Below are 55,180 nucleotides of genomic sequence, written 5' to 3' on the forward strand. Positions count from 1 at the left end.
AGCGGGCGGCTCGTCGGCACGGGGGGGGCCGCTCGCCCGGGCGGGAGGGTCGCTCACTTCCTGCCAGGAGTCCAGTTCATGCCCCAACCGTAGGCGCGGTCGATCGTGCGCTGGGGGCTCACGCCCCGCTCGGGGACCAGATAGCGGGCCTCGCGCTGGACGACCAGGTCGCCGCCGGTGTTCGTGATGAGGGCGAGCGCGCACACGGTCGAGGGCACCGTGCACTCGTCCAGGGAGAACTCGATGGGTGCGCCGTGCTGCGGGCGGAGCGTGACCGTGGCGTGCAGGTCGGCGAAGGAACGGGCGCCTTCGTAGATGGTGACGAAGATGAGAATGCGCCGGAAACTCCGCTTGTGGTCGAGGTTGACGGTGAGGTTCTCGCCGGTTTCCACGGAGCCGGTGCGGTCGTCGCCGTCGAGGTGGATGTACGGCGGCCGGTGCAGCGCCCCGAAGGCGTTGCCCAGTGCCTGGACGACCCCCTTGCTGCCGTCGGACAGCTCGTAGAGCGCGCACAGATCCAGATCCAGGTCTCTGTGCAGGGCCACCGCCCGGCCGCGCTTGCCGCTCCGTCCCGAGAACTGCTTGCGCGTCTGCCAGTTGAGGTTCACCCGCAGGGCGCCGGAGGTGCCGCCCTGCTTGGTCAGGGAGACCGACGGGGCCTGCTTGGTGAGCATTACCTTGGTGAGGCGGACCGGGGCCGAAGGGGCGGACGGCGGGTCCTGGGGCGGGAACGGCGCACCGCGGGCACCCGAAGAAGCCGGGGCGGCCGCCGACGGGGAGGGCGGCGCCACGGGCGGGACGTCAGCGGCCACCGGCGGTGCGGCGGGCGCGGGCAAGGTGGGCGGCGGACTGGTCGGGGCGTCCGGCCGGCCGACGCCGGTGGCGGACGGGGGCGGAGCGTGCTGGGGCTCGTCGACCGTGATCCCGTAGTCGGTGGCCAGGCCCTCGAGTCCGCTGCTGTATCCCTGTCCGACCGCCCGGAACTTCCAGGCGCCCTGACGACGGTAGAACTCCCCCAGGACCAACGCGGTTTCGACGGTCGCGGCGGGGTCGAAGCGCGCCAGCTCCGTACCTTGGCGGGCGTCGAGCACCCGGATGTACAGGCCGGGGACCTGCCCGAACGTTCCGCCGTCGGCGGAGGCGACGAGCACCACGGTCTCGATCGCGGGCTCCACGCGCGCGAGGTCGACGAGGAGAGAGTCGATCACCCGGCCGCCCAGGTCCCGCTTGCCCTCGTGGCGCACCGCGCCGGAGAAGTGGGCCGGCTGGTTGTAGAAGACGAAATCGGCGTCGGTGCGGACCTTCCCGGACACCAGCAGGAGCGCCGAGGCGTCCGCGTCGGGGATGCCCGGCCCGGAACGCCGGCCCAACTCGACGCGCAGGGCCGTCGTCGGCACCTGAAGGTTCGATCCTTTCGGCATTGGCATGTCCGCCCCCATCACGTTTCGGTCCGCCTGCAAGAGATCCGGTCGGTCTCCCGCATCGTCCCGCCAACCTATTCTCCCGGGCACCGAACGCCCACGACCCGCACCGAAGACCGATGCTCAACCGCCGGTAACCCGCGCTCAACTCGGCCTTTACACGATCCAAACGCCGTTTGCTGCCCTTTTTTGCCAACTTCGCTCGCATTGGGGATCCCGCGTCACCCCGGGCACGGAAAACAACCCTCTTATCGGTCTCCCCAACCAGCACATCGTGGGCTTAACTTATGTGCCATGACCTCCCCCCGCTCCACCTATGGCGGCGGTTACTACTCCGCGTCGCCCTTCCCGGACACTCCGATCTACGACAAGCTCGTCGCCGAGCGGGGCACCCCGCAGATCGCTCCGATCCGGGTCCCCTCCGCTTACGAGACGCCGGGCAGCAACTTGCCCGCACTGCCGTCGGCGCTCCCCGCGCTGCCGGCCGGACCGTCCCACCAGGCCCCGGCCTACGGCTACCCCCAGGCACCGCAGCCCGCCCACCTGCAGCAGGCCCACCTGCAGCAGGCCCCGACCGCGTACATCCCGCAGCAGGCGGGTCCGCGCGGCTACCCGGGCCCCCAGCAGATGCAGCAGCCGCGCCCGATGGCCACCGGCACCGGCTACGAGGCGATGCGCCCCGCAGCCCCGCGCCCGGCCCCGACGCCGTACCAGGATCCGTACAACAACGGCCAGCACTACCGCGGATACTGATCCGTCTCGTGACGTGAGGCCGTCGTTGCACGATGGCACGATGGCCTCATGTCGACGCCAGCGCTGCACTCGATTCACGTCCACCCGGTCAAGGCACTGCGGGGCCAGGAGCTTCGCGAGGCCGTGGTGGAGCCATGGGGGCTGTCCGGGGACCGGCGCTGGGCTCTGATCGACGAGGCGGGCAAGGTCGTGACCCAACGCGAGCAGCCACGCCTCGCTCTGGCCGCCGCCGAGCTCCTTCCCGGCGGCGGTATCCGGGTGTCCGCCTCCGGCCTGGAGCCGCTGAGCGTGCCCGTGCCCGAACCGGTCTGCACGACGACCGCGAAGTGGGCGCGAGAGAAGTTCGAAACGGTTCCGGCCGCGCCCGGGGCCGGCGAGTGGTTCAGCACCTACCTCGGTGAGCATGTGACCCTCGTCCACCTCGACGACCCCGCACATCGCCGCCCGATCGACGATCCGCCGTACGGGCGCCCGGGCGAGACCGTCAGCCTGGCCGACGGCTATCCGCTGCTGCTGACCAACCTCGCCTCCCTGAACGCCCTGAACTCCCTGATCGCACAAGGTGATCACCCGGACGAGGGCCCGCTGCCCATGAACCGGTTCCGGCCGAACGTCGTCGTATCCGGCTCGGCGCCCTGGGCGGAGGACGACTGGGAGCGGATCGCCATCGGCGAGGTCGAATTCCGGGTGGCCAAGATGTGCGGGCGCTGTGTCGTGACGACCACGGACCAGGCCACCGCCGAACGCGGCAAGGAGCCCCTGCGCACCCTCGGCCGCCATCGGCGCTTCGGCGGCAGGCTGATCTTCGGCCAGAATCTGGTGCCGCTGACACGCGGCACGGTCCACGTCGGCGATCCGGTCGTGATCCTCGGTTGACTTCCTCCCCCTCGTGTACGAGGAGGTCCCTACGGCTCGCGCCGTGGGGTTTTCTGCTTCGCCGCGTTCACGTCCCGGTCATGGACCGTGCCACAGCTGTCACACGTCCAGGCACGGACGTGCAGCGGCATCGCCTCGGCGAGGCTGCCGCAGTGGGAGCACAGCTTGGAGGAGGGGAAGAAGCGGTCCATGATCCGCGTTCGTGATCCTTGAGTGAACCGGGGGCGCCCGAACGCCCCGACCCGGCCGCTCCCCCGCCCGCCGGCTCCCCCATCCTCACCCGACGGCTCCCCCATCCGGCCGGCTGCCTCGCCCGGGCGCTTCCCTCGGCCGACGACTCCCCGCGCGCCCGCGTCCCTCAGCCCGACGACTCCTGAAGACCTCCGTCCGACCGAGGAGGAGCGGGGTCCGTGCCACGCCGGAGGCGGGAACCCGGACAACCCGCACGCTCGTTGAGTGGGTGTGAGACGTTCATGAGGGACCTGTGAGGCACAAGAGGGGTGATCTGGCTCTCTCTTCACCGGTCCCGCATATGAACGGGCGGGTACGGGGGTTATGACGGATGCGGAAGGGGGGTGCGGGATGGTGCGAGCAATCGTCGGCCTGTGGCGCTGGCGGCGCAATCCGCTGCGCCGTACCACCGATCTCGTCGAGGCCTGGTTGGCGCTGGTCGGCCTGGTGCTGTCGCTCGTCGCCGCACCGCTGGCGGGAGACGTGGTCGGGACAATCGCCCAGAACTCCCTTCAGCGGTCCGTACGGGACCAGCACCGCACCCACCACTTGGTGGAGGCCACCGTCATCAAGCGGCTCAACCGTTCCCCGGTGGAGTCGGATCCGGAATCCCCCGCGACGCGGCGGAGACAGAGCCGCGTGCTCGCCGGCTGGACCGGCCCCGACGGCACCACTCGGCACGGCACGGTCCTGGCCGACCTCGGCTCCCCGCACCGGGGCGACCACTTCGCCCTCTGGACGGACGAACACGGCCGCATGGTGCCCAGCCCGCTGGACAGGGCCACCGCGACAACGCATGCCGTGCTGGCCGGCTTCGGCGCGGCCGCGGTGACCGTGGGGCTGATAGAGGGTGGCCGCCGCCTGATCGTCTGGCGTATGGTCCGGCGCCGGTACGCCCGCTGGGACCAGGCATGGGACAAGGCGGGTCCGGACTGGGGCCGTACGGGGACGGGCAGTTGACGGCCCCCGGACTCCGGTCAACCAGCCGCGTCGGCGCACGCTACGGTGGACCGACCGGGCTGTTCGGCTGTCCGGCATCTTCGCGAGAACCCGCGTGAGCAGAGGTGGGGGCACAGCAACGCCATGGCACAGGGCACGGTCCAGGTGACGCACACCGGCACATCGCGGTGGCGCCGCCGCACGGGTGAGTACGCATCGCTCGCCGCCGCCCTGGAGGCCGCGGGCGACGGCGACGTCCTCACCGTCGCCCCCGGAACCTACCGGGAGAACCTCGTCGTGCAGCGGGCGGTGACGCTGCGCGGTCCCGAGGGCTCCCCCGGCTCCGTGCGGATCGCGCCGGTGGACGGCGTGCCGTTGACCGTGCGGGCCTCCGCCGTGGTCCAGGACCTGCATGTCGAGGGCCAGGACGCGGCCGCGCCCGCGCTCCTCGTCGAAGGGGGCACCCCGGAGCTGGTGGATGTGCGGATCATGACGCGGTCCGCGGCGGGCATCGAAGTCCGCGGCGGCGCGCGGCCCACGGTCCGCCGCTGCACGGTCGACAACCCGGCCGGTATCGGCATCGCCGTCGTCGACGGCGGCGGCGGGGTGTTCGAGGAGTGCGAGGTCGTGGCCGCCGCCCAGTCCGGCGTCGCGGTCCGCGGCGGCGCGCACCCGCGGCTGGAGCGCTGCCGGGTGCACCACACCTCGGGCGCCGGTCTGTCGGCGACCGGTGAGAATTCCGCGCTGGAAGCGGTCGGTTGCGAGGTGTACGAGGTCCGGGGCTCCGGAGTGCAGGTCACGGGCCGGGCCACGGCGCATCTGACGGACTGCGATGTACACCGGACCACCGCTGACGGCATCACGCTGGACACCGACGCGGTGCTGACGCTCGCCGACTGCCGCATTCACGACATCCCGGAGAACGCGATCGACCTGCGTTCCCGTTCGGTGCTCACGCTCACCCGCACGACGGTGCGGCAGTTCGGGCGTAACGGACTGTCGGTCTGGGACCCGGGCACCCGCGTGGACGCCAACCAGTGCGAGATCTTCGACAGCACCGGCGACTATCCGGCGGTGTGGGTCAGCGACGGCGCCACCGCGGTCCTCGAGTCGTGCCGGGTGCACGACGTGCCGGACGCCCTGTTCGTCCTCGACCGCGGTTCACGCGCGGACGTCGTGGACAGCGACCTCACCCAGGTGCGCAACACCGCGGTGTCGGTGAGCGACGGCGCCACCGCTCAGCTGGACGACTGCCGGATCCGGGACGCGGCGACGGGCGCCTGGTTCCGGGACCACGGCAGCGGCGGCACGCTGTCGGGCTGCACCATCGACGGCACCCAGACGGGCGTGATCGTCACCAAGGGCGCCGATCCCACCATCGAGCGCTGCACGGTGACCTCACCGACGGAGGCGGGCTTCTACGTGTCCGCCGGCGGCCGGGGCAGCTTTCTGAACTGCCGGGTCACTGGCAGCGGTGGCTACGGCTTCCATGTGATCGACGGCTGTCGTGCGACGCTGCGGAAGTGCCGCACGGAGCGCTGCGCGCGCGGGGGTTACGAGTTCGCTGACGGCGGCCCCGGCGCACCCGGTGGCGGGGGCGCGGTAGTCGAGGACTGCACCAGCGACGAGAGCGCAGGAATGCGGCCGGTGGTGGCCCAGGAGACCGCCGTGCAGCCGACGACGCAGTCGGCCGGTCTGCTCGGCGCGATTCCCGGCCAGCGCGCCACCGAACAGGAGCCCCTCCTCGCGGTGGCTCCCGAACCGGAGAAGCCGACGCGCTCGTCGAAGACCGTGCTCGGGGAACTGGACGCGCTGGTGGGCCTGGAGAGCGTCAAGCGCGAGGTACGCGCACTCACCGACATGATCGAGGTGGGGCGCCGCCGGCAGCAGGCAGGCCTGAAGGCGGCATCCGCCCGCCGGCATCTGGTGTTCACGGGCTCCCCCGGCACCGGCAAGACGACGGTCGCCCGGCTCTACGGCGAGATCCTGGCGTCGCTCGGTGTGCTGGAGAAGGGCCATCTCGTGGAGGTGTCCCGGGTCGACCTGGTCGGCGAGCACATCGGCTCCACGGCCATCCGTACCCAGGAAGCCTTCGACCGGGCGCGCGGCGGTGTGCTGTTCATCGACGAGGCGTACGCGCTGTCCCCCGAGGACTCCGGGCGGGACTTCGGGCGTGAGGCGATCGACACCCTGGTGAAGCTGATGGAGGACCATCGGGAGGCGGTCGTGGTGATCGTCGCGGGCTACACGGCCGAGATGGAGCGGTTCCTCTCCGTCAACCCCGGTGTGGCATCCCGCTTCTCACGGACCATCACCTTCGGTGACTACGGGGCCGAGGAGCTGCTGCGGATCGTGGAACAGCAGGCCGAGGAGCACGAGTACCGGCTGGGCCCTGGAACCACCGAGGCACTGCTGAAGTACTTCTCGGCGATCCCCAAGGGACCGACGTTCGGCAACGGGCGTACCGCACGTCAGACCTTCGAGGCGATGGTGGAGCGGCACGCGGGCCGGGTCGCCCAGTTGGCGGAGCCCAGTACGGAGGACCTGACCCTGCTCTACCCGGAGGATCTGCCGGAACTGCCCTGAGCGGCGTCCCCGTACCCCTCGTCGTCCGGGCCCGCAGCGGCGTGTCCGGGAGCGGCACGTCCGGGCTCGCCCGGATCGGGGAGTTCGTGGGCGGGACGCGGTCGGGGGAGTCCGGGCCGCAGTCGTGCCAGCAGCAGTGCGCGTTCCTCGGCGAACGCCGGGTCCGCCTGGTAGTCGCCGTGCCCGAGAATCGGTGCGGGCAGCGGATGACGGGCGGTGCGGCCGTAGGCGAGCGGGTCCCTGAGCGGTGCGCGGTCCACCTGAGGACCGCAGTCACCGGGCAGCCGAATCGGCCCGCCGATCGGGTCGGTGGGGCGGTAGAGGTTACGCCAGCAGTCGACGTCGCGATGCAGGGAGCTCAGGGCGGCCGGGCCGAAGTAGGCCGGGAACCACCGCCCGTACAGCCGCTCGAGCGGTGAGCCGTACGTCAGCAGGCCCACCCGTCCACGCACGGAGGGGTTCAGCTGCCAGGCCGCGGCAGCCGCCAGCACGCTGCCCTGGGAGTGGCCGGACAGCACGATCCGCCCGCCGGTGCCCCGCGTCCAGGTGGCCATCCGCCAGGTCAGGTCGGGCACCGCGCGCTCGGCGTAGCAGGGTGGGGCGAAGGGGTGGGCGGCCCGCGGCCAGAAAGTGCCGACGTCCCACAGGATGCCGATGGTGCGGCGCGCGGAGGCGTCCTTGTAGGCGCGGCGGCCCCAGGTGACGAAGACGAGGAAGCCGACGCCCACCAGCCAGGAACCCAGCGTCTGCGCGGTCTCGGCGGCTCCCCGGACAAAGGGGTGCGCGGCGTGCGCGGCGCCGACCGGCGTGTCGTCGGTGGCGAAGGAACCCACCAGGGCGGCCGCGCCGAGGAGCAGGGTCATGGCGGACGTGACCCCGACGACGAGCGGGGCCCGGTCGGTGAGGGTGGCCATCGCGCGGGTGCCCGCGATGCGCAGGGTGCGGGCCGTGTCGGTGGGCTCGTCCGGGTGCTCGAGCTCGACCTCGGCCGCCTCGGCGCGCCGCAGCAGCCAGGTGCGCCGGGCCAGCCGGACGGTCAGACCCAGCAGGACGAGCAGCAGCGGCGGGATGGTGGACGCCTGCCAGGTGAGCAGGACCGGCGGGCCGGCCGGCGAGTGGCCCGTGCCGTCCAGCCAGTCGGCGACCCGCTGGGCCACGCCGCCGGACATCACTCCGCCGAGTGCACAGGCCAGCAGCGCGACGGAGGGTCCGGCCAGTCCGCGCAGCGCGGTGCGGGTGTCGGGGTGGGCGCGGTACAGGAGGTGCGCGACGACGCCGAGCGCGAGGACCAAAAGCCCCTGCGTCAGCGTCAGCGCGCCGAACGCCGAGGCGCCCGGCAGCCGTCCTTCCGACCGGCGGCCGGGACGCGACCATCCCGCGTAGACCATGGCCGCGACGAGCAGCGCGAGCGCGCCCGCGGGCAGCAGGCGCACCACCGCGCCGTCGAGTTGCCGGTCGAGCCGGTTCTCGGTGCGTCCCCGTCGGCACACCACGCCCACCACCAGCCCCCCGGCCGCGACCAGGGTGACCTCCAGCAGCAGACCGAGTGACTCCAGCGCGACCGCGCCGTGGCGGCGGTCGTCGTGCGCGGCCGAGACGGTGAGCGCGGCGGCCACGGTGAGAAAGCCGGCGGCGGTGTGGGCGGCGCGGAGCCGGGCCACGAGGCGGCGCCCGTACCAGAACCCGGGGCGGCCGAGCGCGGGGCGGTGGGGTTCCTCTTCGGGCTCGGGCGGGCGAGGGAGCGGCTGCTGGGACTCGTAGGCACCCCAGGTGCGGTGCGACAGATACCAGAGCAGGCCGGTGAGCGCGGCGGGCGCCAAGGACGCCAGGGCCAGGCGTCGTCCGGGCAGGCTCCACCAGCCGGCTCCGGAGCCGGCTGGGGAGAGAAAACCGAGCCAGGAGTGGCGACGGGCGCACGCGGCGGTGCCCGCGCACTGCCAGGCGACCAGGTCCATGGCCACCTCGCAGGCGGCGGCGACCAGCAGCACGGTCAGGGTGAGCCCGATGAGCCGCACGATCACCGCGTAGAGACGGACGGTCAGTGGACGGTTCGTCGTCGTGGGCCGCATCCAGTGGGCCAGGTTCGCCACCATGAACGGCAGCAGCAACAGCCACAGGGCCCGCGAGGCGTTCCCCGAGGTGAGGTTGCACCAGACATACGCCTCGGGGACCGGGTCGCCGCGTCGGTCCCCCGGGTGGAGCTCCGCGTCGGCGTCGTCGGCGCGCCGGTACACGGCGGCCGTGTCGTCGCCGGTGATCCGGACCGTCCGTGGGTCGCCGAGCATCTCGTCGGGCGTGGTGCCGCCGACGCCGTGGACCCGGAGTTCCAGGGCCGTCGCGACCTCCGCGGGCGCCTGTCCGCCGGCGCCGCGGTTCTCCTCGTGTCTGCCTGCACGCTCCACTGTTCCGCACTTCCCCCGTGCCGCATACGGTGTGTGTCCGCAGGCAGAGGATCTCCTCCCGCGCGGCGGCGCACACACGTCGTCACGGAATCTCCCCGATATGCGTGACGCCCACGGACAGTGGACGGGAACGCCGCGGATGCGGCGGACGGGGATGTGCGGGGCAGGGCGCGGGGACCGTCCGGGGCGCGGGCGGTGGCGCCTGCCGTGTCGGCCCGTGCGAGGATGGGACGCCCCGGCGCTGGGACGGAAGAATGGCCTCGTGGCAGCCTGTGCGGACGGCCTTTCGGCAGGGATCGGGTGAGTTCGGGATGAAGGAGGACGGAGCGGACGTGAGCGAGAATCAGAACCTCCTCGCGGAGCAGCGCCGTGCCCTGATCCTGGACGAGGTGCGGCGGCGCGGCGGTGTCCGCGTGAACGAGCTGACGCGCAAGCTCGGTGTCTCCGACATGACGATCCGTCGCGACCTCGACGCGCTCGCCCGCCAGGGCGTTCTGGAGAAGGTGCACGGCGGCGCGGTGCCGGTGGTGGAGGCGAGCACGCACGAGCCGGGTTTCGAGGCCAAGTCGGGTCTGGAACTGACGGCCAAGGAGGACATCGCGCGGGCCGCGGCGGAGCTGGTCACGCCGGGCACGGCGATCGCCCTGTCGGGGGGTACGACGACATACGCGCTGGCCCACCATCTGGTGGATGTGCCCGAGCTGACCGTGGTCACCAACTCCGTGCGGGTGGCGGACGTCTTCCACTCCGCGCAGCGCACCTCGGGCCCGCGACAGGGTGCCGCCACCGTCGTGCTGACCGGCGGTGTGCGCACTCCGTCCGACTCGCTGGTGGGGCCCGTGGCCGACCAGGCGATCGCCTCCCTCCACTTCGATGTGCTGTTCCTCGGCGTGCACGGGATATCGGTGGAGGCGGGTCTGTCGACGCCGAACCTCGCGGAGGCCGAGACCAACCGGCGGCTCGTGCAGTCCGCACGGCGGGTCGTGGTGGTCGCCGACCACACCAAGTGGGGCACGGTGGGACTGAGTTCGTTCGCCGCGCTGGATCAGGTCGACACGCTGGTGACCGACGCGGGGCTGCCGGCCGAGGCGCGCTCGGAGGTCTCGGAGCATCTGCGGCGCCTGGTGGTGGCCGGGGAGACCGAGGGCTGCACAGAGATCTGACGGCCCGCCAGCTATGTGACGCCGACCCGGTGCCGGCCCGCTTGTGTCCGGGGTACCGGTGTCCCCCGAGGAAGTTGTCGTCCATGGCACGCCGTCTGCGCCCGGTGGACTTCACGCGGACCGCTCGGCGTGCGGCTGGTGTTCGCCCGGGATTCGCGGCGCCCTCGGAGCAGGTCTTCCGAGCCCTCGCGGAGGACTTCTGGGGCTGGGGCGCGTGGTTCACGGCGGTGACCTCGGCCCGTCCGGTCGACGGGGCGCCGGGCGCGAGGTGCGCCTCGCGGGCGGCACCCGGTCCGGGAGACGGTCGTCACGGCCGCGGTGCCCGAGGTGTACGCGTACCGGGTCGACGAGACGAACGCCCCCGGGTTCCGTGCGCTCCTGGAGGTATGGCGTCCGGCACCCGCGGGCACCCGTGTGCAGTGGACCTTCGCGGCCGACGGGTCCGGGACCCTGCTGTTTCTGCTGAACCCGGCTCGCGGCGGTCTCGGGCGCGCGTTCAGATGTGCGGTGACGGCCCTGGACCGCAGGCTCGCCTCGAGGCGCCGGACCGGGATCGCCGGGATCAGCCGGGCCACACCCCGGTCGCCAGCAGTGAAGTGATCGCCGCCGAGTACGGCGCGATGTCCAGTCGCTGCTCGGCGAGCCAGGCGTCCGAGTAGTACTTGTCGAGATAGCGATCGCCGGGGTCGCACAGCAAGGTCACCACACTGCCCGTGCGCCCCTCGGCCACCATCTGCGCGACGATCTTCAGGGCGCTCCACAGCCCGGTGCCGGTCGAGCCGCCCGCCTTGCGGCCGATGGCACCTTCCAGGGCCCGTACGGCCGCGATGGCGGCGGCGTCGGGGACCTTCATCATCCGGTCGACGGCGCCGGGCACAAAGCTGGGTTCCATCCGTGGCCGGCCGACGCCCTCGATGCGGGAGCCGCTCTCACAGGTGACATCCGGATCGCCCGTCGTCCACCCCGCGAAGAAGCACGAGTTCTCCGGATCGGCGACACAGACGCGGGTGTCGTATCCCATGTAGTGCACATAGCGGGCGATGGTCGCCGAGGTGCCGCCCGTACCGGCTGTGGCGACGATCCATGCGGGCTCGGGGAACCGCTCCAGCTCCAGCTGACGGAAGATGGATTCCGCGATGTTGTTGTTGCCGCGCCAGTCGGTGGCCCGTTCGGCGTAGGTGAACTGGTCCATGTAGTGGCCGCCGGTCTCCGCCGCGAGCGCGGCCGAGGCCTCGTACATTTTCCGCGGGTCGTCCACGAAGTGGCACTGCCCGCCGTGGAACTCGATGAGCCGGCACTTCTCGGCGCTCGTCGTGCGCGGCATGACCGCGATGAAGGGCACGCCGATGAGCCCCGCGAAGTAGGCCTCGGAGACGGCCGTCGAACCGCTGGACGCCTCGATCACCGGGTGTCCCGGGCGGATCCAGCCGTTGCACAGTCCGTACAGGAACAGGGAGCGGGCGAGGCGGTGCTTCAGGCTTCCGGTGGGGTGGGTCGACTCGTCCTTGAGATACAGGTCGATGCCCCAGTGCTCGGGCAGCGGGAAGCGCAGCAGGTGGGTGTCGGCCGAGCGGTTGGCGTCGGCCTGCACCTTGCGGACGGCCTCTTTGAGCCACGTACGGTACTCGGCGTCGCTGCGGTCGACGTCCAGCGTCTCGCCGGGGCGGGTGATCTGGGAGGTGCTCACGGCGGGCTCCTTAACGGGGTGTGCCGAGGCCGGGTTCACACGGTCGGACGCCTCGCATCATAAACGTCTCCCTCACACCTTCTCACCTGCATAAACGCGCCTTTGAGCAGGTCAAAGGCATCCCTTGCGCAACGGCGCAAAACGGTGGGGCGCATCCGCGCGAGTGCGCCGGTTGACCGCCGCGAGCCCGCCGTGCGCACTGGTGCCGGGAGCCGGGTGCGGGCAGACTTCACCGCGAGGAACGCCGGTCGGTGCAGCCTGGCGTCACCGGGGCACCGGCCTGCGCGGAATCGGGTACTCGACCACGACCGGACTCGATCAGCGCAACGCCGGATCGCGCCCCGCGTGATCCGGAACGGTTACAGCCGAACGCACGAGGGGGCAGGGCATGGCGGAGCCGGAGTTCACGGCGACGGGTGTGCGGATCGGGAGGAGACTGCGGTCGCTCACTCGGGCCGGGGAGGTCCGGATCAGCGACGGCAGACTGCGTCTGCTCACCAGTTACGGCAGCGTGATCGACAGCGCGCCGGTGCAGGCGGTGCGCGCGTCGAAACCATGGTTCGCGCCGGAGGACCGGGCTTTGGCGGACCTCAACGGCACCCGCTATTCGCTGACCCTCGGCGACCACGACCGCGCTCCGGGGCAGCCGGGGCAGCCGGGGCCGCCGCCGGCGCGGCGGTTCATCGAGGCGGTGCGCCGGGCGGCCGGGCGGGGCGGCTAGTGCTGGGCGCGAGTTGCGGTACGTCACCCGTTGGGTCACGCTGGTCTCACATCACTCTGGGTTTACCGGCGATCACGCTGAAGAACCAGCCCGCCGGTACGACAGCGGGCGGCCCCCGTACGAAGCCGTACCGCACCAAGCGGCCGGAGTACTCAGCCGCACAGCAGGCGGCGGGTACGCCCAGCCCTCCTGCTGGATCCGATCTCCGTCTTCTTCCGGACCTCAATTCGGGGAGTCGCAGCCGTGATCAGCCAGCCAAGCAGGCACTGCACGGTGGAGCTCCAAGCCCTGCCGTCGCGGATCGGCCAGGTCCGCAGAATAGTATCGGCGCAGTTGCGCTACTGGCACCTCGATCCCTTGATAGACCGGGCGTCCCTGGGTGTGACGGAGCTGTTGACCAACGTCCACCTGCACGCTCAGCCGGACAAGACGTGCACCGTGGAGATGGAACTGCTGCTCGACCGGCTCACCGTCTCGGTGCACGACCACGACCCGCGCCTGCCGGAGCTGCGCGAGCCGGATCCCACCGCCACCAGTGGACGCGGCCTGGCGATGGTGGCCGCGATCGCCGACAGCTGGGGCGTGCGACCCGACGGCGACTCGGGCAAGGTCGTCTGGTTCGCGCTTCCCGCGCCGTCACCGGCGCCGGCCCGCCCGGTCCCCAGCCTCACGCCGTACGAGAAGGCCCTTGAGGCGCCCGCCCGCCCGCTCGCGGTCGACGAGAGCAGGACACGACACGCTCCCGCCCGGTCCGCCGTTGCCGGCTGACCGGGCGGTGACCCCCCTTCCGGTACCTCCGCGACACGGGTCCAGGACCTCGCGCTTCCGGCCCGGATCCGGGCCCCCTGCCCCTGTGACTCGGCTCCAGGCCCTACGCCTCGGACGCTGACGGTGCGGGCCGCCTACGTCTCCGTCGCGGACCGCCGCTCCGGCGTCTGAGCCGCTGAGGGAGCACGCCACCTCCCGACGCTGACGGCGCAGGCCGTCCCTCCCAACGCCCCGACGCCGACCGCCCGGGACCCCCGACGCCGACCGCGCAGGTCCCCTGCGTACCTAGCACCGTCCGGGCGGCGTTCGGGCGGCGTTCGAGTCCCTCACACCGCACGTCGCTTGTCCGCGCGGCCGAACTGCTCGTCCAGGACGGAGAGTCGGCGCCAGTACTCGTCCTCGTCGATCTCGCCGGAGGCGAAGCGGCGGCCGAGCACGGCGATCGGCGAGTCGCCCGTCGGACGGCCGTCCATCCCGCGCCACGGGGCACCGCGCCCGCGCCGGACGGTGCGGCGGACGACGGTCACGACGCCGAACGCCACGGCCGCCCAGATCAGCGGGAAGAACAGGATCCAGGGGCCGGGGCCGCCGTCTCCGTGAGCCAGGGTCTGCATCTCGGTCAACTCCTCGGTGGGTTCTCGGTGATGCTCCGAGGCTCCCGCGCGGAGGGGACCGGGGTCGTCGTACGGCCGGCGGCAATGCGCCTACCTCTCCGGGAGTACGGGGCGCCCGGCCGTAGCTCCTCAGAACCCCTCACGTGGCTACGTGGGCCTCAGGCCCGAGGCGATCCTGGAGTGCTCCGGCGCCGGCCAGGGCAGCATGGACCACGGCTTGGAGGGCGGGCCGGATCTCGGGCCGGCCGCCATCCGCCGCACAGGTGGCGGGCGTGGTGCGGGGGCCGACTCTAGATCCCGGCCAGCGCGGCCGGTGGGTCGTCGAGTACCGGCTGCCAGGCCAGTTCGGCCGCTCCCACCAGGCTGTTGTGGTCGAGTGTGCACGCGAGGATGGGCACGCCGCCGCTGCGGCCCCACAGGCTGCGGTCGGCGACGACGGCGCGCAGCCGCTCGGGGTCGGCTTCCAGCAGGGTGCGATGCAGCCCGCCGAGGATGATCCGGTCCGGGTTGAGGATGTTGACCAGTCCGGCGAGGCCGAGGCCCAGCCGGCCGATCAGGATCTCGACGGCGGTACGGATGGCCGGATCGGCCGGATGGCCGTCACGGATCAGGTCGTTGGCCTGTTGGAGCAGCGACACCTCGGGGCCCGGGTCACGGCCGGCCGCCGTCAGGAAGGCCAGCGGGTCCGCCTCCACGTCCAGACAGCCGCGGCTGCCGCAGTGGCAGGCGCGGCCCTCGGGGTTGACGGTGAGGTGCCCCACCTCCAGCGCGAGCCCCGAACTCCCGGTGTGCAGCCGCCCGTCGAGCACCAGCGCACCGCCCACGCCCCGGTGACCGGTGGCCACGCACAGCAGGTCCCGAGAGCCGCGTCCCGCGCCGTGCCGGTGTTCGGCGAGCGCGGCAAGATTGACGTCGTTGGCGGCGAACGCTGGCCCGGCGATGCCAGCGGCGCGCACCCGCTCGGCGAAGATCTCCCGGACGGGCGCGCCCGCCGGCCAGGCCAGATGCAGCGGGTTGAGCGCGAGACCTTCGGGTTCGGCGACCGCGGACGGCACGGCGAGTCCCGCGCCCACACAGCGCCGACCGGTCTCTCGCAGCAGCTCGGCCCCCGCCTCGACCACCGACCCGAGCACCTTCGCCGGGTCGGCGTCGACGGTCTCGCAGCCGGGCGCCGTCGCGACGATCCGGCCGCCGAGCCCGACGAGCGCGGCCCGGAAGCCGTCCGCGTGCACCTGGGCGGCGAGTGCCACGGGCCCGTCCTCGGCGAGTTCGAGCCGGTGTGAGGGCCGGCCCTGCGCGCCGGCGGCGGCGCCCGGATGCGCATCGACCCGGATCAGGCCCAGCGCCTCCAGTTCCGCGGCCACCGCTCCGGCGGTGGCCCGGGTGACGCCCAGCTCGGTGGTGAGCACGGCACGCGTCGGCGCACGTCCGGTGTGCACCAGCTCCAGCGCGGGGCCGAGAGCGCCACGCCCCCGGTCCAGCCGCGTCCGTGTGTTCCCTTCCCCTGCCGTCCGGGGGGCCGCCTTGCCAGTCATGAGGGGGAGTCTCCCATGATCCGCTCCGGGTCCGGCCGGAAGCCGCCGACCCTCAGCGTGATGTTCAGCCGGCCCGTCAGTCCCAGCGAGGGCGGCGCCGTACCCGGGCGCACCCGAGGCACTCCGTGGTACGCGAGCCGGGCGGGACCGCCGAAGACGAACAGGTCTCCGCTGCGCAGCTCCACGTCCGTGTAGGGGCGCGTCCTGGTCTCTGTGTTGCCGAAACGGAACACACAGGTGTCGCCGAGGCTCAACGACACCACCGGGGCGCCGGACTTCTCGTCGATGTCGCGGTGCATGCCCATGCGGGCGTCCGCCTCGTAGTAGTTGATCAGGGCGATGTCGTAGGGCTCCGGTGGTACGGCCGTGGGGCCGAGGGCGGCCTCGGCTCCTTCTCGGGCCAGCGCGGCCAGCCAGGCCGGGAGCGGCTTGACGGGGGCGCCGTCGCCGTCGACGACCGTGCGGGCATAGCCGTACGGGTACCAGTGCAGGCCCAGGCACACCTGGCGGGAGGTCATGGTGCCGCCGCCGGGGGTGCGGACGGTCCGCAGTCCCGCGGGCGGCCGGGCCCACTCCCGGCAGGCCTCGAGGAGCCGGTGCTGCCGGTCCGCGTCCAGCCAGTCGGGCACGTGGACCGCGCCGGGCGCGACCTGTACGCGGCTTCGCGGGAACAGCTCGGCGTCCATGGCTCCATCATCGGGTATCCCGCCAGGCGGGCGGAGTCGCGCGCGGTCCCGGACCGAAGGCCGGCCACGGCCCCGGCCGCCCGGGCCGGGCCACCCATCGCGGAGCCACCCGCCGCGGGGCCACGGCAGCGTCGGCCCGGGCCGCTGCTCGGCTGCGGTCCCCGGCGGTGGCGACGGCTCCGCGGGCGGCGTCCGGGGACAGGCGCTGAGCTGCGGCTCGGCTAGCCTGGACGCACGATGAACGACCGTATGACCACGCCCTGGGGCACGTACGCGCTGACCCGCTTCCCCGAGGACCCCCGCGACCGGCTGCGCGCCTGGGACGCGTCCGATGCGTATCTGCTGCGGCACCTCGCGGCGAGCGGCACCCAGCTGGACGGTGCGGTCGTCGTGGTCGGCGACCGGTGGGGTGCGCTCACGACCGCGCTCGCCGCGCACCGCCCGACGCAGATCAGCGACTCGTTCCTGGCCCGTGAGGCGACCCGCGCGAATCTCGCCCGCAACGGCGCCGGAACGGACGCCGTACGCCTTCTGACCACGCAGGACGCCCCGCCGTCCCGGATCGACGTCCTGCTCGTACGGGTCCCGAAGAGCCTCGCCCTGCTGGAGGACCAGCTGCACCGGCTGGCGCCCGGCGTGCACGAGGGCACGGTGGTGGTGGGCACCGGGATGGTCAAGGAGATCCACACCTCGACGCTGAATCTGTTCGAGCGGATCCTCGGCCCGACCCGTACGTCGCTCGCCGAGCAGAAGGCCCGCCTCATCTTCTGCACCCCCGACCCGGCACTCGAACGGGGCAGCAACCCGTGGCCGTACCGGTATCGACTCCCCGACGACATCGGCGCGTTGTCCGGCCGGGCCGTCACCAACCACGCTGGTGTCTTCTGCGCCGACCGCCTCGACATCGGGACCCGGTTCTTCCTAGGGCATCTGCCCGGCGTCCGGGGCGCCGAGCGCATCGTGGACCTCGGCTGCGGCAACGGGGTGGTCGGTCTGGCCGCCGCGCTGGGCGACCCCGGGGCCGAGGTGCTGTTCGTGGACGAGTCGTACCAGGCGGTGGCCTCGGCGGAGGCGACGTACCGGGACAACGCGGAGGGGGCGGCGGAGTTCCGGGTGGGGGACGGGCTGTCCGGGGTGCCCGCCGGGAGTGTGGACCTCGTGCTCAACAATCCGCCGTTCCACTCCCATCAGGCGACGACGGACGCCACGGCGTGGCGCATGTTCACCGGGGCGCGGCGCGCCCTGCGGCCGGGTGGCGAGCTGTGGGTGATCGGCAACCGCCATCTGGGCTACCACATGAAGCTGCGCCGCCTCTTCGGCAACAGTGAAGTGGTCGCGAGCGATGCCAAGTTCGTGGTGCTGAGGGCCGTCAGGAAGTAGCGGGCCCACGATGCGGGCCTATCGCGACTCCTGCGCGGGCGCGTGCGCGCCACCGACGCCGAGCACCGTGATCAGGCGGGCCACGGTCCGGACCATCGCCTCCCTTCCCACACCGAGATAGCCGCGCGAGTCGGCCGCCTCGGGGTGCGTGGAGAGGAACTCCCGGATCGCGGCGGTCATCGCGACGTTCAGCGCCGTCCCGATGTTGACCTTCGCGATGCCGCCCGCGACGGCCGCCGTCAGCTCGTCGTCCGGCAGCCCTGAGGAGCCGTGGAGGACGAGGGGTACGTCGAGCGCGGCACTCAGCCGCTTGAGCAGGCCGTGGTCGAGCGCGGCCGTGCGCGTGGTCATCGCGTGCGTGCTGCCGACGGCGACGGCGAGGGCGTCGACGCCGGAGTCGGCCACGAAGGCGGCGGCCTCACCGGGGTCGGTCCGGGCGCCGGGGGCGTGCGGGTCGGGCGGCGGCTCGCCGTTCTTGCCGCCCACCTGTCCCAACTCCGCCTCGATCCAGAGTCCTTCGGCATGCGCCCAGTCGGCGGCGGCGCGGGTGGCGGCGAGGTTCTCCTCGTACGGCAGCCGGGCCGCGTCGTACATCACGGAGCTGAACCCGGCACCCGGCGCCTGCCGGAGCAGGCCGTCGCTGTGGACGTGGTCGAGGTGGAGGGCGACGGGCACGTCGGCACGTGCTGCGGCTGCGGCGGCGGCGCGGGCGAGGGGGAGCAGGCGTCCGTAGCGGAACCTGACCGCGTTCTCGCTGACCTGGAGCACGACCGGGGCGCCCACGTGCTCCGCGCCCGCGATGACCGCCTCGACGTGCTCGAGGGTGATGACGTTGAACGCGGGCACGGCACGGCGCGCCGCGGCGGCGGCGGCGATCAGCTCACCGGTGGCTGCGAGGGGCACGGCTGCTCCTTCTCACCGGGACCGAGGCTTCGGGCTCTCGCTCGGAGTGAGGATCACCGAGCGGGTCAGATGACGTGGCCGGTCCGGGTCGAGCCCCCGGGCGGCGGCGACGGCGACGGCGAGCCGCTGGACACGGACGAGTTCGGCGAGCGGGTCGAGTTCGCCGGCCACCCACAGCCCGCCCGTGTTCCGCACCTGACGGGCGAGCCCCTCGGGTGCCTCTCCGAGCATCCAGGTGGCGGTGCCGTGGGTGGTGATGCTGATGGGGCCGTGCCGGTACTCCATCGCCGGATAGGCCTCCGTCCACGCCCGTGCGGCCTCGCGCATCTTGAGTCCCGCCTCGTTCGCCAGTCCGACCGTCCAGCCTCGGCCGAGGAAGGTGAACTGCGTGCAGTCGGCGACGCCCTCGGGCAGCGGGGTCCCGAGTGCGGTACGGGCGTCGGCGATCACGGCGTCCGTGTGCAGGCCGAGGTGGGCCCGCAGCACGGTGAGCGCGGTGGTGGCGAAGCGGGTCTGGACCACGGAGCGCTCGTCGGCGTGGCCGAGCACGACCAGGTCGTCGGCGGACTCCGTGACGGGGGTGCGCGGGTCGGCGGTGATGGCGGTGGTCCGGGTCTGCCCCCGGAGCCGGCCGAGGAGGGCGAGGACCTCGGTGGTGGTGCCGGACCGGGTGAGGGCGACGACACGGTCGTAGGGGCGCCCGTGGGGGAACTCGGAGGCGGCGAAGGCGTCCGTCTCGCCCTGTCCGGACCGCTCCCGCAACGCGGCGGCGGACTGCGCCATGAAGAAGGAGGTCCCGCATCCCACGATCGCGACCCGCTCCCCCGCCGCCGGCAGCGCCTCCTTGTACGCCGCGGCGTCCGTGGCGGCGCGGGTCCAGCACTCGGGCTGGCTGCTCAGTTCATCCTCGACATGGGTCATGCCCGCCCCTCCCAGATGCGCGCTGAGCGTGTGCGATTTTCTGCAAGATATAAGCACCTTTCAAGCAGGATCAAGCATTCGGCGAAAGTGGGGGTGCGCTAGGGTCGCCGCAGCGGCAGAGGACCGAGGCCGGGGAACGGAGACACGCGGATGTCGCGCGACGCCCGCTGGAAGGCGCTGCTGGAACTGCTCGTCGAGCGGGGCCGGCTCGATGTCGAGGAAGTCGCGGCCGAACTGCGGGTGTCGGCCGCGACCATCCGCCGCGACTTCGACCAGCTCGCGGAGCAGCAGATGCTGGTGCGCACGCGGGGCGGCGCCGTGGTGCACGGCGTCTCCTACGAGCTGCCGCTGCGCTACAAGACGGCCCGCCGTGCCTCCGAGAAGCAGCGCATCGCCAAAGCGGTGGCGCATCTGATCGCGCCCGGGGAGGCGGTGGGCCTCACCGGCGGCACGACGACGACGGAGGTGGCGCGCGCGCTGGCGGTGCGCGGCGACCTGGCGACGGGCTCCCCCGCGCTGACCGTGGTCACCAACGCGCTGAACATCGCCAACGAGCTGGCCGTGCGGCCCCAGTTCAAGATCGTGGTGACGGGCGGGGTCGCGCGCCCACAGTCGTACGAGCTGATCGGCCCGCTCGCGGACGGGGTGCTCGACCGGATCACCTTGGACGTGGCCGTGCTCGGTGTGGTGGCCCTCGATGTCACACACGGCGCGGCGGCGCACGACGAGGCGGAGGCCGCGATCAATCGGCTGCTGTGCGAGCGTGCCGAACGTGTGGTCGTCGCGGCGGACTCCAGCAAGCTGGGGCAGCGCGCGTTCGCGTGGATCTGCGGGCTGGAGTCGGTGGACACGCTGGTCACGGACACGGCGGCGGGGGCGGACGTGGTGCGGCGGTTCGAGGAGGCGGGCGTGCGGGTGGTCACGGTCTGACGTACGTCCCCGGACCGGCCGGACGCAGGCCCGCACCGGCAGAGGCCCACTCCCCGTGCCGCCGCCTTCCCTCGCGCCTAGGCTGGGAGCTGCGGTCGGGCGTGCCGGGTGCTCAGGGAGGCTGCGATGGCCGAGACACCGTATGGGGCATACGTGCCCGGAGGCTCTCGGTATCTGCCGATCGCCGACCACGGGCTCATCGGCGACCTCCGCACGGTCGCCCTGGTGGGCACCAACGGCACCATCGACTGGTACTGCTGCCCGTCGTTCGACAGCCCCAGCGTGTTCGCGTCGATCCTGGACGCGGACAGGGGCGGGTGCTTCGAGCTGACGGCGACCGTGCCGGGCCGGACCAAGCAGTTCTACTTCCCCGACACCAACGTGCTGATCACGCGGTTCTTCACCGAGGACGGGGTCGGGGAGGTACAGGACTTCATGCCGGTCGGCGCGGGGTGCGTCGAGGCCGAGCGCCATCGGCTGATCCGGCGGGTGCTGTGCGTGCGCGGTTCCATGCCGTTCCGGACGCGGGTCGCCCCGCGGTTCGGGTACGGCGCCGAGCCGCACGTGCTCCGCCTGCTCGGCGACATGGCGGTCTTCGAGTCCGACAGTCTGACGCTGGCCCTGACCGCCACCATCCCCCTGGAGGGCGACGACCGCGACGTATGGGCGGAGTTCAAGCTCGCCGAGGGAGAGTCGGCGGTGTTCTCGCTGGACCAGCTCGGTGACTCGCTGCCTCCGCGCATGTGCGCACGGGCGGAAGCGGAGAGACAGTTCGCCACCACCGTGGCGTACTGGCGGCACTGGCTGGCCGCCTCGCGCTACCGCGGCAGGTGGCGGGAGATGGTGCACCGCTCCGCACTCACCCTGAAGCTGCTCACCTATGCTCCGACCGGCGCGATCGTCGCCGCCCCGACCACCAGCCTGCCCGAGCAGCTCGGCGGCGAGCGCAACTGGGACTACCGCTATGTCTGGGTGCGGGACGCGGCCTTCTGCGTCTACGCCCTGCTGCGGCTGGGCTTCTCCGGCGAGGCCGGGGCGTTCATGGACTTCGTGACCAGGCACATCATTCCTGGGGACGGCGGCCCGTCCGGGCCGCTGCAGATCATGTACGGGATCGACGGCCGTACCGACCTGCCCGAGCGCGAACTCCCCCACCTGGAGGGCCATCAGGGGTCCGCACCGGTGCGCGTGGGCAACGCCGCCGCCGACCAGTTGCAACTGGACATCTACGGCGCCCTCATCGACTCCATCTATCTCTACGACAAGTGGGCGCAGCCCATATCCAGCAACCAGTGGGACCAGGTCTGCGCCCTGGTGAACTGGGTCTGCAACCACTGGGACCAGCCGGACGAGGGCATCTGGGAGACACGCGGCGGCCGCAAAAACTTCCTGTACTCGCGGCTGATGTGCTGGGTGGCGATCGAACGGTCCATCCGGCTCGCCAACCGCCGTGGCCTGCCCGCCGAGCTGCTGCGCTGGCGGCGGTGCCGGGACACGATCTACCGGCAGATCATGGAACGCGGCTGGTCCCTCGAGCGCGGGGCCTTCGTCCAGCACGAGGACAGCGATGTGCTCGACGCGGCACTGCTGATGATGCCGCTGGCCAAGTTCATCGCGCCCACCGATCCCAAGTGGCTCTCCACGCTGGACACCCTCACCCAGGACCTGGTCTCCGATTCACTGGTCTACCGCTACGACCCGCAGGCGAGCCCGGACGGCCTGCACGGCGACGAGGGCACGTTCTCCATCTGCTCGTTCTGGTACGTCGAGGCACTGGTGCGGGCCGGCCGCCTCGAGGAGGCACGGCTGGCGTTCGAGAAGATGCTGACCTACGCCAACCATGTGGGTCTGTACGCCGAGGAGATCAGCCACACCGGGGAGCAGCAGGGCAACTTCCCGCAGGCCTTCACGCATTTCGCGCTGATCAGCGCGGCGTTCAACCTGGACCGGGCACTGGGCTGAGTCCGCTGCCCTCCGCCCGCTCCCTTGCCCCGTCTCCCCCGCCCTCCTACGCTTAGTTTGTGCCGCAAATAAACAAAACCACCCCGCACAGCGTCGTGCCGGGCCCCGACCTCACCCGGCTCCGCATCGCCCTCACCGCCTTCTTCGCCCTCGACGGCTTCGTCTTCGCCGGCTGGGTCGTGCGCATCCCGGCCATCAAGGTGCAGACGGGCGCATCGGCCGGCGCCCTCGGACTCGCCCTGCTCGGAGTCTCCGCCGGGGCTGTGATCACGATGACGCTCACGGGACGGCTCTGCCGCCGTTTCGGCAGCCATCCGGTGACCGTGGTCTGCGCCGTCCTTCTGTCGCTCAGCGTGTCCCTGCCACCGCTGACGCACTCGGCCCTCGCACTGGGGCTGGTGCTGCTGGTCTTCGGAGCGGCGTACGGCGGGATCAACGTCGCGTTCAACAGCGCCGCCGTCGATCTGGTCACCGCGCTGAGGCGGCCGATCATGCCGGCATTCCACGCGGCCTTCAGCCTGGGCGGCATGGTAGGCGCCGGGCTCGGCGGCCTGGTCGCGAGCTCGCTGTCCCCCACCCGGCACCTCCTCGGGCTCACCCTCATCGGTCTGCTCGTGACCGCGGTGGCCGGACGCGAGCTCCTTCGTCACGAGCCTCCCGTCCCGCCGGACCACCCGCGGCCGGAGGAACGCATCCAGCGCCGGCTCGACGCCCGCACCCGGGGCCTGGTGACCGTGTTCGGGCTGATCGCACTCTGCACCGCCTACGGTGAGGGCGCACTTGCGGACTGGGGGGCGTTGCACCTGGAGCAGGACCTCCACGCCCACCCGGGTGTCGCCGCGGCCGGCTACTCGTGCTTCGCGCTCGCCATGACCGTGGGCCGGCTCAGCGGCAGGGCCCTGCTGGAGCGGCTCGGGCGGGTCCGTACGGTGGTGGTGGGCGGCACCACGGCCACGGCCGGCATGCTGCTCGGCTCGCTCGCGCCCTCCGTGTGGGCGGCCCTGGCCGGGTTCGCGGTCACGGGGCTCGGCCTCGCCAACCTCTTTCCGGTCGCCGTCGAGCGGGCCGGTGCGCTCGCTGGCCCCGGCGGGGTGGCGGTGGCGTCGACCCTCGGCTACGGCGGCATGCTCCTCGGGCCACCCGCGATCGGCTTCATGGCGGACTGGTACTCACTGCCCGCCGCGCTCACCAGTGTGGCGGTGCTGGCGGCGGTCGCCTCCGTGATCGGGTACACCACACGCCATGCGGCCGCCGGACGGCCGTGAAACGGGAGTCGGGATCGAGAGAGTTGGCCTGCGTCGCGCCAGAGGTCCGGGACCGGCTCGTCGTTCGGTTCGGAGCCCAGGTGCTCGCCTGGTGTGACGAGCTGCCGGCTCTCGTGAACGAACTCTCTGCCCGGTGGAATCCGGACCTTGTGGCGGCGGGTGGGGGAGGCACCTCGCGGGTGTTCCGCTGCTTCAAACGTGACACCGACACCTCGGCGTGGCTGAAAATCACGCCGGAGCCCGGGACTGCCCGGGAGGAAGCCGAAGCCCTGCGGGCCTGGGCGAAGACGCCGTCGGTTGTCACGCTGCTGGCACAAGATCTTGCCGCCGGGGCCCTGCTGCTGGACGACGTGGAGCCGGGCGTGCAAGTGAGGCAGCGTGCCCGGAAGTTGGCCGAGGTCGCGGCGCTGCTGCGGGAACTGCGGGTCTCTCCTCCCGCGCCGGGTGAGCACTCGGTACTGCGGCCTCTTTCACACCGCGTCGACTTCCTGTTCGACTTGACCGACCGCAGGCTGGCGGCGGCCGACATGAACGACCTGGCTGCCTCGGCGGTGCTTCGACGGGCCCGAGCGGCAGCCCTGGAACTCGCCACCGACGGGCCCGTGGGACTTGTGCATGGTGATCAACATCCAGCGAACGTGCTGTCCGGCCCGGACGCCCGCATGGTGGCGATCGATCCGAGGCCCACGTGGGGCGACCCGGACTTCGACGCCGTGGACTGGGTGCTTGAGGGAGCTGCGGATCTCACCGTCTGGAGCGGAGGATCGAGGAGCTGGCGGCGCTGGTTCCCGGCCAGTCTCCTCATCGTGTGCTGGGTTGGTGCCGAGCCCTGGCCGCCCTCACCGCGGTCCCCGGAATGTGCGCGGGGCGGGACGACGCGGAGACCCAGTTCCTCATGGCCCTGGCCAGCGGTTGATCCGCCCGGCGGCTTCAGCCGATCCCTGTTGCCACCGTGCCTGTCAGCTGCTGTGAGTAGCTTCTCCAGGGGGTCCACCGTCAGCGGCGATGCGGGTGGCTGCTCGTGTCGTGGTAGCCGCGTGCCTGGGCGACGACGGGCCGGAGCCTGGAGGACGAGCTGACGGATCGCCGAAGTGCGGGCTCGCGGACGAGGCATGGCGGACCCAACTCGTCACCGTACGGCCGTTCCTCAATCTTCTGGTGACGGTGGTCGACTTCGGCGCCACCCCAGAAGGCCCATCGTGTTCGGCCTGCTCACGCTCGCCGGGGTCGCGTACGCGCCGCAACTGGCGGAGCTGCCGGACCGGAACATGTGGTGCATCGACTACGGCGCCTTCCAGGACGCGGCCCGATGCCGGGTCGACCTCGCCAGGGTAAGGCTCAGCCCAGGACCAGGCGGACATCGGCGGAGGGGCAGTCGAGACGGAACCGTTGGTGACGGCTGGCGACCGAGGTCTCATCCGCACTGGCGAAGGTACGCCTCCAGCTCGGCGGCCCCGGTCAGCATCGCCCGCCCGCGGGCGGACAGCCGGCCGCGCCAGTCGCAGAGTGCGGCCTCCAGCGGCTCGAGACCGCCGGCCGCCCGCACCTGGGCGATCAGCGGGGCGATCTGCTCCAGCAGGTAGCCGCCCCGTCTGAGCTGGTGGGTCAGCCGGGCGTCCCGTACGTCGGCCTCGTCGTAGACGCGGTACCCGGTCCGCGGGTGGCGACGCGGGCGCACCAGCCCGGCGCGCTCCCATTTGCGCAGCGTCGCAGGCCGGATTCCGAGCTTCCCTGCCAGCGGCCCGATGAACGTGCCGTCGGGCCCGGAGACCGCGGCCGGCTCGGACCCCGCACCGGGCTCGGGCGCCGTGGTGGGCTCCAGGTCGCGGAGGGCGTTCTCCACGGCCTGGAGGGTCCGCCGGTCGTCGAGGAGTTGGGCGTGGCTCTCGTCGATGAGGCGGAACGCCTCCTCGACCGCGCCCTCGTTCACCGCCCGCATGATCGATGTCGCCGTCTGGTGGCCGTGGCCGGGCACCAGTGCGAGGAACGCGCGCAGGGCCCGCGCGTGCAGGGGCGTATAGGTGCGGTAGCCGTGGGGTGTGCGACCGGCGTCCGGAAGGATGCCGGCCTCCTCGTAGTTCCTGACCGCCTGCGTGGACAGACCGTGCGCACGCGCCAGATCGACCGGCCTGAGCCGTTCGCTGTTTTGAAGGTTTCGTCCCATGGGCCTGCCGATATCGCGGAAAAGTTGCAACCGTGAGTTCAACGATACCGTTGACGGCATGGCTACTGACATCAAGGGGACCGTCCATGCCGTCGAGGCCGCCGCCGTCATGAGGCTGCTCCCGGCCCGGCCCCGGCTGCTGGCCCTGGGCGAGCCCACCCACGGTGAGGACACTCTGCTCGACGTGCGCAATGAGCTCTTCCGGCAGCTCGTCGAGCAGGAGGGCTACCGGACGATCGCGATCGAGAGTGACTGCATGATGGGCCGAGCCGTGGACGACTACGTCACCTCGGGCATGGGCACTCTCGACGAGGTCATGGAGCACGGATTCAGCCACGGCTGGGGCACCTCCGCTGCCAACCGCGAGCTCGTGCGCTGGATGCGCGCCTACAACGACGGCCGGCCTGCCTCCGAGCGGCTCCGCTTCACCGGTTTCGACGGCCCGCTGGAGATCACCGCCGCCGCGAGCCCCCGGCAGGCCCTGACCGCATTCCACGGCTACCTCTCCGCCCGGGTCGACCCGAACCTGCTTCCCTGCACCGCGGAAACGCTCGACCGCCTGCTCGGCACCGACGACCGGTGGACCAATCCCGCCGCGATGATGGACCCGTCCCAGTCCGTGGGGCAGTCGGCCGAGGCCAGTCGGCTGCGGCTGCTCGCCGACGATCTGGTGGCGCTGCTCGACGCGCAGACGCCGCACCTGCTCGCGACGACCTCGCAAGACGACTGGGACCGGGCGCGCCTGTACGGGCGCACCGCGACCGGCCTGCTGCGCTACCACTACTGGATGGCCGACACCTCACCGGCCCGCATGACGCGGCTGTGCGCGCTGCGGGATCTGATGATGGCCCAGAACCTCATTGCCGTCGCCGCCCGGGGGCCGGCACTCCTGCACGCCCACAACTCCCATCTCCAGCGGGAGAAGAGCCTGATGCAGATGTGGGAGGGGCCGGTGGAGTGGTGGAGCGCGGGTGCGCTGGTGAACGCCCAGCTCGGCGAGGGGTACGCCTTCGTGGCCACGGCCCTCGGCACGATCCGGCACCGGGGAGTGGACACCCCGCCCCCGGACACCATCGAAGGGCTCCTGTACGCGCTTTCGGAGGATCGCTGCGTCATCGACGCCCCGCGGCTGGCCACCGCCCTCGGCGACACTCGGCCCGCGCCCCGCGTATCCCCCTGGTTCGGCTACTCCCCGCTCGACCCGGCCCACCTGGCGGACAGCGACGGCATCGTGTTCGTCAAGGACGTTACTCAGAGCTAGTGCCACCATCAGCGGCCCGGCCTGTGTCGGGGCGCCTCGGATGAGCGGCAGGCGTCCCGGCCGTCGACAGCGGATACGACCGCTCAGCGCCGGCCGCCCCGGGCGCCAGCAGGCTGGTGACCTCCGCGATGGCCTCCTCACGCGCCCGACCGCGGACGCCCCGGCCCAGGCTCGTCCCGTACGTACGCCCCCGACCCGGGCTTCGTCCGGCACACTCGACCCCATGGAGACTGCCGAGTTCGTTGGGGTTCTGGCCCGGGAGGGGCGGTTGCTGGCCGCCGCCGCGGAGGAGACGGGTACCGGCGCGAAGGTGCCCACCTGCCCGGAGTGGCGGGTGCGGGATCTGCTGCGGCACACAGGCATGGTGCACCGCTGGGCGGCGGCCTTCGTGGCCGAGGGGCACACCGCGTACCACCCCAGCGGCGGGCTGCCGGATCTCGATGGCGCGGCGCTTGTGACCTGGTTCCGCGAGGGGCACCGGCATCTCGTCGACACCCTGTCCTCCGCCGCGCCGGATGTGCGGTGCTGGCACTTCCTGCCGGCGCCCTCGCCTCTCGCCTTCTGGGCCCGGCGGCAGGCGCACGAGACGGTCGTGCACCGGTTCGACGCCGAGTCGGCGCGCGGTGGGACGCCCACCGAGGTCGGCACGGACCTCGCGCTCGACGGCATCGACGAGCTGTTGCGCGGCTTCCACGCCCGTGCCAAGAGCAGGGTCCGCAGCGAGGAGCCCCGGTTGCTGCGGGTGCGGGCGACGGATGCCGAGAATGCCGTGTGGAGCGTACGGCTGTCGGCCGGTCCGCCCGTGGCCGTACGGGAGGAAGCGGGGGAAGCGGGCGACGCGGACTGTGAAGTGGCGGGGCCCGCCGGGCGGTTGTACCTGTCGCTGTGGAACCGGCTGCCCTTCCCGAACGTGACCGGTGACACCTCGGTCGCCGCCTTGTGGCGCGAGAGGTCCGCCGTCGCCTGGAGCTGAGCGAACGGCTCAGTCCGCCAGCATTCTCGTCAGCACGGCGCGGTGCACCGGGAGCACCTCCCGGTGCAGGGCGCGCCCCCTGGCGGTGAGTGCCACGCGCACGCCGCGCCGGTCCTCCGGGCACATGGCCCGCTCGACCAGCCCGTCCTTCTCCAGGCGGGCGACGAGCCGCGACAGCGCGCTCTGGCTCAGATGCACCCGCTCGGAGATCTCCTGGACGCGGTAGGCGCGCGAGCCGTCCGCAGCGGTGCCCTCCGACAGCAGGTCGAGCACCTCGAAGTCACTGGCGCACAGGCCGTGCGGATGCAGGGCACGCTCGAGCTCGCACTGGGTGCGCGCGTGCAGCGTCAGGATGTCGCGCCACTGGCTCACGAGCGCCTGCTCGGCCTTGTCCACAGCCGCCATGGGCGCACCGTAGCAAAGAATCAGCATTGTTGCATCGGAATTAAATGCGCTTGCATTGAATGTATGCGCATGTAAGCCTGTGGGGCATGACCTCTCCGCTCACCACCCCCGCGTCCGAGGGACGCTGGACCCCCCGGCTATGGGGCACCCTCCTGGTGCTCTGCGCCGCGATGTTCCTGGACGCCCTGGACGTGTCGATGGTCGGCGTCGCCCTGCCGTCCATCGGTTCCGATCTTCACCTGACGACGTCGGCCCTCCAATGGGTCGTCAGCGGCTACATCCTGGGCTACGGCGGACTGCTCCTCCTCGGCGGACGCACCGCGGACCTGCTCGGCAGGCGCCAGGTCTTCCTGGTGGCACTGGGTGTCTTCGCGGTTGCCTCCCTGCTGGGCGGGCTCGTCGACTCGGGTCCGCTGCTGATCGCCAGCCGTTTCGTCAAGGGTCTGAGCGCCGCGTTCACGGCACCCGCCGGGCTGTCCATCATCACCACGACCTTCGCCGAGGGCCCGCTGCGCAACCGGGCCCTGTCGATCTACACCACCTGCGCGGCCACCGGCTTCTCCATGGGCCTCGTGCTCTCCGGTCTGCTCACCGAGGCCAGCTGGCGCCTGACCATGCTGCTTCCCGCACCGATCGCTCTGATCGCCCTGCTCGCGGGCCTCAAGCTGCTGCCCCGCAGCGAACGGGAGAAGGACCACAACGGCTACGACATCCCCGGCGCCGTCATCGGCACCGCGTCGATGCTGCTGCTCGTCTTCACCGTCGTCCAGGCCCCGCAGGCAGGCTGGACGTCCGCCCGGACGCTGCTGTCCTTCCTCGCCGTCGCCGTTCTGCTGACCGTCTTCGTCGCCGTCGAGCGGCGCTCGGCCGGCCCGCTGATCCGGCTGGGCGTGCTGCGCTCCGGCACCCAGATCCGCGCGCAGCTCGGGGCGATGGCGTTCTTCGGTTCGTACGTCGGCTTCCAGTTCCTGGTCACGCTGTACATGCAGTCGCTGCTCGGCTGGTCGGCGCTGCACACGGCGCTCGCCTTCCTGCCCGCGGGGGCGCTGGTGGCCGTCTCCTCGACGAAGGTGGGCGCGATCGTCGACCGCTTCGGGACCCCGCGGCTGATCGCGGTGGGCTTCGCGCTCATGGTCGTGGGCTATGCGCTGTTCCTGCGCGTCAGTCTGGACCCCGGGTACGCGAACGCCATCCTCCCGAGCATGTTGCTGATCGGCGCGGCCTGCGCGCTGGTCTTCCCCTCGCTCAACATCCAGGCCACCAACGGTGTCGAGGACCACGAGCAGGGCATGGTCTCCGGTCTGCTCAACACCTCGGTCCAGGTGGGCGGCGCCATCTTCCTCGCGGTGGTGACGGCGGTGGTGACCGCCAACGCGCCCGCGCATCCCTCACCGCAGGCCGTGCTCGACAGCTACCGGCCCGGTCTGATCGTGGTCACCGGCATCGCCCTCGTGGGCCTGCTCATCACCCTCACGGGGCTGACAGCGCGCCGGTCGCAGCGGTCCCTGGTGGTGGCCGGGTCCCTTCCGCAGGAGGTGGACGCGGAACCCGTGGCGGTCGGCGACTAGGGCGGGCACCTCCATACGTGCGCCCGGCGCGGCCTTCTTGCCCCGCCGGGCGCACGCCTGTTGACTCGACGCATGGAGAACCACGGGGGACCGCCACTCGGCGCCCGGCCACGGCGCACCCAGGCCGAGCGGGACGCGATCACGGTGGAGATCGGCTACGCGCTGTGCAGTGCCGCGTTCGCGGCGGCCCTGCTGTTCGGGGCCGTGGCGGGAGCGGCGTTCGCCTTCGACCTGGCGGGCGGGGCACGGCGCACGCTGGTCGCCTCGGGGGCCACCGTGGCCGCCGTGCTCTTCGTCGCTCGGGTCGTCAGCGTGCTGGTGCGCTTCGGGCGCGACGCCGGGAGTCAGCCCAGCCACCCCGGTCGTACCAGCCCCGACTCGTAGGCCAGCACCACCAGTTGAGCCCGGTCCCGGGCTCCCAGCTTGACCATGGTGCGGCTGACGTGGGTCTTCGCCGTGAGCGGGCTGACGACCAGACGGCGGGCGATCTCGTCGTTGGACAGGCCGATCCCGACCAGGGCCATCACCTCCCGTTCCCGCTCGGTGAGGGCGGAGAGCGAGGCGAGGGCCGCGGGCTGCTTGGAACGGGCGGCGAACTCGGAGATCAGCCGCCGCGTCACCCCCGGTGAGAGCAGAGCGTCGCCCTCGACCACCGCCCGTACGGCGCGCAGCAGTTCATCGGGCTCGGTGTCCTTGACGAGGAAGCCGGAGGCCCCGGAGCGGATCGCCTCGAAGACGTACTCGTCGAGTTCGAAAGTGGTGAGCATGACCACCTTCACCGCCTGCAGACCCGGGTCCCCCGTGATGCCGCGGGTCGCCGCGAGCCCGTCGACCAGCGGCATCCGGATGTCCATCAGCACGACGTCGGGCCGCAGTTCGCGCACCCTGCGCAGCGCCTCCTGACCGTCGGCGGCCTCCCCCGCCACCTCGATGTCCGGCTGGGCGTCCAGCAGTGCCCTGAACCCCGCCCTGACCAGAGACTGGTCGTCGGCGAGCAGTACTCGGATCATCGGTCCTCCCGGCTGACGACGGACTCCTCGGACGACGCTCTCAGCGGCAGCACGGCAAGCACCCGGAAGCCGCCGTCGGCACGCGCGCCCGCCTCGATCGTGCCGCCGAGCGCGGCGGCACGCTCCCGCATCCCGGCGAGCCCGTTGCCGCTGCCGCCCGCGTCGGCGCCGGTCGCGGGCCCGTCGTCGTCGATACGGAGTCGTAGCGCCCCCGCCGCGGTGTCGATGTGCACGCGCGCCTGCCGCGATCCGGAGTGCCGTACGACATTGGTGAGCGCCTCCTGGACGATCCGGAACGCGGCCAGGTCGGTGCCCGGGGCGAGCCGGGGTGCGGCCCCCTCGACGGTGACCGCCAGCCCGGCGCTCGCGGCCTGCTCGACCATTTCGGACAGCCGGCCCAGCCCGGGCGCGGGCGCGCGAGGCGCGTCACCGGGCGTACGCAGGGTGTCGAGCACCTGGCGCACCTCCCCGAGCGCCTCCTTGCTGGCGGCCTTGATCGTGGTGAGGGCCCTGCGCGCCTGCTCCGGGTCGGAGTCGAGGAGCGCGAGGCCCGTCCCCGCCTGGACGTTGATCACGGAGATGCTGTGGGCGAGGACGTCGTGCAGTTCACGGGCGATGCGCAACCGCTCCTCGTCCGCGCGTCGCCGCGCGGCCTGCGCCCGTTCGGCCCGCTCGCGCGCCCACTGCTCGCGCCGGACGCGCACCAGCTCCGCGACCGCCACGAACGCCACCACCCAGGTGGCGATGACCAGCTCCTGCCCCCAGGAGGCGGCCGGGTCCCCGGGCGGCGGCAGCCACCGGTACAACCAGTGCGAGACCAGGACATGCCCGCCCCAGAACATCCCGGCGGCCGTCCACGCCGCCTTTCGGCGCCCGGCGACGAGCGCGCCGAAACAGCCGACGGCGACGGTGAGGAAGACCGGGCCGTACGGGTATCCGGCGCCCAGATACACGGTCGCGGCCGCGGCCGTCACGAACACGACGGGTACGGGATACCGCTGCCGCCCGAGCAGTGCCCCCGCGGCCACGAGCAGCAGCACATGGGCGAAGGCGTCGAGGTGTGCGCGGTCGCTCTGCCGGCCGAGCGCCGCGAGATGCGTACCGACGACCACCAGCACGGTGAGCAGCAGAGTGGAACGCCAGGGCAGACGGGAGCCGCGGGACTCGTCGTCCCGGCGGCTCCCCCACGGCGGTCCCGGCCTCCAAGGCGGTCCCGATCTCCGAAGCGGTCCTGCTGCCCGAGGCGGTGTTGCTGTCCGAGGCGGTCCCGGATTCCGCCACGGTCCCGGCCTCCACGTCGGTCCGGACCTCCACGGTGGTCCGGGCGACCACGGCAGTCCGGGCCACCTCCGCGGGCCCGCTGCGCTCTGCTCCTCCATGACGTTCACGCTAGACGCAGCCGACGGCGGGCAGCGTCAGCCGGGCGAGGTGATCACGCGTACTCCCCGGGAAGTACGCCCGGCGGCGTCCGTGAGGCGGCGGCTACGGGAATACGAGGCCCACACCGTGAGCCAGTTGGGCCGCTGCGTGCCGGAAGAACGCCTCGCGGTCCTCCACAACCCTGTTGAACTGACCGAACACCTCGAACCCCACCAGCCCGAACAGCTGCGCCCAGGCCGCGACCCCGGCCGTGACCACCTCCGGCGGCAGATCGACGGCCAGGTCGTCGGCCATACGGCGCGCCTCGGGCTCGAGTTCGGCGGGCACCGGGGTGCGGGCCACACCGCGCTGCCGGTAGGCATCGCGCACGATGTCCATCAGCAGGAGGCCCACGCGGCTGGCGGCCGGGATGGTCGTCTCGGGCGCGGAATACCCGGGCACGGGTGTGCCGTAGATCAGCGCGTACTCGTGCGGGTGCGCGAGCGCCCACCCGCGCACGGCCTCGCACACGGCGACCCAACGCCGCGCGGGGGCGACATCGCCGGCCCGCGCGTCCGCGGCCTCAGCCGCTTCTCCGAGGGCGTCGTAGGCGTCGATGATGAGCGCGGTGAGCAGGTCATCGCGGCTGGGGAAGTAGCGGTAGAGCGCGGAGGAGACCATGCCCAGCTCACGGGCGACGGCGCGCAGGGAGAGCCTGGCGGCGCCCTCCGAGGCGAGCTGTCTGCGGGCCTCGTCCTTGATGGCGGCGGTGACCTCGATCCGGGCGCGGGCGCGGGCTCCTTGTGGGGTGCTCATACGCGCAGTGTGCCATGGTTCCGGAGCAGTGCACTCAACAGAGAGCACTGCACCGAAAGAAGAGCGCCGCATCAGAGCAAGAGCACTGCGCCGCATGGAGATCACAGCACCAAGCCGAGAGCGCCGCACCAAAACGAGAGCGCCGCACCAGACGGAGGGCACTGCACCAGCCCCCGGGGCGACCCCGCCCCCGGGACCTCCTCCACCCGCGAGCACCACCCCGCAGCCCCAGCGCCGAACACACCGAGCACACTGAGCACACCGCCTCAAAACGAGAGCGGCGCACCAAAACGTGAGCACTGCTCTTGCGCTGGATCACCGATCTCCCCCACACTGTCTGCGACGAGAGCATCGCTCACACTTTTGCGCCCACTGGAGGACGATCATGTCCACGCACGTCCGGAAGCCCGGCTGGTTCACCGTCAACGTCTTCAACCGCAGCGTGGCCTGGGTGACCCGGCGCGGCATCAGCGTCTGGGGCTCCCGGGTACTCGCCGTCCGCGGCCGCAAGAGCGGTGAGTGGCGCACCACACCCGTGAACCTGCTGACCGTGGACGGACAGCAGTACCTGGTCGCCCCGCGCGGCCATGTCCAGTGGACCCACAACATGCGCGCGGCCGGCGGCGGCGAACTGCGTCTCGGCAAGAACGTGGACGTGTTCACGGCCGACGAGGTCACCGACGACGACAAGGTGCCCCTGCTGCGCGCCTACCTCAAGCGCTGGAAGGCGGAAGTCGGGGTGTTCTTCAACGGCCTCGGCCCCGACTCCCCGGACGAGGAGCTGCGCCGGATCGCCCCCGACCACCCGGTCTTCCACATCACGGTCAGGAACTGACCTCGTCCCCCGCGGGCCCCCGGTCCAGCGCGGTCAGGACGCGCTGGGCGATCGGGCGGGTGCGGACCATCTCCGCCAGGGAGGTGGACCCCTGAGTGATGTCCTTGAACGCGTTCCAGGCGGGGCGGAAGCCGGTCAGTGCCGCGTGGAAGAGACCGGGACGCCGCTCGAACACCGTCAGCAGCCGCTTCCCGATGCTCATTTCGACGCCGAGACCGGCCTTGATCGCGAACGCGTAGTTCAGGGCCTGGCGCCGTGTGTCCACCGCGTCGTGCGCCTCGGCGATCCGGACCGCCCACTCGCCGGCGAGCCGCCCCGACCGCAGCGCGAACGAGATGCCCTCGCGCGTCCATGGCTCCAGCAGCCCCGCCGCGTCCCCGCACACCAGGACCCGGCCCCGCGACAGCGGCGAGTCGTCGGCACGGCAGCGGGTCAAGTGCCCGGAGGAGATGCTCGGTTCGAAGCCGGCGAGACCGAGCCGGGCGATGAAGTCCTCCAAATAGCGCTTGGTCGCGGCGCCTTCTCCGCGCGCGGAGATCACACCGACCGTCAGTGTGTCGCCCTTCGGGAACACCCAGCCGTAGCTTCCGGGCATCGGCCCCCAGTCGATGAGCACCCGCCCCTTCCAGTCCTCGGCGACGGTCTCCGGCACGGGGATCTCCGCCTCCAGACCCAGGTCCACCTGGCCGAGTTTCACCCCGACATGGGCTCCTATCCGGCTGGCGCTGCCGTCCGCGCCCACCACGGCGCGCGCCAGCAGCGTCTCGCCGCCCTGAAGGACAACGGCCACCGTCCGCCGGTCGGGCACCGCGGAGCCGTGCTGCTCGACCCGCGACACCGTCACACCCGTGCGCAGTTCCGCGCCCGCCTTCTGCGCGTGCTCGACGAGTTGCTGGTCGAACTCCGGGCGGTTGATCAGGCCGAACAGCATCTGCTTGGAACGGCGGGTCCGAGTGAAATGGCCGTTGTTGGAGAAGGTGACCGCGTGCACCCGGTCACGCAGCGGCAGCTCGAAGCCGGGCGGCAGGGCGTCACGCGAGGGGCCGATGATGCCGCCGCCGCAGGTCTTGTAGCGGGGCAGCTCCGCTTTCTCCACCAGCAGCACGCTCCGTCCCGCGACGGCCGCCGCGTAGGCGGCCGAGGCCCCCGCGGGCCCCGCTCCCACCACGACGACGTCCCACACCCGCTGCACGCCGTCCGCCGAAGAGTTCTCGCTGCTCACGATGGTCTACTGCTCCCGATCAAGCCGCCTGCCGCACCTGTCCCCCGCATCCTACGGCGGCGTCGTCGCAGGCCGCTGTGGGAGGATCGGCGGCATACGTGCACCGCACACTCGTGCGCGTTTACCCCGCCGTGATCATCCGTACACAGAAGTGCACACCTACACAGAAGTACCGTTGGTGCCACGTCGCACCTCAAGGAGCCTTCCCATGCCGTCGAACCCGATCGCCGAGACCGTCGCCTCGCTGATGCCCAGGGCGAAGGAGGAGCTCACCGAACTGGTGGCCTTCAAGTCGGTGGCGGACTTCGGCCAGTTCCCGAAGAGCGAGAGCGAGGGCGCCGCGAGCTGGGTCGCCGAGGCCCTGCTCGCCGAGGGCTTCCAGGACGTGGCGCTGCTGGACACCCCGGACGGCACACAGTCGGTGTACGGGTACCTGCCCGGGCCGGAGGGGGCGAAGACCGTACTCCTCTACGCCCACTACGACGTGCAGCCGCCGCTCGACGAGGCCGGCTGGACCACGCCGCCCTTCGAGCTGACCGAGCGCGACGGCCGCTGGTACGGGCGCGGCGCCGCCGACTGCAAGGGCGGCGTCATCATGCACCTGCTCGCGCTGCGCGCGCTTCGGGCCAACGGCGGCGTACCCGTGCATGTGAAGGTCATCGCGGAGGGCTCGGAGGAGCAGGGCACGGGCGGTCTGGAGCGGTATGCCGAGCAGCACCCCGAACTGCTGGCGGCCGACGCCATAGTCATCGGCGACGCGGGCAACTTCCGGGTCGGTCTGCCGACCGTCACCACCACCCTGCGCGGCATGACCCTGGTCCGCGTCCGGATCGACACGCTGGAGGGCAATCTGCACTCCGGCCAGTTCGGCGGCGCGGCCCCCGACGCCCTCGCAGCGCTCATCCGTGTCCTGGACTCGCTGCGCTCCGAGGACGGCACGACGACGATCGACGGGCTCACGGAAGGGTACGGCTGGGAGGGGCTGCGCTACGACGACGAGCAGTTCCGCAGGGACGCCAAGGTGATCGACGGTGTGGCGCTGATCGGCTCCGGCCCGGTCGCCGAGCGCCTCTGGGCCCGCCCCGCCGTGACCGTCCTCGGTATCGACTGCCCGCCGGTCGTGGGCGCGACCCCATCCGTGCAGGCGAGCGCTCGCGCGCTGATCAGCCTGCGGGTGCCGCCGGGTGTGGAGGCGGCCGAGGCCACGAAGCTGCTCCAGGCCCACCTGGAGGCCCACACACCGTGGGGCGCCCGGGTCCGGACGGAGCGGATCGGACAGGGACAGGCGTTCCGGGCGGACTCCTCCGGCCCGGCCTACACCGCGATGGCCGAGGCGATGACGGTCGCGTACCCGGGGCAGGAGATGCAGTACGCGGGCCAGGGTGGCTCCATCCCGCTCTGCAACACCCTTGCGTCGCTCTATCCGCAGGCCGAGATCCTCCTCATCGGCCTGAGCGAGCCGGAGGCGAAGATCCACGCGGTCGACGAGAGCGTGTCTCCTGAGGAGTTGGAGCGCCTGTCGGTCGCCGAGGCCCTCTTCCTGCGCAACTACGCGGCGAGCTGAGCGACTCTGCCACGGCAGAGGTCAGGTCCTCGGCCGTGGACGTCGTCCTCCCTGGGGTCGTCCCGTGGACGTGGGCGAAATCCTCATCGCGCTCACACACTTCTTCTTCGGGTACTTCAGTTGTTTCTCATTTCTTGCAACTCGGTCCAGTGAACGCGTCATACGCCGGCTCTCCTTCGCTGCCATCTCTCTTGTCCGGGATGTCTCAGGAAGGAGAGAGAGTCGCGTTCTCCAGGTCGGCCGCCGCGAGCGACCGTCCGGGCGAGGGCGGTCGCTCGCGGCCTTGAGGGCCCGGTCAGCCGACCGGGACGCCCGCTTCCAGGTAGAACGCCGCGCCGCGTTCGCGGGCCCGAAGCGCCCAGCGGAGGCGTTCGTAACGCACGGGCGGAAGGAGGTCGGCCGCTTCGGCTTCCGTGACGAACCGCCAGGCGCGCAGCTCCGGCCCGGGCAGCAGGACGCGCTCGGCTTCGGTTCGATCGAGGCGGCCGCCGTCGAAGAGGAGGCGCAGTCCGCCGTAGCCGGGGGGCGCGGGGCGCTCCCAGTCCACGACGAGGAGTCGGGGGACCTCCTCGAGCGTGATCCCTGTCTCCTCGGTGACCTCACGCATGCCGGCGCGGGCGGGGGCCTCGCCGGGCTCGACGACACCACCGGGGAACTCCCAGCCGGCCTTGTAGGTCGGGTCGACGAGCAGCACCCGGTCCTGCTCGTCGAAGAGCAGCACACCGGCGGCGAGGGTCTCGGAGGTCGGCTCGGGGGTCTGGACGATGTCACTGACGGGCGCGTCGCCGGTGCGCACGGCCTCTGCGATCCGCAGGGCGCTCTCGTACGGGGTGAGCGCGCTGGAGTCGACGGGGTGGGCGTCGGCGGCGAGCCAGGCGGCGAGGGCGGTGCGGTAGGGCTCGATGTGGTCGTACGACCACTGGCGGACCCGCATCTCGCCGTCGGGCAGTTCGGGAGGCACCTCCCGACCGGCTATCCGTTCCCGCAGGATCGTTTCGGCCGGGGCGAGCAGCACATGGCATACGGAGATGCGCCGGGCGGCGAGGCCGCCGAAGATCTCGTCGCGGTACTCCTGGCGCAGCAGGGTCATGGGAACCACGAGGACACCGCCCAGTTCGGCGAGCATGGCCGCCGCGGTGTCGATCACGAGCCGTCTCCAGATCGGAAGGTCCTGGAAGTCGCCGACCTCGGCGAGGCGTTTGGGCGGCAGCAGGTGCGTGAGCGCTCCGCCGATGACCTCGGGGTCGAAGAGCGTGCTGTTCGGGATCAGCTCGATCACTTCCCGTGCGGTGGCGGTCTTCCCCGCACCGAACGCGCCGTTGATCCAGACGATCACGTTTCCCCCTCTTCTGTTGGCCCCCTGTGGCTTGCCCGCTCCACCCTGCCATGGAAACCCTGCGCTGATGAGGGTGCGTCCCCGGCCGATCACGGGGGCGCGGGAGGGCCTCGGTCCGCATGCCGCGGCGCCGGTGCCCCTGCCGTCCAGGGGCACCGGCGCCGCGTCTTCGGCTCCCCCTCAGCCGTTCTGCCCCAGGGCGCCGTCGTCCGTGGCGAGGCCGTCCTGGTCGATCGTGTGGTCGACCGCGCTCAGGGTGTCCTTGACGTTCAGGTCACCGAGCGTGTCGTGGTCGCCCGCGTGGGAGGGGGTGACGGCCGCCACGACGAAACCGGTGGCGAGGGAGGCGAGGGCGAGCATGCTGCGCTTCTTCATGACCGGTTCAACTGCCGGCACCGGTCACAGGTCACGCCCTCTTCTGCGCTGCCTCCTCCCCGTGTCCCCGCCGCGCGGCAGACCTCGGCGGCATCGGTGCGCGTCCCGGCGGGGTCAGCGTTTGGCGAGGTCGGCGACCTTGGTCGTGAGTGCGGCCAGGGCGTCCTTGAGGGCGCCGTTGTTCTTGCCGGCCGTGTCGGTGAAAGTCTTCATGGCTTCGGCGAGTTCCACGTTGCTCAGGGCGAGTGCGAGGTTCGCCTCGGCCTGGAGTTGCACGATCTCGTCGGGGTGCGGCGTCGGCTTCTTGCGCGTCTGTGCGGCCCGCTGCCTGGCCTTGTCGATCAGTTCCCTCGCGTTCGTGACCATTGTTCCCCCTCGGGCGCCGGTGGCGTGTCGGGATCAAGGTAGGTCGTTGATCGCAGCGGGGGTAGATCGCTTCAAGCCGCCCGCCGCTCGATGGGCCGCGGGTTTCCGGTCCTCCTTGCCAGTCAGTCCTCCCGGCCGATGCGCGGCAGATCGGCGGTGAGTTGCCGCAAGCGCCGCTCGGCGTTCGCGGGCACGTCCGCCGACCCCTCGTCACCGGCTGCGGCCACATCGAGCAGGGCATGGAGCGGCTCATCAGGTTGCGGAAGGCGTCCTGGAGTTCGAGCAACAGCTCCCGCGCCGTTCCGGAGTCAGCCGGCAGCTCGGCCGTGTTCAGGCGGCGGGCCGCGTCCTGCATCAGGGGGATGAGGGGTCACAAGGGACGCAACGAAGCGTCACCCCGTCACCCTCCGACTCCAGCGACGTCTGGTCCGAGCGCTCCGCCCAGGGCGTCAGGTCGCGATGCCCGCCGCCGGTACGCTGTCCATGCCTCCCAGGGCCGCCGCGGCCGCGCCCACGAGTCCCGCGTCCGTGCCCATCAATGCCGGTGTCACGGTCAGGCCTTGCACGAAGGACAGTGTGGCGTAGCCGGAAAGCGCCTTGCGCAGAGGCGTGAAGAGGACCTCGCCCGCCTTGCCCACTCCCCCGCCGATCACCGCGATGTCGATCTCCACGAGCGTCGCGGTCGCGGCGATCCCCGCGGCCAGCGCCTGTGCGGCCCGCTCGAAGGAGGCCACGGCCACCGGGTCACCCTGACGCGCGGCCGCGGCCACCGCCGCGGCCGAGGTGTCGCCGTCCGGGCCGGGCCGCCAGCCGCCCTCCAGGGCGCGGCGGGCGATGTTCGGCCCGCTCGCGATGCGTTCCACACAGCCGCGGGAGCCACAGGGGCACGGATCCCCGTCCAGGTCGACGCTGATGTGGCCGATGTGGCCGGCGTTGCCGGTCGGGCCCGGGTGCAGCCGCCCGCCCAGGACGAGACCCCCGCCGACGCCCGTCGACACCACCATGCAGAGCGCGTTGTCATGGCCGCGGGCCGCGCCCTGCCAGTGCTCGGCGGCCGTGATGGCCACACCGTCGCCGATCAACTCGACGGGCAGGCCGTCGGTCGCCGCCCGCACCCGCGCGACGAGCGGATACCCGCGCCAGCCCGGTACGTTGACGGGGCTCACCGTGCCCGCGGAGGCGTCCACCGGACCCGCACTGCCGATCCCGACGGCGCCTGCCCTGCCCCAGAGCGGGGAGACCGTCAGCTCCCTGATGACGTCCTCCACGGCGCGCATCACGGTGTCGCCGTCCTCCTGGGCGGGCGTCGCGCGCTGCGCGCGCAGCAGGATCCGGCCGTGGCCGTCCACCAGTGCCCCGGCGATCTTGGTGCCGCCGATGTCGAGCGCGGCCACGAGGTCGGTGTGCATCAGTGTCAGATCTCCCAAGGCTTCGAGTCGTACCGGAGTCGTGCCGGACCCGAGGCACTGCGGCGGCCACCGCGGGGTCCGGGCCTCCGGCCGGGTACGGGCAGGAGGCGCCCCTGGGGAAGGCGCGGGCCGGAGATTTCGCTGGACAGTCTCCCCCGCATCTGACAACGTTGTCCAGGCTCTATGCTCGACGCCACATCCTCATACACCCCCATGGACCGACGCATCCCCGTGGACGACAGGACAGGACAGCGCATCGTGCCCGAGACCGCCCGCCGAGGAGACGGCGCCTCCGCAAGCCGCTACGGCACTCGTCCGACCATGAAGGACGTGGCGGCGCGAGCCGGAGTGGGCCTGAAGACGGTCTCGCGTGTCGTCAACGGCGAGCCCGGGGTCACCCCGGACACCGAGCGCCGGGTCCAGGAGGCCATCGAGGCGCTGGGCTTCCGTCGCAACGACAGCGCGCGCGTCCTTCGCAAGGGCCGTACCGCGAGCATCGGCCTGGTCCTGGAGGATCTCGCGGACCCCTTCTACGGACCGCTGAGCCGCGCGGTCGAGGAGGTCGCGCGCGCCCACGGCGCCCTGCTGATCAACGGCTCCAGCGCGGAGGACCCGGAGCGTGAGCAGGAGTTGGTGCTGGCGCTGTGTGCGCGCCGGGTGGACGGGCTGGTCGTCATCCCGGCCGGTGACGACCACCGCTATCTGGAGCCCGAACTGAGGGCGGGTGTCGCCACGGTGTTCGTGGACCGTCCGGCCGGGCGCATCGAGGCGGACGTGGTGCTGTCCGACAGCTTCGGCGGCGCCCGTGACGGGGTGGCCCATCTCATCGCGCACGGCCACCGGCGGATCGGCTTCATCGGTGACATGCCGAGCATCCACACGGCGGCGGAGCGGCTGCGCGGCTACCGGGCCGCCATGGAGGACGCGGGGATATTCGTCGAGCATTCCTGGATGTCCCTCGGCGTCACCGACCCCGAGCGGGTGCGACGGGCCGCCGAGGAGATGCTCTCCGGTCCCGCCCCCGTCACGGCGATCTTCGCCGGCAACAACCGGGTGACGGTCACCGTCGTGCGCGTTCTGGCCGAACGCGCCCGCCCGGTCGCCCTCGTGGGTTTCGACGACTTCGAGCTGGCCGATCTCCTCAAGCCCGGCGTCACGGTCGTCGCCCAGGACGCCGCCACTCTCGGCCGCACGGCCGCCGAGCGGCTCTTCCGCCAGCTCGACGGCACGCTCATCACTCCGGAGCGCATCGAACTCCCGACGCGCCTCATCACCCGTGGTTCCGGCGAACTGCCGCCCACCGACTGACACGCCGGCACGCGAACACCGGACGTCCCGCCGGTGCGGTCGAGCGGATGCCGCCCGTACGAGATGGGGAGCGCCGGGCGCCAGGGGTCGATCCCGCAAAGGCCGTCACCGGGCAAGTCCCGCCCGGGTCGGACCCGTCACCCCCGCCTCGGCGCGTTCCTACCGGGCCGACGCCGTCAGGTCGCCCCGTCGCGGCCTCGCGAAGCCCTCCAGGTCCGCTCGGGTAAGACCGGTCGCCCGGGCGACCTCGGCCGTGTCCAGCGCGCCGCAGTCCAGCCCGCGCAGCAGATAGCCGCTCAGCGCCTTCGCGGTCGCCGGCTCGTCCATGACGTCGCCGCCGCCCCGGCCCATGTACCGGACCAGGCGTGCCGCGGCCTGCTCGAAGCCCTCGCGGTAGAAGGCGAAGACGGCCGCGTACCGGGTGGGGAGGTGGCCGGGATGCATGTCCCAGCCCTGGTAGTAGGCGCGGGCAAGCGCCCTGCGGGTAAGCCCGTAGTGCAGCCGCCACGCCTCGTGGACCTTCTCGGTCGGACCGACCGGCAGGACGTTCGTGGAGCCGTCGCAGACCCGTACCCCGGTGCCCGCCGCCGCGACCTGCATGATCGCCTTGGCGTGGTCGGCGGCCGGGTGGTCGCCGGCCTGGTACGCGGCGGAGACACCGAGACAGGCGCTGTAGTCGAAGGTGCCGTAGTGCAGACCGGTGGCGCGCCCCTCGGCGGCCTGGATCATGCGTGCGACGGTCGCCGTGCCGTCGGCGGCGAGGATGGCCTGGCTGGTCTCGATCTGGATCTCGAACCCGATCCGTCCGGGCTCGAGCCCGTGCGCCTTCTCGAACTCCTCCAGCAGCCGCACCATGGCGGTGACCTGCTCGGGGTAGGTGACCTTGGGGAGGGTGAGCACGAGACCCGGCGGCAGGCCACCGGCCTCCATCAGGCCCGTCAGGAAGATGTCCAGCGTGCGGATGCCCCGGTCGCGCACCGGCGCCTCCATGCACTTCATGCGGATGCCGGTGTACGGGGCCGCCGTGCCGCCCCGGTGGGCCTCCGCGATCAGCCGCGCCGCTCGGGCGGCAGCCTGGTCCTCCTCCGCGTCCGGCCGCGGTCCGTAGCCGTCCTCGAAGTCGACGCGCAGGTCCTCGACCGGTTCGCGCTCCAGCTTCGCGCGTACGCGGTCGTGGACGGGCTCGGCAAGGTCCTCGGCGAGGCCCAGTACGGAGGCCAGCGACGCGGCGTCCGGGGCGTGTTCGTCGAGGGCGGCCAGAGCCTGCGTGCCCCAGGAGCGGATGGTGTCGGCGGCGAAGTCGTCCCCCGGGACGTAGACCGTGTGGACGGGTTGACGCGTGCCGGGGTCACCGGGGTAGCGGCGCTCCAACTCGGCGTCGACCGGGGCGAGAGAGGCACTGATCTCCTCGCTGACGGCATCCGTGAGACTTGTCGCCACCCGCTCCTGCTGACCCTGGCCCATCCGATACCCTCCCGCTTTCCGCTGCACGGAATCAACAATCCGTTGAACGAAGCTATCCGCGGCTCTTGCCATGGGTCAACACCTCCCGGATGGGGGCCACCGTCTTCCGGGGAGCGCGAGGCACCCCCCTCTTCGGGCTGGGACACTCCGCAGCTTTGCCGTGTCCACGCCCATCTCATCCGGCTCTGTCACACTACGGGGCGCAGGGCTCGTCCGGCACCCGGCACTGAAGGAGCCTCCCGTGCCCCACCTCAGCCGCGTCACGCGCCGCCTGGGTCTCAAGACCGCCGTGGCGGCCGCAGCCGCCCTGCCCTCGTCCGCTACGGCGCTGTCCTCGCAGCACGCCCCAGCCGTGGGCCGGCACGACCGCCACCTGGAGGTCATGTCGTTCAACCTGCGGTACGCGAGCAACGCCGGGCCCCACAGCTGGGCGGACCGCCGCCCGGTGACCCGCGCGCTCCTGCGCCGCGAACAGCCGCATGTCATCGGCACCCAGGAGGGCCTCTACCAGCAGGTGCGCGACATCGCCGCGGACCTCGGGGCGGAGTACGCGTGGATCGGCACGGGCCGTGCGGGCGGCAGCCGCGACGAGTTCGTGGCCGTCTTCTACGACACGCGCCGACTGGCCCCGGTCGAATACGACCACTTCTGGCTCTCCGACACCCCGGATGTGATCGGCTCGAACACCTGGGGCGGTGCCTGCATCCGTATGACCACCTGGGTCCGCTTCCGCGAGGCGCATCACCCTGCGCGGGAGTTCTACGTCCTCAACACCCACCTGGACAACGAGAGCCGGAACGCACGCGCGCGTGCCGCGTCTCTCATCGCGGAGCGCATCGCCGGACTGGACCGCTCCCTGCCGCTGGTGGTGACGGGCGACTTCAACGCGCCGGCCCACAAGAGTCCGGTCTACGAAACACTGCTCGGCGCCGGTCTCGTGGACACCTGGGACGCCGCGGCCGAGCGCACCGCGCCGTACGGCACGTTCCACGGCTACCGTCCGCCGCGGCCGCACGGTGACCGCATCGACTGGATCCTGGCCACGCCGGGCCTGACCGTGCACTGGGCATCGGTCAACACCTTCGCGGCGGACGGGCGGTTCCCGAGCGACCACCTGCCGGTGCAGGCGTCGCTGACCCTGGGATGAGCGAGGCCCCCGGGACCGCGGCGGCGGTCACGGGGGCCTCGGACCCGCGAAGTGGCTCAGCCCTTGCGGGCCTTGACCTCCTCGGTCAGCTGCGGGACGACCTCGAACAGGTCACCGACCACGCCGTAGTCGACGAGGTCGAAGATCGGGGCCTCGGAGTCCTTGTTGATCGCGACGATCGTCTTCGAGGTCTGCATACCGGCGCGGTGCTGGATCGCACCCGAGATACCGGAGGCGATGTACAGCTGCGGCGACACGCTCTTGCCGGTCTGGCCCACCTGGTTGGTGTGGGGGTACCAGCCCGCGTCGACGGCGGCACGCGAGGCACCGACGGCCGCGCCGAGGGAGTCGGCGAGCGCCTCGATGATCGCGAAGTTCTCCGCGCCGTTGACACCACGGCCGCCGGAGACCACGATCGCGGCCTCGGTCAGCTCGGGACGGCCCGTCGACTCACGCGGCGTACGGCCGGTGACCTTGGTGCCGGTCGCCTTGTCGGAGAACGTCACCGCCAGCTCCTCGACGCTGCCGGCGGCCGGGGCGGCCTCCACGGCCGCCGAGTTCGGCTTGACCGTGATGACCGGGGTGCCCTTGGCGACACGGGACTTGGTGGTGAAGGAGGCGGCGAACACCGACTGGGTGGCCACCGGGCCCTCGTCGCCGGCCTCGAGGTCGACGGCGTCGGTGATGATGCCGGAGCCGATGCGCAGCGCCAGACGGGCGGCGATCTCCTTGCCCTCCGTGGAGGACGGCACCAGGACGGCGGCCGGGGACACGGCCTCGTAGGCGGCCTGCAGCGCGTCCACCTTCGGCACGACCAGGTAGTCGGCGTACTCGGACGCGTCGTGGGTGAGCACCTTCACCGCGCCGTGCTCGGCGAGCGCGGCGGCCGTGTCGGCGGCACCCTTGCCGAGGGCGACGGCGACCGGCTCGCCGATACGGCGGGCCAGCGTCAGAAGCTCCAGGGTGGGCTTGCGGACGGCACCGTCCACGTGGTCGACGTAGACGAGAACTTCAGCCATGGGAACGGATCTCCTTGCGGATTGCGAAGTCTTCAGGGCGGTCAGGCTGAGGAGCCTTAGATGAACTTCTGGCTCGCGAGGAACTCAGCGAGCTGCTTGCCGCCCTCGCCCTCGTCCTTGACGATGGTGCCCGCGGTGCGCGCCGGGCGCTCGGTGACGGCCTCCACCGCGGTCCAGGCGTTCTCGAGACCGACCTCATCGGCCTCGATGTCCAGGTCCGACAGGTCCCAGGACTCCACCGGCTTCTTCTTGGCCGCCATGATGCCCTTGAAGGACGGGTAGCGCGCCTCGCCCGACTGGTCGGTGACCGAGACGACGGCCGGCAGGGACGCCTCCAGCTGCTCCGAGGCGGCGTCGCCGTCACGACGGCCCTTCACGGTGCCGTCCTCGACGGACACCTCGGACAGCAGCGTCACCTGCGGCACGCCCAGGCGCTCCGCCAGCAGCGCCGGTACGACGCCCATGGTGCCGTCGGTGGAGGCCATACCGGAGATCACCAGGTCGTAGCCGGCCTTCTCGATGGCCTTGGCCAGCACCAGCGAGGTGCCGATGGCGTCGGTGCCGTGCAGGTCGTCGTCCTCGACGTGGATCGCCTTGTCGGCACCCATCGACAGGGCCTTGCGCAGCGCGTCCTTGGCGTCCTCGGGGCCCACCGTCAGCACGGTGACCTCGGCGTCGTCGGCGTTCTCCGCGATCTGGAGCGCCTGCTCGACCGCGTACTCGTCCAGCTCGGAGAGCAGACCGTCCACGTCATCCCGGTCGACGGTCAGGTCATCGGCGAAGTGCCGGTCGCCAGTGGCGTCGGGCACGTACTTCACAGTGACAACGATCCTCAAGCTCACGCCGGCTCTCCTACTGCATCGACATTTCTGGGCTGCCTTCTTGCAGGCAGCATAGGCGCCTGAAGCGGCCGTTCCCGGTCGGGGCGACCCCACGCTCCGAACGAGATATTACTCGTCAGTACACCCAGTACATGCCCGCTAAGCAAGCGCTTTGAACTGTGACCTTGGCAACGCTGTGTAACCGGTCCGTGGGCTCAGTCGCGCAGCCCGTTGAAGCGTCCCTGGTGGTAGAGCAGCGGCCGTCCGGCGCCGGACGGGTCGCCGTGGACCACCTCGGCGAGGACCAGGCGGTGGTCGCCCGCGGGCACCCGTGCCACCACGCGGCACACCAGCCAGGCCAGCACGTCCTCCAGGACGGGAACTCCGTGGGGGCCCTCGCGCCAGCCGGTGGGCGCGCCGAAACGGTCGGCGCCACTGCGCGCGAAGGTGCCGGCCAGGTCTTCCTGGTGCTCGCCGAGTATGTGCACGCCGACATGGGCGGTCCCGGCGACGGCGGGCCAGCTGGAGGCGCCGACGCCGATGCCGAACGAGACGAGGGGAGGCTCGGCGGAGACCGAGGTGAGGGAGGTCGCGGTGAAGCCGACCGGGCCGTCGTCCCCCCGGGCGGTGATCACGGCGACCCCCGCCGCGTGCCGGCGGAAGACCGCGCGCAGGAGGTCCGGGGCAGCGATCCGAGCAGTGCCGAGGCCAGGGGTTGCCGTCATCGAGTCGTCCTTCTGGAGGAGGTGGCGTGGGGAGGATCCGTGGCTGCTCAGCAGGCCGGACAACGGGCGCTCGCGGTGCGGGCCAGGTCCACGTGGACACGCTCGAAGAGAAGGAGTTCCGGGGGCATACGGTCAGGCTGACGATAGGTGGTGGGCACAGTCAAGCGGGCTCCCGCCTCCGGGAGATGGGTCACCGGCTGCCTCACGGTCGCCTCGCGAGGTCCCCGGCGGCTGGGCCGGCGCGGCCGGGACGGGGTGTCAGACGGCCTCGCCGAGGGCGGCGATGACGTCCACCCTGCGGGGCCGGCCGGTCGCCCGCCGTACGATCCGCCCGTCCGCGTCCAGGACGAGCACGGTCGGCGTCTTGACGATGCCGAGTGCGCGGACGAGTCCGAGTCGCCGCTCGGCGTCGATCTCGACATGGGCGACCCCGGGCACCATCCCCGCGACCTCCGTCAGGACCCGCCGCGTGGCCCGGCAGGGGGCGCAGAAGGCACTGGAGAACTGGACCAGCGTGGCCCGCTCTCCGAGCCCCTGGCCCAACTCGGCCGCACCCAGCCGATTTCCGTCGTCCCGTCCGCGCACTCTCACTCTCCCGTTCCGCCACGGTGCGGCACTCTCCAGGCGCTCGCCGGGACGAGGACGGCCGCACACCACACATCCGGTCATCCTCCTTGCAGCGTTCACGAGGCGGCGGGGATTCCCGGCCCCCATCATCGCAGCCGCGACAGCGGTGGTGTTGTAAGCGTATGAAAAGCCCATGACGGGTCATACGCCCGACGTGATGAGGATCTCGCCGCGCGCGGGCACCAAGACTGGCCCCCCGTCCGTTCTTGGGGCACGATCTGGAGACACCGTAAACCTACGGCTGCGTAACTTCCGCCGGGAGTCCCTTCCCAGGCAGACAGAAGGGTCCTTCCCATCCATGGCTGAGCTCGTCTACCGCCCCGTCATCGGTCTCGCCCTCACGATGTTCAAGGCATGGGACCTGAAGATCGACTGCAAGGGCTCGGAGAACATCCCGCGCTCGGGCGGTGCGGTGCTGGTGAGCAATCACATCAGCTATCTGGACTTCATCTTCAACGGCCTGGCGGCGCTGCCGCAGAAGCGCCTGGTGCGCTTCATGGCCAAGGAGTCCGTCTTCCGGCACAGGATCTCCGGCCCGCTGATGCGCGCCATGAAGCACATCCCGGTGGACCGCAACCAGGGCGAGGCCGCCTACGCGCACGCGCTGGACTCACTGCGCTCGGGCGAGGTCATCGGAGTCTTCCCCGAGGCCACGATCTCGCAGTCGTTCACCCTGAAGAGCTTCAAGTCTGGTGCCGTGCGGCTGGCCCAGGAAGCCGGCGTTCCGCTGGTCCCGATGGCGCTCTGGGGCACGCAGCGGCTGTGGACCAAGGGCCACCCGCGCAACTTCAAGCGCAGCCACACCCCGATCACGATCCGGGTGGGCGAGCCGATCGAAGCCCCTCGGGACACGTACGCGGGCGTGCTCACCCGTCAGCTGCGCGAGCGCGTCCAGGAGCTGCTGGAGGCCGCCCAGCGCGCCTACCCGGGGCGCGCCAAGGGCCCGGAGGACTCGTGGTGGATGCCGGCCCACCTCGGCGGTACGGCGCCGACCCCGGAGCAGCTGCGCACCGCCGAGGCGCACTGAGCCGGATCAGACGGGGGCGTGCACGGTGATCCGCGCCCCGGGGCTGAACTTCTCCACGAGTTCGGCCAGTTCGGTGCCGGCCCGCTCCACCTGGGCCGGCGGCATCGGCGCGAGACTCTCCAGCAGGAAGACGGCGGAGGCCGAATCCTCGGTGAGCCGGGTGCGGGGACCCTGACGCCAGTTCCAGCGCCGGCATGTCACACCCGCCTCGTCCCGCCAGACCACCTCCCCCGCGTCCGGGTGCTCGACGCTCTCTTCGCCGCCCGCGACGGTCACGAACTCCTCGTCGCCCGCGGCCCTGACAAGGCGCATGCCCCCCTGGACGAGATCGAGGTCCTCACCGCCGACCGGGATCAGATGAGCCACGCTGATCGCGTTGTAGACGTCGACGAGCACATTGATCCTCGGCAGTCCGGCGTCCGACAGGGCCCGCCTGGCGAGCGCCTCGGCCGAGTTGCGGGTGCGGGACGGCTTGGCGCCGAACGCCGTGTACACCTCCCGCCAGGCCGCCATGTGCGGATCCTCGTGCGGGGCACGTCCGTCCAGTCGTACGGCGAGGCGGCGGGCCGCGTCGTCGAGCAGCGCCGACGTCTCCTCGGTACTGGGCCCGTTGACGAGTCCATGGGCCTCGATCGCGACATGGGTGAAGCCGGGCGCGAGGGCGCGTACCGCGTCGGACACGGTCAGGGAGAGAGTCATCGCCTGCCTCAGAGTGCGGTGGGGAGTGTCTTCCAGAGGGTCTCCCGGTCGTGTGCGGCCCGGAGGACACGCAGCACGACCGGGTGAGGTTCAGCGTACAGGACGGGATAGTCCATCTCATTGGACTCTGCGTCGGGGATCCACGCCAGCCGCTCACCGTCCAGACGGAACCGGGCGTCCACCCCCGGTTTGTTCCCCCGGGGATCCTGCCGGTGCCAGGCCCCGTGGAACCGCACGGCGACCAACCCGTGCACGACGTGGCCGCCGCCGTCGTCGTGCAGCAGCCGCTGGTAGCACAGCGCCGTCGGGATGTCCTCGGCGCGCAGCAGCGCGGCCAGGGCATGCGCCTTGGCGTGACAGATGCCGGTACGCAGCCGGAGGACGTCGGAGGCGCGCCAGGTGACACGCGGGTCGCCGCTGTCGGCGGAGTGCGGGATGGTGTCACGCACGAACTCGTAGACGGCTTGCGCATAGGCATACGAGTCCGCGACCTGCTCGGCCAGCCGCGCCGCCGTTTCGCGCACCAGCGGATGATGGTGGTCGATGGCCTCATCGGCGGCCAAGTAGGCGGAAAGGTCCGGTGTTTGCTGGATCAGCTCCATGTTTTCCGAGCATAGGAATGCGACCGATCGACGGTCAATGACTTCTCGATCAGTCGCATACCTATGCGTAGCGTGAGGGGGGCCTGCCGCTGGACGTCTAGCGCGCCATCTCCTCCTTCAGCGCCGCCAGGAACCGGTCCACGTCGTCCTCGGTCGTGTCGAAGGCGCACATCCAGCGCACGACACCGGAGGCCTCGTCCCAGAAGTAGAACCGGAACCGCCGCTGAAGGCGCTCGCTCACGTCGTGCGGAAGCCTGGCGAAGACCCCGTTGGCCTGCACCGGGTAGAGGACCTCCACTCCGTGCAGGGACCGCACGCCCTCCGCGAGCCGCTGCGCCATCTCGTTGGCGTGGCGGGCGTTGCGCAGCCACAGGTCCTTGGCGAACAGTGCCTCCAGCTGCACCGACACGAAGCGCATCTTCGACGCCAGCTGCATGGACAGCTTGCGCAGATGCTTCATATGGCTGACGGCGTCCTGGTTGATCACCACGACCGCCTCGCCGAACAGCGCTCCGTTCTTCGTTCCGCCGAGGGAGAGGATGTCGACGCCGACCGCGTTGGTGAACGTCCGCATCGGCACGTCAAGGGAGGCGGCCGCGTTGGCTATCCGGGAGCCGTCCAGGTGCACCTTCATGCCGCGTGCGTGGGCGTGCTCGCAGATCGCTCGGATCTCCTCGGGCGTGTAGAGGGTGCCCAGTTCGGTGCTCTGGGTGATCGAGACGACCTGCGGCATGGCGCGGTGCTCGTCCTCCCAGCCATACGCCTGCCGGTCGATCAGCTCGGGCGTGAGCTTGCCGTCGGGCGTGGGCACGGTGAGCAGCTTCAGGCCGCCCATGCGCTCGGGGGCACCGCCCTCGTCGACGTTGATGTGGGCGCTCTCCGCACAGATCACGGCGCCCCAGCGGTCGGTCACGGCCTGCAGCGCGACGACGTTCGCGCCGGTGCCGTTGAACACGGGGAACGCCTCGGCCGTGGCGCCGAAGTGGCTGCGGACGATCCGCTGGAGGTTCTCGGTGTAGACGTCCTCGCCGTACGCGACCTGGTGCCCTCCGTTGGCGACGGCCAGGGCGGCGAGCACCTCCGGGTGAGCCCCGGCGTAGTTGTCACTGGCGAAACCGCGCACCTCCGGGTCGTGACGGCGACGCGCGTCGGTCTTGGGAGGGTTCACGGCTTCTCGGTCAGCCACAGACGTTTTCCGTTCACTTCCGCGGCGGGCTTGCTCCAGACGTCGGCGATGGCCTCGGCCAGGTCCTTGACGTCCGTGAAGCCCGCGAACTTCGCGTTGGGACGGTCGGCGCGCATCGCGTCGTGCACCAACGCCTTCACCACCAGGATCGTAGCCGCCGACGTCGGCCCCGCCTCGCCCCCGGCCTTGCGGAAGTAGTCGGCCATGGCCAGCGTCCACGCCTCGGCGGCGGCCTTGGCGGCGGCGTAGGTGGCGTTGCCCGCGGTGGGTTTGGTCGCGCCCGCGGCGCTGATCAGGACGTAGCGGCCGCGGTCGCTGCGCTGCAGCGCCTCGTGGAACGCCAGCGAGGTGTGCTGGACGGTACGCACGAGCAGCAGTTCGAGGAAGTCCCAGTCGTCGAGGCTGGTCTTGGTGAAGGTCTCGCTGCCGCGCCAGCCGCCGACCAGGTGCACGAGCCCGTCGACACGCCCGAAGTCCTTCTCGACGTGGGTGGCCCAGTCGCGGGTGGACTGAAGGTCGAGCAGGTCCACCGTGTCCCCGGTGACGGTGGCGCCGCCCAGTGCGTAGCGGGCCGCGTCGACGGCCTCCGCGAGCCGCTCGGCGTCGTTGTCCGAGGCGACGACGGTCGCTCCCGCCTCGGCCAGCCTCAGCAGTGTCGCCCGGCCGGCGGCCCCGCCCGCGCCCGCCACCGCGATCACCGCGCCACTCAGTGGCCCGTTCCCGTTCCCCATCGTCCTCGCCTCCCGAACAGCGTCCGCCGCATCAGCCGTACCCACCACGCGGGCGCTCACGCGGCGACTCGCTCGGCGGTCTCCGCGGTGATGCCCTTGGTGGAGGCGATCACGTTCTTGAGCTTCTTCTGGAGCGCCTCATAGAACATGCTCAGGGGAAATTCGTCCGGAAGCACGTCGTCCACGAGCTTGCGTGGCGGCTGAGTCAGGTCGAGGGCGTCGGGGCCCTTGGCCCACTTTGAGCCCGGGTGCGGGGCGAGATAGGTGGAGACCAGCTCGTAGGCGGCGAACCAGTGCACGAGCTTCGGGCGGTCGATGCCGTCCCGGTACAGCTTCTCGATCTCGGCGCACAGCTGGTTGGTGATCCGCGGCGCGCGCTTCCAGTCGATGGAGAGCTTGTTGTCGGTCCAGCGCACCACGTCGTGCTTGTGCAGATAGGCGAAGAGCAGCTGACCGCCGAGGCCGTCGTAGTTGCGTACGCGCTCACCGGTGACCGGGAAGCGGAACATGCGGTCGAAGAGCACCGCGTACTGCACGTCACGGCCCTGCGGGAAGCCGTCCGCCTCCAGCTTCACGGCCTCCTTGAAGGCGGTGAGGTCGCAGCGCAGCTCCTCCAGGCCGTACATCCAGAACGGCTGGCGCTGCTTGATCATGAACGGGTCGAACGGCAGGTCGCCGTGGCTGTGGGTGCGGTCGTGGACCATGTCCCACAGGACGAACGCCTGCTGGCAGCGCTCCTGGTCGTGGACCATCGCGGCGATGTCCTCGGGCAGTTCGAGGCCGAGGAGGTCAACGGCCGCGGCGGTGACCCGGCGGAAGCGCGCGGCCTCGCGGTCGCAGAAGATGCCACCCCAGGAGAACCGTTCCGGCGCCTCGCGCACGGCGATGGTCTCCGGGAAGAGGACGGCCGAGTTGGTGTCGTAGCCCGCGGTGAAGTCCTCGAAGGTGATGCCGCAGAACAGCGGGTTGTCGTAGCGGGTGGCCTCCAGCTCGGCGAGCCAATCCGGCCACACCATCCGCAGGACGACCGCTTCGAGGTTGCGGTCAGGGTTGCCGTTCTGCGTGTACATCGGGAAGACGACCAGGTGCTGAAGGCCGTCCCGGCGGTCGGCGGCGGGCTGGAAGGCCAGCAGCGAGTCGAGGAAGTCGGGCACCTGGAAGCCCCCGTCGGCCCACCGGCGCAAGTCCTTCACCAGCGCCTCGTGATAGGCGGCGTCGTGCGGCAGCAGCGGGGAGATTTCCTCGACGGCCCGCATCACCTCGCTCACGGCCTCTTCGGCGACCGCGCGCTCCGGGGCGCCGTCAGCGGCGAAGTCGATCGAGCCGTCCTTGGCCTGCCATGGCCGGATCCGCTCCACGGCATCCTTGAGCACGGGCCAAGCCGGGTGGTCCACCACCTTGTCCTGCGGAGGAACCTGCCTCTCCGAACCCACCTGCACAAGAATTTCCGTCATGACCCATCCTCCACGGGAGAACCTCAAGTACGGACACCGTATGCGGGGCCGGTTTCTTCCAGCAAGAGGGAGGGCGGGAAATTATCCCGCCCAACCCTGCCTTCACCGCTCTTTTTCCTGCCTGAAACCAAAGTAAGCGTGACATCCGCCATACGCTGTCCGAACGCCCGGGGCCGTGACCGGGCGCGGGCGGCCGTAGGGTTTTCGGCCACATCAGTGAAGCGCGGGGCACCCGAGCAGCGCCCGGGGGCGGCGGTCAACCGGAGCGTGACGCGCCCACCCAGGGGTGACACCCGGCCGGCCCTGCGGGTCCGCATTCGCGCCGCGCCGCGCACCCGTTGCCCGTGTACGAGAGGGTTCACCGCGCACCCGGGCCACTAGGCTGCGCCGTGCCGCGCCGGTGCGGGAACGCCTCGCGGCAGCCGAGCCGCCGTCGACGGAAGCGAGTTGAACCTTGAACTTCCTCACCATCGGTCACCGCGGAGTCATGGGTGTCGAACCCGAGAACACCCTCCGGTCCTTTCTCGCAGCCGAGCGCGCGGGCCTCGATCTGATCGAGCTCGACCTCCATCTGAGCAAGGACGGCGCTCTCGTGGTCATGCACGACGCCGAAGTGGACCGTACGACCGACGGCACAGGTCCGATCGCCGAAAAGACGGTCGCCGAGCTGCGCGCGCTCGACGCGGGCCGCGGTGAGCGGGTCCCCGTCTTCGAGGAGGTCCTGGACGCGGTGAGGACGCCGATCCAGGCGGGGATCAAGGACGTGGCGGCAGCGCGGGCACTGGCCGAGGTGATGCGCCGCCGGGACCTCGTCGGCCGGGTCGAGGTGTCGTCGTTCCACGCCGAGGCGATCACCGAGGTCGCCCGGCTCGTGCCCGGCGTGCGCACCGCGCTGATCGCCAGTCGCTACGGCACCGACGTGGTGGAGCACGCCGTCGCGGCCGGCGCCGGGACGGTCTGCCTCGACATCCGCCGGCTGACCCTGGAGGTCGTCGAGCACGCGCGCAAGGCGGACCTGAGGGTCATCGGCTGGGTCGTGAACACCCTGGACCATCTGCGGCTGGTCCGCGCGCTGGAACTGGACGGCGCGACCACCGACTACCCGGAGATCAAGCGCACCGGCCGCTTCACCGCCTGAGGTCCACCGCCGTCGTACGGCCCCGTCGTACGATCGCCGCCCCCGCCGTACGTCCGGCGGGGAGGGTACGGGCGGCGTGGCACCCGCTGCCCGGCGTGTGCGTCGCGCCGGGCACCGACCGGAGGTCAGACCAGCCGCTTGACCAGCAGCTCGAACTCCAGATCGTCGCGCTGCGGGATGCCGAAGCGCTCGTCGCCGTACGGGAAGGGGGTCATCCGCCCCGTACGGCGGTAGCCGCGCCGCTCGTACCAGGCGATGAGGTCGTCCCGGACGGAGATCACGGTCATCTGCATCTCCGTCGCGCCCCACGCTCCTTGGGCCATGCGCTCCGCCTCGGCGATCACCGCCTTGCCGAGGCCCGCGCCCTGGAGCGCGGGGCTGACCGCGAACATGCCGAAGTAGGCGTGCTCCCCACGGTGCTCGAGCTGGCAGCAGGCGACGATCGCCCCGTCGCGCTCGACCGTGAGCAGCCTGCTGTCGGGCGACTTGATGACCTGGAGCACGCCCTCCGGGTCCGTCCGCCGCCCCTCCAGGATGTCCGCCTCGGTCGTCCATCCGGCCCGGCTGGCGTCGCCGCGGTACGCCGACTCGATCAGCGCGACCAGCGCGTTGACGTCGCTCTCGGTGGCGTCGCGGAAGGTCGGACCGGTCGTGGCGGTGACGGCGCTGTCCATGGGGTGCTTCTCCGATTTCAGTGCGCGGCGCGTGCACCGATGAGCGTAACGTCCCCACTAGTGTCCTGAGTCCTTGTTTCGCTATAGAAGTAGGCTGGGCTCATGGCGCGTATGGGTCGGCCGACGGTCGAGGTGATTCTGACGGATCAGGA

52 protein-coding genes and 3 pseudogenes (1 of these 55 cut by a window edge) are annotated in these 55,180 nt (G+C 71.6%); 25 read left to right on the plus strand and 30 right to left on the minus strand.

Annotated features, from left to right (window positions below; all coding sequences use genetic code 11):
• Position 1: a 1-nt sliver of a glycosyltransferase gene (locus ABZ823_RS19785; RefSeq protein ID WP_361661603.1), read on the plus strand. Its footprint begins 1,175 nt before the window's first position; just 1 of its 1,176 coding nucleotides falls inside the window; its start codon lies off the left edge, out of view; its stop codon straddles the left edge of the window (only 1 of its three bases is visible, at position 1).
• A gap of 52 nt (positions 2–53) precedes the next feature.
• Here ABZ823_RS19785 and ABZ823_RS19790 read toward each other — a convergent pair whose 3' ends face one another.
• Positions 54–1,421: a TerD family protein gene (locus ABZ823_RS19790; protein WP_361661752.1), complete on the minus strand. Its 1,368-nt coding sequence runs from the start codon at positions 1,419–1,421 to the stop codon at positions 54–56.
• 294 nt (positions 1,422–1,715) lie between these two features.
• Between ABZ823_RS19790 and ABZ823_RS19795 the strand changes: the two genes are divergently transcribed.
• Positions 1,716–2,174, plus strand: coding sequence for a DUF6643 family protein (locus ABZ823_RS19795; RefSeq protein ID WP_361661606.1), 459 nt, complete (start codon positions 1,716–1,718; stop codon positions 2,172–2,174).
• 48 nt (positions 2,175–2,222) lie between these two features.
• Positions 2,223–3,050, plus strand: a complete 828-nt coding sequence (locus ABZ823_RS19800; protein WP_361661609.1) for an MOSC N-terminal beta barrel domain-containing protein — start codon at positions 2,223–2,225, stop codon at positions 3,048–3,050.
• A gap of 56 nt (positions 3,051–3,106) precedes the next feature.
• Here ABZ823_RS19800 and ABZ823_RS19805 read toward each other — a convergent pair.
• Positions 3,107–3,346, minus strand: a pseudogene (locus ABZ823_RS19805) (zinc ribbon domain-containing protein); the annotation flags it as partial.
• A 286-nt stretch (positions 3,347–3,632) separates the two neighbouring features.
• Here ABZ823_RS19805 and ABZ823_RS19810 point away from each other — a divergent pair.
• Complete coding sequence (locus ABZ823_RS19810; RefSeq protein ID WP_361661612.1) at positions 3,633–4,241, plus strand: hypothetical protein; 609 nt, start codon at positions 3,633–3,635, stop codon at positions 4,239–4,241.
• 123 nt (positions 4,242–4,364) lie between these two features.
• Entirely contained in the window at positions 4,365–6,806 is a 2,442-nt protein-coding gene (locus tag ABZ823_RS19815) for a right-handed parallel beta-helix repeat-containing protein (protein ID WP_361661615.1), read from the plus strand.
• Here the strand turns inward: ABZ823_RS19815 and ABZ823_RS19820 are convergent.
• Positions 6,776–9,091 (minus strand): hypothetical protein, encoded by a 2,316-nt coding sequence (locus ABZ823_RS19820; RefSeq protein WP_361661755.1) that lies wholly within the window; start codon positions 9,089–9,091, stop codon positions 6,776–6,778. The genes ABZ823_RS19815 and ABZ823_RS19820 overlap by 31 nt on opposite strands.
• Positions 9,092–9,540: 449 nt before the next feature.
• Here ABZ823_RS19820 and ABZ823_RS19825 point away from each other — a divergent pair, with 449 nt between their 5' ends.
• Positions 9,541–10,371: a DeoR/GlpR family DNA-binding transcription regulator gene (locus ABZ823_RS19825; RefSeq protein WP_361661618.1), complete on the plus strand. Its 831-nt coding sequence runs from the start codon at positions 9,541–9,543 to the stop codon at positions 10,369–10,371.
• 83 nt (positions 10,372–10,454) lie between these two features.
• Positions 10,455–10,971 (plus strand): annotated as a pseudogene (locus tag ABZ823_RS19830) (SRPBCC family protein).
• On the opposite strand, the gene ABZ823_RS19835 reads toward ABZ823_RS19830, so the two are convergent.
• Complete coding sequence (locus ABZ823_RS19835) at positions 10,934–12,058, minus strand: PLP-dependent cysteine synthase family protein (protein ID WP_361661621.1); 1,125 nt, start codon at positions 12,056–12,058, stop codon at positions 10,934–10,936. The pseudogene ABZ823_RS19830 and the gene ABZ823_RS19835 sit on opposite strands and share 38 nt — an antisense overlap.
• Positions 12,059–12,446: 388 nt before the next feature.
• Between ABZ823_RS19835 and ABZ823_RS19840 the strand changes: the two genes are divergently transcribed.
• A complete protein-coding gene (locus tag ABZ823_RS19840) occupies positions 12,447–12,779 on the plus strand; it encodes a hypothetical protein (RefSeq protein WP_361661624.1) in 333 nt (110 codons plus the stop codon).
• Between the two features lie 243 nt (positions 12,780–13,022).
• Positions 13,023–13,547, plus strand: coding sequence for an ATP-binding protein (locus ABZ823_RS19845; RefSeq protein WP_361661627.1), 525 nt, complete (start codon positions 13,023–13,025; stop codon positions 13,545–13,547).
• 326 nt (positions 13,548–13,873) lie between these two features.
• Here ABZ823_RS19845 and ABZ823_RS19850 read toward each other — a convergent pair whose 3' ends face one another.
• Positions 13,874–14,161 carry an SHOCT domain-containing protein gene (locus ABZ823_RS19850; protein WP_361661630.1) on the minus strand — a complete coding sequence of 96 codons (288 nt, stop codon included), beginning with the start codon at positions 14,159–14,161 and terminating at the stop codon, positions 13,874–13,876.
• A gap of 151 nt (positions 14,162–14,312) precedes the next feature.
• On the opposite strand from ABZ823_RS19850, the pseudogene ABZ823_RS19855 reads away from it, so the two are divergent.
• Positions 14,313–14,423 (plus strand): annotated as a pseudogene (locus ABZ823_RS19855) (TetR/AcrR family transcriptional regulator); the annotation flags it as partial.
• A gap of 28 nt (positions 14,424–14,451) precedes the next feature.
• Here ABZ823_RS19855 and ABZ823_RS19860 read toward each other — a convergent pair.
• Positions 14,452–15,696 (minus strand): ROK family protein, encoded by a 1,245-nt coding sequence (locus ABZ823_RS19860; protein ID WP_361661632.1) that lies wholly within the window; start codon positions 15,694–15,696, stop codon positions 14,452–14,454.
• Positions 15,693–16,382 carry an alpha-ketoglutarate-dependent dioxygenase AlkB gene (locus ABZ823_RS19865; protein ID WP_361661635.1) on the minus strand — a complete coding sequence of 230 codons (690 nt, stop codon included), beginning with the start codon at positions 16,380–16,382 and terminating at the stop codon, positions 15,693–15,695. Before ABZ823_RS19865 ends, ABZ823_RS19860 begins: the two co-directional genes overlap by 4 nt.
• A gap of 237 nt (positions 16,383–16,619) precedes the next feature.
• Here ABZ823_RS19865 and ABZ823_RS19870 point away from each other — a divergent pair, with 237 nt between their 5' ends.
• Positions 16,620–17,762, plus strand: a complete 1,143-nt coding sequence (locus ABZ823_RS19870; protein WP_361661638.1) for a methyltransferase — start codon at positions 16,620–16,622, stop codon at positions 17,760–17,762.
• A gap of 18 nt (positions 17,763–17,780) precedes the next feature.
• Here ABZ823_RS19870 and ABZ823_RS19875 read toward each other — a convergent pair whose 3' ends face one another.
• Together ABZ823_RS19875 and ABZ823_RS19880 are read right to left on the minus strand one after the other, a co-directional pair.
• A complete protein-coding gene (locus ABZ823_RS19875) occupies positions 17,781–18,665 on the minus strand; it encodes a class II fructose-bisphosphate aldolase (protein ID WP_361661641.1) in 885 nt (294 codons plus the stop codon).
• Between the two features lie 12 nt (positions 18,666–18,677).
• A complete protein-coding gene (locus ABZ823_RS19880; RefSeq protein ID WP_361661644.1) occupies positions 18,678–19,586 on the minus strand; it encodes a sugar isomerase in 909 nt (302 codons plus the stop codon).
• A 150-nt stretch (positions 19,587–19,736) separates the two neighbouring features.
• Between ABZ823_RS19880 and ABZ823_RS19885 the strand changes: the two genes are divergently transcribed.
• From ABZ823_RS19885 to ABZ823_RS19900, 4 genes are all read left to right on the plus strand, one after another.
• Positions 19,737–20,516 (plus strand): DeoR/GlpR family DNA-binding transcription regulator, encoded by a 780-nt coding sequence (locus ABZ823_RS19885; RefSeq protein WP_361661647.1) that lies wholly within the window; start codon positions 19,737–19,739, stop codon positions 20,514–20,516.
• Between the two features lie 126 nt (positions 20,517–20,642).
• Positions 20,643–22,478: a glycoside hydrolase family 15 protein gene (locus ABZ823_RS19890; protein ID WP_361661649.1), complete on the plus strand. Its 1,836-nt coding sequence runs from the start codon at positions 20,643–20,645 to the stop codon at positions 22,476–22,478.
• 95 nt (positions 22,479–22,573) lie between these two features.
• Positions 22,574–23,743, plus strand: a complete 1,170-nt coding sequence (locus ABZ823_RS19895) for an MFS transporter (RefSeq protein WP_361661758.1) — start codon at positions 22,574–22,576, stop codon at positions 23,741–23,743.
• A gap of 179 nt (positions 23,744–23,922) precedes the next feature.
• On the plus strand, positions 23,923–24,822 hold the full coding sequence (locus tag ABZ823_RS19900) for an aminoglycoside phosphotransferase family protein (RefSeq protein ID WP_361661761.1): 900 nt from the start codon (positions 23,923–23,925) through the stop codon (positions 24,820–24,822).
• A gap of 335 nt (positions 24,823–25,157) precedes the next feature.
• Here the strand turns inward: ABZ823_RS19900 and ABZ823_RS19905 are convergent, their stop codons facing one another.
• Positions 25,158–25,907, minus strand: a complete 750-nt coding sequence (locus ABZ823_RS19905) for a TioE family transcriptional regulator (protein ID WP_361661652.1) — start codon at positions 25,905–25,907, stop codon at positions 25,158–25,160.
• A 58-nt stretch (positions 25,908–25,965) separates the two neighbouring features.
• On the opposite strand from ABZ823_RS19905, the gene ABZ823_RS19910 reads away from it, so the two are divergent.
• Together ABZ823_RS19910 and ABZ823_RS19915 are read left to right on the plus strand one after the other, a co-directional pair.
• Complete coding sequence (locus tag ABZ823_RS19910; RefSeq protein WP_361661654.1) at positions 25,966–27,168, plus strand: erythromycin esterase family protein; 1,203 nt, start codon at positions 25,966–25,968, stop codon at positions 27,166–27,168.
• Positions 27,169–27,391: 223 nt separating this feature from the next.
• Positions 27,392–28,141, plus strand: coding sequence for a maleylpyruvate isomerase family mycothiol-dependent enzyme (locus ABZ823_RS19915; RefSeq protein WP_361661657.1), 750 nt, complete (start codon positions 27,392–27,394; stop codon positions 28,139–28,141).
• A 9-nt stretch (positions 28,142–28,150) separates the two neighbouring features.
• Here ABZ823_RS19915 and ABZ823_RS19920 read toward each other — a convergent pair whose 3' ends face one another.
• A complete protein-coding gene (locus tag ABZ823_RS19920) occupies positions 28,151–28,546 on the minus strand; it encodes a MarR family transcriptional regulator (RefSeq protein WP_361661660.1) in 396 nt (131 codons plus the stop codon).
• A gap of 86 nt (positions 28,547–28,632) precedes the next feature.
• On the opposite strand from ABZ823_RS19920, the gene ABZ823_RS19925 reads away from it, so the two are divergent.
• Together ABZ823_RS19925 and ABZ823_RS19930 are read left to right on the plus strand one after the other, a co-directional pair.
• Entirely contained in the window at positions 28,633–30,114 is a 1,482-nt protein-coding gene (locus tag ABZ823_RS19925; RefSeq protein WP_361661663.1) for an MFS transporter, read from the plus strand.
• A gap of 72 nt (positions 30,115–30,186) precedes the next feature.
• Positions 30,187–30,498, plus strand: a complete 312-nt coding sequence (locus ABZ823_RS19930; RefSeq protein ID WP_361661666.1) for a DUF6332 family protein — start codon at positions 30,187–30,189, stop codon at positions 30,496–30,498.
• On the opposite strand, the gene ABZ823_RS19935 is transcribed toward ABZ823_RS19930, so the two are convergent.
• From ABZ823_RS19935 to ABZ823_RS19945, 3 genes are all read right to left on the minus strand, one after another.
• On the minus strand, positions 30,459–31,124 hold the full coding sequence (locus ABZ823_RS19935; protein WP_361661668.1) for a response regulator transcription factor: 666 nt from the start codon (positions 31,122–31,124) through the stop codon (positions 30,459–30,461). The genes ABZ823_RS19930 and ABZ823_RS19935 overlap by 40 nt on opposite strands.
• Positions 31,121–32,272, minus strand: coding sequence for a sensor histidine kinase (locus ABZ823_RS19940; RefSeq protein ID WP_361661764.1), 1,152 nt, complete (start codon positions 32,270–32,272; stop codon positions 31,121–31,123). Before ABZ823_RS19940 ends, ABZ823_RS19935 begins: the two co-directional genes overlap by 4 nt.
• A 334-nt stretch (positions 32,273–32,606) precedes the next feature.
• On the minus strand, positions 32,607–33,299 hold the full coding sequence (locus ABZ823_RS19945; RefSeq protein ID WP_361661671.1) for a TetR/AcrR family transcriptional regulator: 693 nt from the start codon (positions 33,297–33,299) through the stop codon (positions 32,607–32,609).
• Between the two features lie 385 nt (positions 33,300–33,684).
• On the opposite strand from ABZ823_RS19945, the gene ABZ823_RS19950 reads away from it, so the two are divergent.
• The gene (locus ABZ823_RS19950) at positions 33,685–34,134 is read left to right on the plus strand and encodes a nitroreductase family deazaflavin-dependent oxidoreductase (RefSeq protein WP_361661674.1); all 450 of its coding nucleotides are present in this window, start codon (positions 33,685–33,687) and stop codon (positions 34,132–34,134) included.
• Here ABZ823_RS19950 and ABZ823_RS19955 read toward each other — a convergent pair.
• Complete coding sequence (locus ABZ823_RS19955; protein ID WP_361661677.1) at positions 34,124–35,356, minus strand: geranylgeranyl reductase family protein; 1,233 nt, start codon at positions 35,354–35,356, stop codon at positions 34,124–34,126. The genes ABZ823_RS19950 and ABZ823_RS19955 overlap by 11 nt on opposite strands.
• Before the next feature lie 208 nt (positions 35,357–35,564).
• On the opposite strand from ABZ823_RS19955, the gene ABZ823_RS19960 reads away from it, so the two are divergent.
• Positions 35,565–36,920: a dipeptidase gene (locus tag ABZ823_RS19960; protein WP_361661680.1), complete on the plus strand. Its 1,356-nt coding sequence runs from the start codon at positions 35,565–35,567 to the stop codon at positions 36,918–36,920.
• Positions 36,921–37,215: 295 nt separating this feature from the next.
• Here ABZ823_RS19960 and ABZ823_RS19965 read toward each other — a convergent pair whose 3' ends face one another.
• The 4 genes from ABZ823_RS19965 to ABZ823_RS19980 all read right to left on the minus strand — a co-directional run bounded on the left by ABZ823_RS19965 (position 37,216) and on the right by ABZ823_RS19980 (position 40,406).
• Entirely contained in the window at positions 37,216–38,256 is a 1,041-nt protein-coding gene (locus ABZ823_RS19965) for an NUDIX hydrolase (RefSeq protein ID WP_361661683.1), read from the minus strand.
• A gap of 180 nt (positions 38,257–38,436) precedes the next feature.
• Entirely contained in the window at positions 38,437–38,631 is a 195-nt protein-coding gene (locus ABZ823_RS19970; RefSeq protein WP_361661686.1) for a hypothetical protein, read from the minus strand.
• A 114-nt stretch (positions 38,632–38,745) separates the two neighbouring features.
• Entirely contained in the window at positions 38,746–38,997 is a 252-nt protein-coding gene (locus tag ABZ823_RS19975) for a hypothetical protein (RefSeq protein ID WP_361661689.1), read from the minus strand.
• A gap of 449 nt (positions 38,998–39,446) precedes the next feature.
• On the minus strand, positions 39,447–40,406 hold the full coding sequence (locus ABZ823_RS19980; RefSeq protein WP_361661692.1) for an ROK family protein: 960 nt from the start codon (positions 40,404–40,406) through the stop codon (positions 39,447–39,449).
• Positions 40,407–40,619: 213 nt separating this feature from the next.
• Here ABZ823_RS19980 and ABZ823_RS19985 point away from each other — a divergent pair, with 213 nt between their 5' ends.
• Positions 40,620–41,714, plus strand: a complete 1,095-nt coding sequence (locus ABZ823_RS19985) for a LacI family DNA-binding transcriptional regulator (protein ID WP_361661695.1) — start codon at positions 40,620–40,622, stop codon at positions 41,712–41,714.
• Positions 41,715–41,873: 159 nt separating this feature from the next.
• Here ABZ823_RS19985 and ABZ823_RS19990 read toward each other — a convergent pair whose 3' ends face one another.
• Positions 41,874–43,178 (minus strand): aldolase/citrate lyase family protein, encoded by a 1,305-nt coding sequence (locus tag ABZ823_RS19990; RefSeq protein ID WP_361661698.1) that lies wholly within the window; start codon positions 43,176–43,178, stop codon positions 41,874–41,876.
• Positions 43,179–43,419: 241 nt separating this feature from the next.
• Between ABZ823_RS19990 and ABZ823_RS19995 the strand changes: the two genes are divergently transcribed.
• Complete coding sequence (locus ABZ823_RS19995) at positions 43,420–44,325, plus strand: endonuclease/exonuclease/phosphatase family protein (RefSeq protein ID WP_361661701.1); 906 nt, start codon at positions 43,420–43,422, stop codon at positions 44,323–44,325.
• 56 nt (positions 44,326–44,381) lie between these two features.
• On the opposite strand, the gene ABZ823_RS20000 is transcribed toward ABZ823_RS19995, so the two are convergent.
• The 4 genes from ABZ823_RS20000 to ABZ823_RS20015 all read right to left on the minus strand — a co-directional run bounded on the left by ABZ823_RS20000 (position 44,382) and on the right by ABZ823_RS20015 (position 47,547).
• Positions 44,382–45,344 (minus strand): electron transfer flavoprotein subunit alpha/FixB family protein, encoded by a 963-nt coding sequence (locus tag ABZ823_RS20000; RefSeq protein WP_361661704.1) that lies wholly within the window; start codon positions 45,342–45,344, stop codon positions 44,382–44,384.
• A 56-nt stretch (positions 45,345–45,400) separates the two neighbouring features.
• Positions 45,401–46,186: an electron transfer flavoprotein subunit beta/FixA family protein gene (locus ABZ823_RS20005; protein WP_361661706.1), complete on the minus strand. Its 786-nt coding sequence runs from the start codon at positions 46,184–46,186 to the stop codon at positions 45,401–45,403.
• 194 nt (positions 46,187–46,380) lie between these two features.
• A complete protein-coding gene (locus ABZ823_RS20010; protein WP_361661709.1) occupies positions 46,381–46,890 on the minus strand; it encodes a flavin reductase family protein in 510 nt (169 codons plus the stop codon).
• A 258-nt stretch (positions 46,891–47,148) separates the two neighbouring features.
• Entirely contained in the window at positions 47,149–47,547 is a 399-nt protein-coding gene (locus ABZ823_RS20015; protein ID WP_361661767.1) for a thioredoxin family protein, read from the minus strand.
• 268 nt (positions 47,548–47,815) lie between these two features.
• On the opposite strand from ABZ823_RS20015, the gene ABZ823_RS20020 reads away from it, so the two are divergent.
• Positions 47,816–48,544 (plus strand): lysophospholipid acyltransferase family protein, encoded by a 729-nt coding sequence (locus ABZ823_RS20020; protein WP_361661712.1) that lies wholly within the window; start codon positions 47,816–47,818, stop codon positions 48,542–48,544.
• A gap of 6 nt (positions 48,545–48,550) precedes the next feature.
• Here ABZ823_RS20020 and ABZ823_RS20025 read toward each other — a convergent pair whose 3' ends face one another.
• The 5 genes from ABZ823_RS20025 to ABZ823_RS20045 all read right to left on the minus strand — a co-directional run bounded on the left by ABZ823_RS20025 (position 48,551) and on the right by ABZ823_RS20045 (position 53,216).
• Complete coding sequence (locus ABZ823_RS20025) at positions 48,551–49,243, minus strand: phenylalanine--tRNA ligase beta subunit-related protein (protein WP_361661715.1); 693 nt, start codon at positions 49,241–49,243, stop codon at positions 48,551–48,553.
• Positions 49,244–49,251: 8 nt separating this feature from the next.
• Positions 49,252–49,845, minus strand: a complete 594-nt coding sequence (locus ABZ823_RS20030; protein ID WP_361661718.1) for a transglutaminase domain-containing protein — start codon at positions 49,843–49,845, stop codon at positions 49,252–49,254.
• A 97-nt stretch (positions 49,846–49,942) separates the two neighbouring features.
• Complete coding sequence (locus tag ABZ823_RS20035) at positions 49,943–51,013, minus strand: low specificity L-threonine aldolase (protein ID WP_361661721.1); 1,071 nt, start codon at positions 51,011–51,013, stop codon at positions 49,943–49,945.
• Complete coding sequence (locus ABZ823_RS20040) at positions 51,010–51,762, minus strand: SDR family oxidoreductase (RefSeq protein ID WP_361661724.1); 753 nt, start codon at positions 51,760–51,762, stop codon at positions 51,010–51,012. The genes ABZ823_RS20035 and ABZ823_RS20040 overlap by 4 nt, the downstream gene beginning before the upstream one ends.
• A 56-nt stretch (positions 51,763–51,818) precedes the next feature.
• Entirely contained in the window at positions 51,819–53,216 is a 1,398-nt protein-coding gene (locus tag ABZ823_RS20045) for a DUF6421 family protein (protein WP_361661727.1), read from the minus strand.
• A gap of 454 nt (positions 53,217–53,670) precedes the next feature.
• Here ABZ823_RS20045 and ABZ823_RS20050 point away from each other — a divergent pair, with 454 nt between their 5' ends.
• Positions 53,671–54,354, plus strand: coding sequence for a glycerophosphodiester phosphodiesterase family protein (locus ABZ823_RS20050; RefSeq protein WP_361661730.1), 684 nt, complete (start codon positions 53,671–53,673; stop codon positions 54,352–54,354).
• Positions 54,355–54,479: 125 nt separating this feature from the next.
• Here the strand turns inward: ABZ823_RS20050 and ABZ823_RS20055 are convergent, their stop codons facing one another.
• Positions 54,480–55,028 (minus strand): GNAT family N-acetyltransferase, encoded by a 549-nt coding sequence (locus ABZ823_RS20055; protein ID WP_361661733.1) that lies wholly within the window; start codon positions 55,026–55,028, stop codon positions 54,480–54,482.
• Positions 55,029–55,180 lie beyond the last annotated feature (152 nt).

The organism is Streptomyces sp. NPDC047079, from assembly GCF_040643755.1.
Taxonomy (GTDB): Bacteria; Actinomycetota; Actinomycetes; order Streptomycetales; family Streptomycetaceae; genus Streptomyces.

What these genes read in the sequence shown, in the direction of transcription:
- ABZ823_RS19840 (WP_361661624.1), top strand. Translation starts at nt 12,447, where the DNA reads ATGGCGGAGCCGGAGTTCACGGCGACGGGTGTGCGGATCGGGAGGAGA.
- ABZ823_RS19910 (WP_361661654.1), top strand. Translation starts at nt 25,966, where the DNA reads ATGGCTACTGACATCAAGGGGACCGTCCATGCCGTCGAGGCCGCCGCC.
- ABZ823_RS19930 (WP_361661666.1), top strand. Translation starts at nt 30,187, where the DNA reads ATGGAGAACCACGGGGGACCGCCACTCGGCGCCCGGCCACGGCGCACC.
- ABZ823_RS19890 (WP_361661649.1), top strand. Translation starts at nt 20,643, where the DNA reads ATGGCCGAGACACCGTATGGGGCATACGTGCCCGGAGGCTCTCGGTAT.
- ABZ823_RS19865 (WP_361661635.1), bottom strand. Translation starts at nt 16,382, where the DNA reads ATGGACGCCGAGCTGTTCCCGCGAAGCCGCGTACAGGTCGCGCCCGGC.
- ABZ823_RS19905 (WP_361661652.1), bottom strand. Translation starts at nt 25,907, where the DNA reads ATGGGACGAAACCTTCAAAACAGCGAACGGCTCAGGCCGGTCGATCTG.
- ABZ823_RS19990 (WP_361661698.1), bottom strand. Translation starts at nt 43,178, where the DNA reads ATGGGCCAGGGTCAGCAGGAGCGGGTGGCGACAAGTCTCACGGATGCC.
- ABZ823_RS19800 (WP_361661609.1), top strand. Translation starts at nt 2,223, where the DNA reads ATGTCGACGCCAGCGCTGCACTCGATTCACGTCCACCCGGTCAAGGCA.
- ABZ823_RS20025 (WP_361661715.1), bottom strand. Translation starts at nt 49,243, where the DNA reads ATGACTCTCTCCCTGACCGTGTCCGACGCGGTACGCGCCCTCGCGCCC.
- ABZ823_RS19885 (WP_361661647.1), top strand. Translation starts at nt 19,737, where the DNA reads ATGTCGCGCGACGCCCGCTGGAAGGCGCTGCTGGAACTGCTCGTCGAG.
- ABZ823_RS19810 (WP_361661612.1), top strand. Translation starts at nt 3,633, where the DNA reads ATGGTGCGAGCAATCGTCGGCCTGTGGCGCTGGCGGCGCAATCCGCTG.
- ABZ823_RS19920 (WP_361661660.1), bottom strand. Translation starts at nt 28,546, where the DNA reads ATGGCGGCTGTGGACAAGGCCGAGCAGGCGCTCGTGAGCCAGTGGCGC.
- ABZ823_RS20010 (WP_361661709.1), bottom strand. Translation starts at nt 46,890, where the DNA reads ATGACGGCAACCCCTGGCCTCGGCACTGCTCGGATCGCTGCCCCGGAC.
- ABZ823_RS19870 (WP_361661638.1), top strand. Translation starts at nt 16,620, where the DNA reads ATGAACGACCGTATGACCACGCCCTGGGGCACGTACGCGCTGACCCGC.
- ABZ823_RS19985 (WP_361661695.1), top strand. Translation starts at nt 40,620, where the DNA reads ATGGACCGACGCATCCCCGTGGACGACAGGACAGGACAGCGCATCGTG.
- ABZ823_RS20055 (WP_361661733.1), bottom strand. Translation starts at nt 55,028, where the DNA reads ATGGACAGCGCCGTCACCGCCACGACCGGTCCGACCTTCCGCGACGCC.
- ABZ823_RS19975 (WP_361661689.1), bottom strand. Translation starts at nt 38,997, where the DNA reads ATGGTCACGAACGCGAGGGAACTGATCGACAAGGCCAGGCAGCGGGCC.
- ABZ823_RS19915 (WP_361661657.1), top strand. Translation starts at nt 27,392, where the DNA reads ATGGAGACTGCCGAGTTCGTTGGGGTTCTGGCCCGGGAGGGGCGGTTG.
- ABZ823_RS20000 (WP_361661704.1), bottom strand. Translation starts at nt 45,344, where the DNA reads ATGGCTGAAGTTCTCGTCTACGTCGACCACGTGGACGGTGCCGTCCGC.
- ABZ823_RS19820 (WP_361661755.1), bottom strand. Translation starts at nt 9,091, where the DNA reads ATGCTCGGCGACCCACGGACGGTCCGGATCACCGGCGACGACACGGCC.
- ABZ823_RS20020 (WP_361661712.1), top strand. Translation starts at nt 47,816, where the DNA reads ATGGCTGAGCTCGTCTACCGCCCCGTCATCGGTCTCGCCCTCACGATG.
- ABZ823_RS19960 (WP_361661680.1), top strand. Translation starts at nt 35,565, where the DNA reads ATGCCGTCGAACCCGATCGCCGAGACCGTCGCCTCGCTGATGCCCAGG.
- ABZ823_RS19850 (WP_361661630.1), bottom strand. Translation starts at nt 14,161, where the DNA reads ATGCAGACCCTGGCTCACGGAGACGGCGGCCCCGGCCCCTGGATCCTG.
- ABZ823_RS20040 (WP_361661724.1), bottom strand. Translation starts at nt 51,762, where the DNA reads ATGGGGAACGGGAACGGGCCACTGAGTGGCGCGGTGATCGCGGTGGCG.
- ABZ823_RS19980 (WP_361661692.1), bottom strand. Translation starts at nt 40,406, where the DNA reads ATGCACACCGACCTCGTGGCCGCGCTCGACATCGGCGGCACCAAGATC.
- ABZ823_RS20030 (WP_361661718.1), bottom strand. Translation starts at nt 49,845, where the DNA reads ATGGAGCTGATCCAGCAAACACCGGACCTTTCCGCCTACTTGGCCGCC.
- ABZ823_RS20045 (WP_361661727.1), bottom strand. Translation starts at nt 53,216, where the DNA reads ATGACGGAAATTCTTGTGCAGGTGGGTTCGGAGAGGCAGGTTCCTCCG.
- ABZ823_RS19945 (WP_361661671.1), bottom strand. Translation starts at nt 33,299, where the DNA reads ATGAGCACCCCACAAGGAGCCCGCGCCCGCGCCCGGATCGAGGTCACC.
- ABZ823_RS19880 (WP_361661644.1), bottom strand. Translation starts at nt 19,586, where the DNA reads ATGACCCATGTCGAGGATGAACTGAGCAGCCAGCCCGAGTGCTGGACC.
- ABZ823_RS19935 (WP_361661668.1), bottom strand. Translation starts at nt 31,124, where the DNA reads ATGATCCGAGTACTGCTCGCCGACGACCAGTCTCTGGTCAGGGCGGGG.
- ABZ823_RS19970 (WP_361661686.1), bottom strand. Translation starts at nt 38,631, where the DNA reads ATGAAGAAGCGCAGCATGCTCGCCCTCGCCTCCCTCGCCACCGGTTTC.
- ABZ823_RS19790 (WP_361661752.1), bottom strand. Translation starts at nt 1,421, where the DNA reads ATGCCGAAAGGATCGAACCTTCAGGTGCCGACGACGGCCCTGCGCGTC.
- ABZ823_RS19860 (WP_361661632.1), bottom strand. Translation starts at nt 15,696, where the DNA reads ATGACTGGCAAGGCGGCCCCCCGGACGGCAGGGGAAGGGAACACACGG.
- ABZ823_RS19795 (WP_361661606.1), top strand. Translation starts at nt 1,716, where the DNA reads ATGACCTCCCCCCGCTCCACCTATGGCGGCGGTTACTACTCCGCGTCG.
- ABZ823_RS19950 (WP_361661674.1), top strand. Translation starts at nt 33,685, where the DNA reads ATGTCCACGCACGTCCGGAAGCCCGGCTGGTTCACCGTCAACGTCTTC.
- ABZ823_RS19815 (WP_361661615.1), top strand. Translation starts at nt 4,365, where the DNA reads ATGGCACAGGGCACGGTCCAGGTGACGCACACCGGCACATCGCGGTGG.
- ABZ823_RS19925 (WP_361661663.1), top strand. Translation starts at nt 28,633, where the DNA reads ATGACCTCTCCGCTCACCACCCCCGCGTCCGAGGGACGCTGGACCCCC.